This is a genomic window from Micromonospora sp. NPDC047465 (genome assembly GCF_040643125.1).
In the GTDB taxonomy this organism is placed as follows: domain Bacteria; phylum Actinomycetota; class Actinomycetes; order Mycobacteriales; family Micromonosporaceae; genus Micromonospora.
This window is the reverse complement of the sequence record NZ_JBEYTP010000044.1, coordinates 1-52,125: the sequence shown is the minus strand read 5'-3', so window position 1 is coordinate 52,125 and position 52,125 is coordinate 1. Positions and strand designations below refer to the sequence as shown.

Here is a 52,125-nt window from a genome sequence, read left to right as displayed (position 1 = left end):
CGCCGCTACATCATCTGGCGGAACAAGAACGCCACCGACAAGCGCCTACGTCAGGTAGTCAACAGGGCGAACGTTGCCTGACGCGGCACTAGTTCCGGTCCCGCCCCGCGGGCGGGAGTGCCGGCCGGCCTGCGGGGGTCAGCTCAGCCGCTCGACCACCATGGCCATGCCCTGGCCGCCGCCGACGCACATGGTCTCCAGGCCGATGGTCCTGTCGTGCCAGTCGAGGGCGTTGAGCAGGGTGCCGGTGATCCGTGCGCCGGTCATGCCGAACGGGTGCCCGACGGCGATCGCGCCGCCCATCACGTTCAGCTTCTCCAGCGGGATGTCGAGCTGGCGGTACGAGGGGATCACCTGGGCGGCGAACGCCTCGTTGATCTCCACCAGGTCGACGTCGTCGATGGTCATGCCGGCCCGCTTGAGCGCCTGCCGGGTGGCCTCGACCGGGCCGAGGCCCATGATCTCCGGCGACAGGGCGGTCACACCGGTGGAGACGATCCGGGCCAGCGGGGTGATCCCGAGGTCCTTCGCCTTCTGGGCGCTCATGACCACCACGGCGGCCGCGCCGTCGTTGAGCGGGCAGCAGTTGCCGGCGGTGATCCGGCCGTCCGGGCGGAACACCGGCTTCAGGGCGGAGACCGCCTCCAGGGTGACCCCGGGCCGGGGGCCGTCGTCGGTGCTGACCACCGTGCCGTCCGGCGTGGTGACCGGGGTGATCTCCCGGGCCCAGAAGCCGTCGGCGATGGCCTTCTCGGCGAGGTTCTGGCTGCGTACGCCGAACTCGTCCATGTCGGCGCGGGTCACGTCGTGGACCTGGGCCAGGTTCTCGGCGGTCTGCCCCATGGTCAGGTAGATGTCCGGCAGTTCGCCCGACTCGCGCGGGTCGGTCCAGACCGGGGCGCCGCCCTGGGCGCGGGCCTTCGACCGCTCGGCCGCCGCGGCGAAGCGCGGGTTTTCCCAGCCGCCGCCGACCAGCGCCTGCGCCTCGGGCGGGAGGCCGTCGGAGTTGCCGCGGGCGTACCGGGAGACGGTCTCCACGCCGGCGGAGACGAAGACGTCGCCCTCGCCGGCCCGGATCGCGTGCATCGCCATCCGGGTGGTCTGCAGCGAGGACGCGCAGTAGCGGGTGAGGGTCGCGCCGGGCAGGGTGTCCAGGCCCATCAGGGTGGCGACGACCCGGGCCATGTTGAAGCCCTGCTCGCCGCCGGGCAGGCCGCAGCCCAGGTAGAGGTCGTCGATCTCGTTCGGGTCGAGCTGGGGGACCTTGTCCAGGGCGGCCCGCACGATGGTCGCGGCGAGGTCGTCCGGGCGGACGTCGCGCAGGGACCCCTTGTGCGCCCGGCCGATGGGGGAGCGGGCGGTGGCGACGATGACGGCGTCGCGGGACGACTCAGTCGGCATGGAGCCAACGTTAACCCGTCGGTAACTTCGCGCGGAAGCTGGCGGCCGACCGGGAAATGTCACGCCCGGCGGGGCGCGACGCCCGGTGGGTCAGCGGTCGGACGCGGGCGCCCCGCCCGGCGGGTCAGCGGCGGGACGCGACCGCGGCGGCCGCCGCGACGGCGGGCAGCAGGGCGTGCGCCCAGACCCGGTAGCCGTCGGCGGAGGGGTGGTAGCCGTCGTGACACAGGGTGCCCGCGTCGGCGCGGAACACCGGACCCGTCTCGGTGGCCAGGTCGACCACCGTGCCCCCGGCGTCGAGCACCGCCGCCGTCTGCGCGCGGGCGACCCGCCGCCCGGACCAGCCGACCAGGTGCCGCAGCGGCGGCGCGATCGCGCGTACGGCGCCGAGGTCGGGGCAGGTGCCGACGACCACCTCCACCCGGGCCTCGCGGAGCCGGTGCACGGCCGCCGCGAGGTAGGCGGCGGCCTCCGCCGGCCGGCGCAGGGTGGTGGCGTCGTTGGCGCCGATCAGGATCACCGCCACGTCGGGGCGCTCGCCGAGCAGCGCCCGGGCCACCTGGGTGGCGAGGTCGGTCGAGCGGGAGCCGGAGACGCCGACGCTGGACAGGTGCACCTGCCGGCCGTTCGGGCCCTCGGCGAGCAGGTTGGCCAGCTGGCCGCCGATGGTGTCGTCGAGGCGTTCGACCCCGACGCCGAGGGCGGACGAGTCGCCGAGCAGCACCAGCCGCAGCGGTGGGGCGCCGGCGCGCCCGACCGTGGCGCGCAGCGCCAGCCCGAGCTCCGGCTGGGCGTACTGGCGGTGCCGGGCGACGAAGGCCTGGCCGGCGAGGACGGCGGCGCCGCCGACCGTGCCGGCGATCAGGGAGAGCGCCGTGGCCCGACCCAGCCGACCGGCGAGCCCCGAGGGGATGAAGCGCTCGCTCATGCCAGTCCCTCCAGAGTGGGTGAGTCGGCGGCGGGGCCGGGTTGCGGCACCGCGCCGACACCAAAGAAGGCCCGTCGGCGCAGCTGCACCCACCGACCGGCGGGGCCGCGGTCGCGCCCCCGCACCTGGGTGCCGCTGACCTCGGTGCCCGCGTGCCGAGCGGCCTCCTGGGCGGCCGCGGGGAGCGAGCGTACGCCCTCGCGCCGGGCCGGGGTAGTGCGCCGCTCCTGCCCGGCGCCCAGCGCGGACAGCACGGTCGGCAGCAGCGCGGCGGCGGCCACGGCGTAGCCCTCCGCCGAGGGGTGGAACCGGTCCCAGGCGAACATCCGGGTCGGCTCGGCGGTGAAGCGGGGGCCGAGCAGGTCACCGAGGGAGACCGTCCAGCCGCCGGCCTCGACCACGGCCACCGTCTGGGCGGCGGCGAGCTGCCGGCTCCAGCGCCGGGCCAGCCAGCGCAGCGGCGGCTGGATCGGGCGGATCGCGCCCAGGTCCGGGCAGGTGCCGACGACCACCTCGCAGCCGGCGGCGCGCAGCGTGCGGACCGCCTCGACCAGATAGCGCACGGCCAGGCCGGGCGGCGTGCGGTTGGTCACGTCGTTGCCGCCGATCAGGATCACGGCGACGTCGGGCCGGCACTCCAGCGCCGCCTCCACCTGGTGCTTCAGCACGGCCGAGATGGCGCCGACCACCGCGAACCGGTGCAGCCGGACGGGCCGCTGGAGGCGGCGGGACAGGCCGGTGGCGAGCAGGGCGCCCGGCGTCTCCCGGCGGCGGTGCACGCCGTAGCCGGCGGCCGACGAGTCGCCGAGCACGACCATGGTGACCGGCGGGCCGGGCAGCTTCGCGCCGTAGACCCCGTCGCAGCGGGGCGGCGGCGCCTCGGCCATCGGGATTGTGCGGCGGGCCTGCCGGGCCTGCCCGAGGAGCACGCCGCCGGTCGCCACCGCGGCGGCCGCCGTGGCGCCCGTGCCGATCGCCGCCAGGCGGGCGATCTGCCGAGCGCGCTGCCAGCGCGAACCAACCGGGACGGCGGAACCAACAACCCCCATGCAGCGACATTATCGCGCCGGAACGACACGCCGCCGTCGTCGTGTCGGCTCGCGGGTGGCTGGAAGGCGACCGTCCTGGGTACCTGTTCCGGTGACCGGGCGACAGTTGCGCCGGCACGTCACCCTGGCACGCGGAGAGGGGCCGAACATGGGGAAGACATTGAAGCGGAGCGCCGCGTTCAGCGCGCTGGCGAGGGCGCTCGCGGCGGGGTCGCGGGGCGGGCCGTCGCTCGGGGCGCGGCTCGCGGCGCTGCCCCGGATGATCCGGGCGACCACCCGGGGGGAGTACGACGGCGGCCTGCGGCTGGCCCTGATGACCGCCGCGACGGCGTACATCGTCTCGCCGATCGACCTGCTGCCGGAGATCCCGCTGGCGATCTTCGGGCTGGCCGACGACGCGGTCATGGTGACCTGGCTGGCCGGCAGCGTGCTCGCGGAGACCGAGCGGTTCCTGGAGTGGGAGGCCCGCCGCAGCTCCGTGATCCCCGGGCACGTGGTGTCCTGAACCGACGTACCCTGGGGCGTCGAGAAAACGTCTGCCCGGCCGCCGCCGGCGGCGCCGGAGGAGAAGGGCAACAACGAGGTGCGGTACTACGACAACGTCGTCGAGCTGATCGGCAACACCCCGCTGGTACGGCTGCGCAACGTCACGGCCGGCATCCAGGCCACCGTGCTGGCGAAGGTGGAGTACCTCAACCCGGGCGGGTCGGTGAAGGACCGGATCGCGCTGCGGATGGTGGAGGACGCGGAGAAGGCGGGCATCCTCCAGCCCGGCGGCACGATCGTCGAGCCGACCAGCGGCAACACCGGAGTCGGCCTGGCCCTGGTGGCCCAGCTCAAGGGCTACAAGTGCGTCTTCGTCTGCCCCGACAAGGTCAGCCAGGACAAGCAGGACGTGCTGCGGGCGTACGGCGCGGAGGTGGTGGTCTGCCCGACCGCCGTGGCGCCGGAGGACCCGCGCTCCTACTACAACGTCTCCGACCGGCTGGCCCGGGAGATCCCCGGTGCCTGGAAGCCCAACCAGTACAGCAACCCGGCCAACCCGCGCTCGCACTACGAGACCACCGGCCCCGAGCTGTGGGAGCAGACCGGGGGCGGGCTTACCCACTTCGTGGCGGGCGTCGGCACCGGCGGCACCATCTCCGGAATCGGCCGCTACCTGAAGGAGGCGTCGGAGGGCCGGGTCAAGGTCATCGGCGCGGACCCGGAGGGCTCGGTCTACTCGGGCGGCACCGGCCGGCCGTACCTGGTCGAGGGCGTCGGCGAGGACTTCTGGCCGGAGACGTACGACCGGGGCCTGGCCGACGAGATCATCGAGGTCTCCGACAAGGCGTCGTTCGAGATGACCCGGCGGCTGGCCCGCGAGGAGGGCCTGCTGGTCGGCGGCTCCTGCGGCATGGCCGTGGTGGCCGCCCTGGAGGTGGCCCGCAAGGCCGGCCCGGACGACGTGGTCGTGGTGCTGCTGCCGGACAGCGGCAAGGGCTACCTGTCGAAGATCTTCAACGACACCTGGATGGCCCGGTACGGCTTCCTGGACAACTCCGGCACGGAGCCGACGGTCGCCGACGCGCTGGCCAACAAGCCGGGCGGCCTGCCCGAGCTGGTGCACGTGCACCCGACCGAGACGGTCCGCGACGCGATCGACTACATGCGCGAGTACGGCGTCTCGCAGCTGCCGGTGCTCAAGGCCGAGCCCCCGGTGGTGACCGGCGAGGTGGCCGGCTCGATCGCCGAGAAGGACCTGCTCGACGCGCTGTTCACCGGTCAGGCGCACCTGCACGACACCATCGAGCGGCACATGGCCGAGCCGCTGCCGATGATCGGCGGCGGGCAGCCGGTGAGCGAGGCGGTCGGCCTGCTGGAGAAGTCCGACGCCGCCCTGGTGCTGGTCGACGGCAAGCCGAAGGGCGTCCTCACCCGGCAGGACCTGCTCGCCCACCTCGGCGCCCGCTGACCCGGACGACCCCGCGAGGGCCCTTCCCGGCCGGGGGAGGGCCCTCGCCGTGTCTGCCGCGCCGGACCGGACGATCAGTGCCGCCGGCCGGCGGTCAGAGCGGTCGGTCGTACCGGAGCTGGGGCACGACCACCGGGCCGAGGTGCTCGTCCCGTGCGGTGCCGGTGTGGACCCAGCCGCCGCGCTCGTAGAAGCGCCGGGCGTGCGCGTTCGACGCCAGCACCCACAGCACCGCCCGCGACCAGCCGCGCGAGCGCATGGCGTCCAGCGCGTCGACCATGAGGGCCCGCCCGGTGCCCCGGCCGCGCTCGGCCGGGTCGAGATGGAGGGCGTTGAGCAGGCCCGTCGCCGGGTCGCCCTCGTCGTCCGGGCCGAGGTAGCTGAAGCCGACCAGCCGGCCGTCGCGTTCGGCGACGGTCATCCGGTGGTCGTCGCGCTCCCACCCCCACCGCTCGGCCCAGTACCGCCCCATCGCCTCCGGCCCCGGCTCGGCCAGCGCCTCGGGCGGGACGAACGACGCGTACGCCGCGACCCGGGACCGCTGGTGCAGGGCGCCGACCGGCATCAGGTCAGCCGCGGTGGCGGGGCGGAGGGTGACCGTCACCCGGCCGAGGCTACCCGCCGGGGCGGGACCTGCACGGTGGTCAGGTCCTCGGCGATCACCAGGTCGCCGTCGAAGTGCGCGCGGGCCTCGTCGGCGAAGCGGGTCGCGTCCCCGTACCGCTGCGAGAAGTGGGTGAGCACGAGCCGGCGTACGCCCGACTCGGCCGCCACCCGCGCGGCCTGGCCCGCCGTGAGGTGGCCGACCTCGGCGGCGAGCGCGGCCTCCGAGTCGAGGAAGGTCGACTCGATGACCAGCAGGTCGGCGTGCTCGGCGAGGGCGTAGACCCCGTCGCAGAGCCCGGTGTCCATCACGAACGCGAACCGTTGCCCGGGCCGGGGCACGCTCACCTCCTCCCGGGTGACGCGGCGCCCGTCGAGGTCGAGGTGGCCGACCCGGATCAGCTCCCCGACGGCCGGCCCGGCGATGCCGTACGCGGCCAGCTTCTCCGGCAGCATCCGGCAGCCGTCCGGCTCGACGAGCCGGTAGCCGTACGTCTCGATCGGGTGCCGCAGCCGGCGGGCCTCCAGCGTGCCGACGCCCAGGGTGATCCGCTGCCCGTCGGCCTCGATCGGCTCGACGCGCAGCTCGGCGGTCTCGTGGAAGGAGCTGGCGTGCCGCAGCCGGGCGAAGTACTCCGCGCCGCCGGCCGGGAAGTGCACCGCCACCGGGTGCGGCACCCGGTCCAGCGAGAGCCGCTGGATGGTGCCGGGCAGGCCGAGGCAGTGGTCGCCGTGGAAGTGGGTGACGCAGATCCGGGTCAGGTCGGTGGCGGTGACCGTGGAGTGCAGAAGCTGCCGCTGGCTGCCCTCGCCCGGGTCGAAGAGGATCACCTCGTCGTCCCAGCGCAGCACGTACCCGTTGTGGTTGCGCTGCCGGGTCGGGGCCTGGCTGGCCGTCCCGAGCACCACCAGCTCGCGCATCGACACGGTTGACCTCCGGCTGCGTCGACCACCCGGCCCGGAAAAGGGTCGACCCCCGGGGCTTCCGCGCTCGCGCGCGGGCCGGCTGGACTGGGCCGGCACCCCGGGGGTCGGGTGGCTGTCGTGGATTCGCCGCACCGCTGCCACACGGTCTCGACGATGGTGCCTGTGCCCGCCTCGCGGCGGACGGGATAACTGTCGAGGACAGCGGCTAGCGGACAGCCACCTCACGAGTCCGATTGCTATACAAGTCTGGACCACCTCCTTTCCCGTGTACGGCCACGCTATCCACCGACCGGGCCGCCGGCAACGGATTTCGATCACAGGCTCCCGGGGAATACGCCTAGGCGGTCTCCGCGATGCCGATGGGTCCCTCGCGGGGGCCCTCCTCGCTGGCCGGCTGCACGGCCAGCGACGGGAAGTCGGCCAGCTCGCCCTCCGGCTCGGCGTCCCACTCGGGGAAGACCAGGTCGCTCTGGAGGTAGAGGCAGAGCAACTGGGTGAGCTGGCGCAGCCCGTCGAGGTGGGTGCGCTCGTGCCCGTGGGTGGCGTCCACGCCGAAGCCGAGCAGCGCCACCCGGGCGTGCGCCCCGGCCTCCACCGCCGCCGCCACGTCCGAGCGGTAGTAGTCGAAGACGTCCCGGACCAGGCGCACCCCGTGCTCGGCGGCGATCGAGGCCAGGTTGCGGGTCAGGTGGTAGTCGAACGGCCCGACGCCGTCGCCCATCGCCAGGGTGGCCGCGTCCTCCCGGGACTGCTGGCCGGGGGCGACCACCGCCGCGTCCACGGAGACGATCTCCGCGACGTCCGGGTCCAGCCCGTGGCTGGCCCCGTGCCCGATCTCCTCCGTCACGGTGACCAGCAGGTGCGCGGTGACCGCCGGGCGTACGCCGGCGTCGACCATCGCCTTGAACGCGGTCAGCACCGCCGCCACGCCCGCCTTGTCGTCCAGGTGCCGGGACTTGACGTACCCGGAGGGGGTGACCGTCGGGTTCGGCAGGAACGCGACGAAGTCCCCGGCGTCGACGCCCAGCGCGCGGAGGCCGGCGATGTCGTCGACCGGCTCGTCGACCCGCACCTCGACCTGCTCCCAGCCGATGCCCTGGGAGTCGACGGCCTCGTTGTAGCGGTGCCCGCTGGCCTTCAGGGGGAGCACCTGCCCGGTGATCACCCGGTCCAGGTCGTCGGTGAAGATCCGCACGTGCGCGCCCTCGGCGAACCGGGCGCTGTGCGTGCCGATCGGCTTCAGCTCGAGCCGGCCGTTCTCCTTCAGCCGCTTGACCATGCCGCCGATGGTGTCGGTGTGCACCACGATCGCCCGGTCGGCGCCGGTGGATCGGGGGCCGGGCAGGAAGGCGCTCAGCGCGCCGCGCCGGGTCAGCGTGGAGCCGATGCCGAGCGCGGAGAGCCGCTCGCCCACGTACTGCTGCACGTGGTCCGTACGCCCCGACGGGCTCGGGATCTCCAGCAGCTCCACGAGCACCTGGCGCAGGTAGTCCAGGTCGATCTCCAGGGGCCTCGGGCTCACGCGGCGCCTCCCGGGCCGACCGGGGACCAGAGCCGCCGCGGCGCGCGGGTGCCCGGGAAGAGCAGGTCGACGAAGCGCTCTGCGGTCGGCTGCGGCTCGTGGTTGGCCAGGCCGGGCCGCTCGTTGGCCTCGATGAAGACGTGCTCGGGCCCGTCCGGCGCGGGGACCAGCAGGTCCAGCCCGGTGACCGGGATGTCCAGCGCGCGGCTGGCCGTCACGCACGCCTCGGCGATCGCCGGGTGCAGCTCGGCGGTGACGTCGTGGATGGTGCCGCCGGTGTGCAGGTTGGCGGTCTTGCGTACGGCCAGCACCTGCCCCTCGGGCAGCACGTCGTGCAGCTCGTGGCCGGCCTCGGCCAGCACGTCCCGGGTCATGTCGTCGATCGGGATCGTGGACTCGCCGCCCGTGGCGGCGGCCCGGCGGCGGCTCTGCCGTTCGATCAGTTCGGCGATGTCGTGCACCCCGTCGCCGGTGATCGAGGCGGGCCGACGGACCGCGGCGGCCACCACCTCGTGGTCGATGACGACCACCCGCAGGTCCTCGCCGGCACGCATCTCCTCGATCAGCACGTCCGGGCAGAACCGGGCGGCCAGCTCGACGGCGGCGGCCAGCGCCTCGGGGGTGCGTACGCCCACCGTGATGCCGTTGCCCTGCTCGCCCCGCGCCGGCTTGACCACCACCCGGCCGGCCTCGGCGAGGAAGGCGGCGTCGCCGTCGTCGCCCGTGGCCGTCCGCCCGCGCGGCACCGACAGGCCCGCCTCGGCGAGGATCCGGCGGGTCACCCGCTTGTCGTCGCAGCGGCTCATCGCCACCGCCGAGGTCAGCTCCGACAGCGACTCGCGGGTCCGGACGGTGCGCCCGCCGCTGCTGAGCCGCAGCTCGCCCCAGGCCGGGTCGGTCACCTCCACCCGGATGCCGCGGCGCATCGCCTCGTCGGCGACGATCGTCGCGTACGGGTTGAGCTGGTCGTACCCCTCGGGCGTGGCGGGCAGGAAGAGTCGCTCGTTGATCGGGTTCTTCCGCTTCACGCAGAGCGTCGACGTCCGGTAGAAGCCGAGTCGCTCGTAGAGCCGGATCGCCCCGGCGTTCTCCGCGAGCACGGACAGGTCCACGTACGCCCGGCCGCGCGCGACCAGCCGGGCGGCCAGCGCGGTGATCAGGGCCTGGCCGGTGCCGGGCGGCGCGGTGTTGAAGTCGACGGTGAGGCACCACAGGCTGGCCCCGTTGTCCGGGTCGTCGAAGACCGCGACGTGGTCCACGCCGGTGATGGTGCCGACGACCTCGCCGGTGGCGTCCTCGGCGACCAGGTGCAGGAAGCGGTCGGTGCGGGCGTTGGCGACGAGCACGTCGACGGGGGCGGTGACCATGCCGTTGCGGGCGTAGATCCGGTTCACCGCGTCCGCGTCGGCGGCGTCGGCCAGCGGGCGGATCGCCAGCCCCGGGACGTCGTCGTCGGCCGGCCGGTCGCCGCCCAGCGGCAGCCGGTAGGTCAGCGACGGGTCGATGAACAGCTCGTCGGGCAGCCGGGACACCAGCACGTGCGGGTCGCGCAGGTAGATGCAGATGTCCCGGGAGCCGGCGGCCTCGGAACGCAGCACGGCGGCGACGGCGGCCTGGTCGGTGAAGGTCTGCCCGAAGACGAGCCGGCCCCAGCCGCAGTCCAGCACCACGTCGGTGTCGCCCTCGCGGGCGGGGGTCTCCGGTGTGCCCGGGGCCATCGGGTCGCCGCCGGGCCCGACCCGCTCCCGTCGCCGGCCGCCACGGAACCGGTCGGACCGGGCCGTGCCGGTCGCCAGGGTGTCGGTCACCGTCAGTCGATTCCGTGGCTCTGGAGCCACATTTCCAGGAGTCCGAGTTGCCACAGCTTGTTTCCGTTCAGCGGGGTCAGTTCGGCGTTCGGGTCGGCGAGCAGCGCGTCGACGTAGTCGGCGCGGAACAGGTCGCGGCGGCGGGCCTCGGGCGCGGAGAGCGCGTCGCGTACCCGGTCGAGGAGCTTGCCCTCCAGGTGGGTGAGGCCGGGGACCGGGAAGTAGCCCTTCGGCCGGTCGATGACCTCGTGCGGCAGCACCCGGCGGCCGATCTCCTTGAGCACCCCCTTGCCGCCCTGCGCCAGCTTGAGTTCCGGCGGGCAGCTCGCGGCCAGCTCGACGAACTCGTGGTCGAGGAACGGCACCCGGGCCTCCAGCCCGTGCGCCATGGTCATGTTGTCCACCCGCTTGACCGGGTCGTCGGTCAGCATGACCTGGGTGTCGATCCGCAGCCCGGCGTCGACCGCGGTCTCCGCGCCGGCCCGGCCGAGGTGCGCGGCCACGAACTCCCGGGCCGGGTCGCCGTCGGCCAGCCAGGCCGGGTTCAGCACCCGGGCCAGCCCGGCCGCGTCCCGGTCGAAGAACGCCCGGGCGTACGTGTCGAGCGCCTGGTCCCGGCCGACGCGGGCGAGCGGCGGATACCAGTGGTAGCCGCCGAGGATCTCGTCCGCGCCCTGGCCGGACTGGACCACCTTGACGTGCTGCGACACCACCTCGCTGAGCAGGTAGAACGCCACGCAGTCGTGGCTGACCATCGGCTCGGACATCGCGGCGACGGCCGCTTCCAGCGGCGGCACCAGGTCGGCGGCGGCCACCCGGATCTGGTGGTGGTCGGTGTCGAACGTCTTCGCGACGAGGTCGGAGTAGCGGAACTCGTCGCCCTCCCGGCCGCCGACGGAGTCGAAGCCGATGGAGAAGGTGGAGAGTCCGCGCTGGCCCTCGCCGGCGAGCAGGGCGACCACCAGGCTGGAGTCCAGGCCACCGGAGAGCAGCACGCCGACCGGCACGTCGGCGACCATCCGCCGGCGCACGGCGGTGGTCAGCGACTCGAGCAGGGCGTCCTGCCAGTCCTTGTCGGACCAGCCGGCCCGCCCGGCGGCGCGGGTGAAGGCCGGGTCCCAGTAGACCCGCTCGGAGGTGCGGCCGTCGGCCTCGTAGACCCGTACGGTCGCCGGGGGCAGCTTGGCGACGCCGCGCAGGATGGTGCGCGGCGGCGGCACGATGCTGTGGAAGCTCAGGTAGTGCGCGAGCGCGACCGGGTCGATGGTCGTGTCGATCCCGCCGCCGGCCAGCAGCGCGGGCAGGGTGCTGGCGAAGCGCACCACGCCCGGCGTCTCGGCCACGTAGAGCGGCTTGATGCCGAGCCGGTCCCGGGCCAGCACCAGCCGGCCGGTGTCCCGCTCGCTGATTGCCACGGCGAACATGCCGACCAGGTGGTCGACGAAGTCGAGCCCCCACTCCGCGTACGCCTTGAGCACGACCTCGCTGTCGCCGGAGGAGAAGAAGCGGTGGCCCTTGGCCTGGAGCTCCTCGCGCAGCTCGCGGTAGTTGTAGACGCACCCGTTGAAGACTCCGGTCAGCCCCGCGCCCGGGTCGACCAGCGGCTGCCCGCTCGCGGCGGAGAGGTCGATGATCTTCAGTCGTCGGTGTCCGAGGGCCGTCGGGCCCTGGGCCCAGACGCCGCTGTCGTCGGGCCCCCGGTCGCTCATCGTGGCCGCCATGCGCTCCACCGCCGACACGTCGGCGCGCGAGCCGTCACGGCGGAACTCTCCCGCAAGTCCGCACATGCGAGGCAATGCTGCCAGAGGCCGGTGCGGTTCGCCCGTTGAGCTGATGCCGGCGGTGTTCGTGGTTGCTAGGATGCTCGGCCCCGTCGGCCCGGCCCGTGGTGGCGGGGGCGTTTCCGGCCTGGCCCCGCCCCGCTGCCCGAATCGAAACGGGTCTGCGGTGTGACAAACACCGCAGACCCGTTCGCGGGCGTCGCGCGGGCTCAGCCGCCGGTGCGGGCGATGCCCACCGGGCAGCTCAGCCCGTTCGGGCCGTGGTTGCAGTACCCGTTCGGGTTCTTCGTGGGTGCGAGGTACTGCTGGTGGTGGTCCTCGGCGAAGTAGTAGGCGCCGAGCCGGTCGATCTCCGTGGTGATCTCGCCCTTGCCGGCGCGCGCCACGATCGGCGCGAACGCGTCCCGCGACGCCTGCGCGGTGGCGAGCTGCTCGTCGGTGGTCGCGTAGATCGCCGACCGGTACTGGGTGCCCACGTCGTTGCCCTGGCGCATGCCCTGGGTCGGGTCGTGGTTCTCCCAGAAGACCTTGAGCAGGTCCTCGTAGCTGATCCGGCTGGGGTCGTAGACCACCTGGACCACCTCGGCGTGCCCCGTCATGCCCGAGCACACCTCCTCGTACGTCGGGTTCGGCGTGATGCCGCCCGCGTAGCCGGCCGACGTGGTGAGCACGCCGGGCAGGGTCCAGAACAACCGCTCGGCGCCCCAGAAACAGCCCATGCCGAACACGGCCACCTGCGAGCCCTCCGGGAACGGACCCTTGAGGGGGGTGCCCAGCACCTCGTGGCGGTCCGCGACGGGCATCGCGATCAGACGACCCGGCAGGGCCTGGTCGGGGGTGGGCAGCTCGGCCTTCATACGGCGCAGGAACACGGTGGGACTCCTCTCGTACCTCTCCCAGCGTGCAACACCGCCGGACCCGCCTTCCTTACCCGCCCCGCCGCCACTCAGGCCGTCAGGCGGGGGACAGGGCCGCGGTGATCCGGGTGGCGTACGCCCGCGCCTCGGCGTCGTCGGCGTAGCGGGTGCGGGGCCAGAAGAAGCCGCGCAGACCGTCGCCCTTCGTCCGGGGCACCACGTGGGTGTGCAGGTGCGGGACCGACTGGGACACCTTGTTGTTCATCGCCACGAACGTGCCGCCGGCCCCCAGACCGGTCTCCACCGCCAACGCGAGCCGCCGGACCAGGCCGAAGTAGCCGGCCAGCCCCTCGGCGGGCAGGTCGGCCAGGGTGACCAGGTGGGTGCGCGGCACCACCAGCACGTGCCCCTTGAAGACCGGCCGGGTGTCCAGGAACGCGACCCCGTCCGGCTCGTCGGCGACGCGGAACGCCGGCACCCCGCCCGCCACGATCCCGCAGAACACGCATCCGCTCACCGGGGCAGGGTAACCGCCGCCGTGAAGGGCGGTCGTGCGGTGGCAGAGCCGGGTGATCCGTCGGGCGCGGGTTGTGACGCCTCCTGCGGCCCCGGCGACTAGCCTCACGGGAATGAGTCACGGCTTCGAGACGCTCGCCATCCACGCCGGCCAGGACCCGGAAGCCCGCACCGGCGCGGTGATCCCTCCGATCTACCAGACCAGCACGTACGCCCAGGACGCCGTCGGCGCGCCCCGGCTGGGCTACGAGTACAGCCGCTCCGGCAACCCGACCCGGGACGCGCTCCAGGAGTGCCTCGCCGCGTTGGAGGGCGGGTCGGCCGGCCTCGCCTTCGCCAGCGGACTGGCCGCCGAGGACACCCTGCTGCGCACCGTCTGCAAGCCGGGCGACCACGTGGTGATCCCCGACGACGCGTACGGCGGCACGTACCGGCTCTTCGCCCGGGTCGCCGAGCGCTGGGGCCTGGACTACACCCCGGCGCGGGTCTCCGACCCGGACGCGATCCGGGCCGCCGTCGAGCCGGGCCGGACGAGGATCGTCTGGGTGGAGACGCCCACCAACCCGCTGCTCGGCATCGCCGACATCGCCGCGCTGGCCGGGGTCGCGCACGACGCGGGCGCCCTGCTGGTGGTCGACAACACCTTCGCCTCGCCGTACCTCCAGCAGCCGATCGCGCACGGCGCGGACGTGGTGGTGCACTCCACCACCAAGTACGTCGGCGGTCACTCCGACGTGGTCGGTGGCGCGCTGGTCGCGGCCGACGCAGGGCTCGGCGAGGAACTGCGCTACCACCAGAACGCGATGGGCGCGATCAACGGCCCCTTCGACGCGTGGCTCACCCTGCGCGGCATCAAGACCCTCGGCGTACGCATGGACCGGCACTGCGACAACGCCGAGCGGATCGCGGCCTACCTGGACGGGCACGCCAAGGTCGGTCAGGTCATCTACCCGGGACTGCCCTCGCACCCCGGCCACGAGGTCGCCGCGAAGCAGATGCGCCGGTTCGGCGGCATGATCTCGTTCCGGGCCGCCGGCGGCGAGGAGCACGCCGTGGAGATCTGCAACCGGGCGAAGCTGTTCGTGCTCGCCGAGTCGCTGGGCGGCGTGGAATCCCTGATCGAGCACCCGGGCCGGATGACACACGCAAGTGCTGCCGGCTCGCCGCTTGAAGTTCCCGGCGATCTCGTGCGACTGTCTGTCGGCATCGAGACGGTCGACGACCTGCTCGCCGATCTGGAGCAGGCGCTGGGCTGACCGCTGGCTGGGAGGGTGGCCGTGCAGGACATCATGCCGACCTGGGTGGGGGCGACCGCCAAGCAGATCGCCCGGGGCGTACGCCGGGGCGACGTCACGGCCACCCAGGTCGTCGCGGACCACCTCGACCACATCGCCCGGGTCGACGCCGACCTCGCCGCGTTCCGTACGGTACGCGGCGGGGAGGCGATCACCGAGGCGGAGAAGGTCGACGAGCAGGAGGACCTGGCCAACCTGCCGCTGGCCGGGGTGCCGGTGGCGGTCAAGGAGAACACCCCGGTCGCCGGCCTGCCCACCTGGAACGGGTCGGCCGCGGTCCGTACGCCCGTCGCCGAGGCCGACCACGAGGTGGTCCGTCGGCTGCGCGGCGCCGGCGCGGTGATCCTCGGGGTGACCCGGATGCCGGAGCTGGGCCTCTGGGGGATCACCGACGACGAGACCGCGGTCACCCGCAACCCCTGGGACGCCGGGCGTACCCCCGGCGGCTCCTCCGGCGGCGCGGCCGCCGCGGTCGCCGCCGGGCTGGTGCCGATCGCCCACGGCAACGATGGCCTCGGCTCGATCCGCATCCCGGCGGCCTGCTGCGGCCTGGTCGGGCTCAAGCCGGGGCGGGGCGTGGTCCCGTGCCAGCTCGGCGCGGAGGACTGGTTCGGCCTCACGGAGCACGGCATGCTCACCACCACGGTCGCCGACGCGGCCGTCGGCTTCTCCGTGCTGGCCGGCCGCCGCCCGGAGACGCTGGTCCCGCCGCAGCGGCTGCGGGTGGGCGTCTCGCTCCGCTCGCCGGTGCGGGGCGTGCACCCCGACCAGCCCAACCGGGACGCGGTCGCCGCCGCCGGCCGGCTGCTCGCCGCCGCCGGTCACGACACGGTGCCGGCCGATCCGGTCTACCCGACCGCGCTGGGCCTGCAGGGGATCGCGACCTGGTTCGCCGCGGCGGCCGCCGACGTGCGCGCCGCCGGGCTGGACCGGCGCGGCCTCCAGCGGCGCAGCCGCCGGCACGTCGCCCTCGGCGAGTGGGCGCAGCGGCGGGGGTACGTCCGGGAGGCCGACCGGGCCGCCTGGCGCGAACGCTCGATCGGCTTCTTCGCCGACCACTCGGTCGACCTGCTGCTCACCCCGGCCCTGGCCACCGTGCCGCCGGAGGCCGCCGGCTGGTCCGGCCGCTCCTGGTGGGCCAACATGCTGGCCAACATCCGGTACGCCCCGTTCGCCGCGCCGTGGAACATCGCTGGCCTGCCCGCCCTGGTGGTGCCGGTCGGCCGCCGCCCGGACGGGCTGCCGGTCGGCGTGCAGCTCATCGGCCCGCCCGGCTCCGAGCTGCTGCTGCTCGGCGTCGCCGGCCAGTTCGAGATGCAGGCCCCCTGGTCCCGCCACGCCCCCGGCTATCCCCGCATCCCGGCCGCGGTCTGATCCCGCCGGCCTCAGGTCCGCCGCGATCGTGCGGATCATGACCGGGCGAAACGGGATGAACGGCGCGCGCCTCGCGGGCCGGAGAAGTGCAGGATCGCGGACAGTCGTGGTGCGGGCGTCGGTGCGGGCGGCGGGGGCGGCGGGTGGCACGATCAGGGCATGACGGAACTGGTCGGTCTCGCCGACGTACGCGCCGCGCGGGAACTGCTCGCGGGCGTCACCCGGACGACCCCGCTGGAGCCCTCCCGGCCGCTCAGCGCGGCGCTGGGCGGGCCGACGTGGCTCAAGTGCGAGAACCTGCAGCGCGCCGGCTCGTACAAGGTGCGCGGCGCGTACGTGCGGATCTCCCGGCTGTCCGAGGCGGAGCGGGCCAACGGCGTGGTCGCGGCGAGCGCCGGCAACCACGCCCAGGGGGTGGCGCTCGCCGCCGGCCTCGTCGGCACGCACGCCACGGTCTTCATGCCGGTGAACGCGCCGCTGCCGAAGGTCGCCGCCACCAAGGGGTACGGCGCCCAGGTCGAACTCGTCGGCAACACCGTCGACGAGTCCCTGGTGGCGGCGCAGACCTTCGCCGAGCGGACCGGGGCGACGCTCATCCACCCGTTCGACCACCGGGACGTGATCGCCGGCCAGGGCACGGTGGCCCTGGAGATCCTCGAACAGTGCCCCGAGGTCAGGACGATCGTCACCGGGGTGGGCGGCGGTGGGCTGGTCTCCGGCATGGCGGTGGCCGCCAAGGCGCTGCGGCCCGACGTGCGCGTCATCGGCGTGCAGGCGGCCAGCGCGGCGGCCTTCCCGCCCTCCCTGGTGGCCGGCGAGCCGGTACGCCTCCCGTCGTTCAGTACGATCGCGGACGGCATCGCCGTCGGCCGGCCGGGGGAGATCACCTTCACCCACGTCCGCAAGCTGGTCGACGAGATCGTCACGGTCTCCGAGGAGGACATCTCCCGGGCGCTGCTGATGCTGCTGGAGCGCGGCAAGCAGGTGGTGGAGCCGGCCGGCGCGGTGGGCGTGGCGGCGCTGCTGGCGGGCGCGGTCGAGGTGGAGCCGCCGGTCGTGGCGGTGCTCTCCGGCGGCAACATCGACCCGCTGCTGATGCTCCGGGTGATCGAGCACGGCCTCGCCGCGGCCGGCCGCTACCTGCGGGTGACCGTGCGCTGCACGGACCGCCCGGGGCAGCTCGCCTCGCTGCTCAGCGAGATCGCCGAGCACCGGGCGAACGTGGTGGACGTGGAGCACCAGCGGGCCAACCCGCACCTGCGTCTGGGCGAGGTGGAGGTGGCGCTGTCGGTGGAGACCCGGGGCGTCGAGCACTCCGACACGCTGATCAGCGCGTTGCGGGCCAGCGGCTACCAGGTGGTCTTCGCGGCTGAGGCGTGACACCGGTCGGTGTCACGCCTCAGCGGGGTGTGCGGAGCGTCGCCCGGCTCTCACCGCCGCGTGGCGGCGTGCGGGTGCCGGGCGGTGCGGATCAGCCGGAGAACGGCTCGAAACCGACCACGGTCACCTTGATGTCGGCGCCGCTGGGGGCCGTGTAGGTGCAGGTCTGACCGGCCCGGCCGCCCAGGATCGCCTTGCCCAGCGCCGACTCCGGGCTGTAGACCGTCAGGTCGGTGGTCGACGCGATCTCGCGGGAGCCGAGCAGGAACGTCTCGGTGTCGTCCTTGTCGTCGTCGAAGTAGATCGTGACGACCATGCCGGGGGACACCACGTCGGCGGTCGGCGCCTCGCCGACCTGCGCGGTGCGGAGCAGCTCCTTCAGGTAGAGGATGCGCCCCTCGGCCTTGCCCTGCTCCTCGCGGGCGGCGTGGTAGCCACCGTTCTCCCGCAGGTCGCCCTCCTCGCGCCGGGCGTTGATCTCGGCGGCGATGACCGGCCGGTTGGCGATCAGCTCGTCGAGCTCGGCCTGGAGCCGGTCGTATGCGTCCTGGGACAGCCAGGTGGCGGGCGCCTCGTTGCCAGTGGACACAGGCGGTCTCCTCAGATGTGCGTGCTGGCTGACAGGTGAACCTCCAAGCTACCAGTGCGGTACGACACGGGGGTGTCGACGATCACCGGCGGCACCCCGTCCGGCGCCGCCGTGTCGCCTGTGCCGGCGCGTCCGGCCCGCGTCGTGGCTGCTCAGGCCGGGGGCCGGCAGCGCACCACCTCGCCGATGAAGGGGCGGGCACTGGTGACCAGCCGGTGCTGCGCCGTCACCTGCCGCTGGCCCGGCCGGGCGGTCACCGTGACCTCTTCCCTGGCCACCTCGGCGCCGGCACGGTTCCGGGCGCGCAGCAGGCACACCGCCGACCCGCCCTCGGGCACGGTGACCTGGAAGTCGACCAGCACCTGGCTGTCGGTGATGCCGGTGTAGGTGATCACCTGGGCGTCGTAGTTCGGGTCGCCGTACTGCCGGTAGAGCCGGACCGCGACCAGGCTCAGGGCCGCGACGAGGGCGATCACGAGCAGCGCCGCCAGCAGCGGCCGGCGGCGGCCGCGTTCCCGGCGGCGGCCGTACCGGCCGGGCGGGAAGGCCGGCGCGCCCGGCAGAAGTGTGGCGTGCGTCTCGGTCACCGGCGGGTATCTCCTGGCGTTGTTGTCGGCGGCATCGGCAAGAATGGCAGAGTTCCATCTTCCCAGCCCGTCCCGTCGTCAAGAATGACACGTCGGCACCGCCAGGTCCCGGCGCGGGGGGAGGATGCCGGCAGGTCAGCCGGGCGGTCCCGCGGGGGGTCCGCCGGCCGCCAGAGACGAGGAGCGCCGACGTTGGCAGAGCGACTGCGACTGATGGCCGTTCACGCACACCCTGACGACGAGTCGAGCAAGGGTGCCGCGACCACCGCGAAGTACGTGGCCGAAGGGGTCGACGTCCTCGTGGTCACGTGCACCGGCGGCGAGCGCGGCAGCGTGCTCAACCCGAAGATGGACCGGCCCGACGTCTGGGCCAACATCGCCGAGATCCGCCGGGGCGAGATGGACGCCGCGCGGGCCATCCTCGGCGTCGAGCAGGCGTGGCTCGGCTTCGTCGACTCCGGTCTGCCCGAGGGCGACCCGCTGCCGCCGCTGCCGGAGGGCTGCTTCGCCCTCCAGGACGTCGAGGTGGCGGCCGGCCCGCTGGTGCGGCTGATGCGCGAGTTCCGCCCGCACGTCGTCACCACGTACGACGAGCAGGGCGGCTACCCGCACCCCGACCACATCATGACGCACAAGATCAGCGTGGCGGCCTTCGACGCCGCCGGTGATCCGGAGCGCTACCCGGAGCTGGGCGAGCCGTGGCAGCCGCTCAAGCTCTACTACGACATCGGCTTCTCGAAGGGCAAGATCATGGCCCTGCACGAGGCGATCCTCGCCACCGGCCGGGAGTCGCCCTACGCGGAGTGGCTCACCCGCTGGGAGGACCGGCCCGACAAGGGCCCCCGGATCACCACCCGCGTGGAGTGCGCCGACTACTTCCCGGTCCGCGACGACGCGCTGCGGGCCCACGCCACCCAGATCGACCCGGACGGCTTCTGGTTCCACGTGCCCATGGAGGTGCAGCGGCGCGCCTGGCCCACGGAGGACTTCGAGCTGGTCCGCTCGCTGGTCGACAGCCCGCTGCCCGAGTCCGACCTTTTCGCCGGGGTGCGTGAGACGGTCCATGCCCGCTGATCCGGCGGGCGGCTACGCTGGTCACCAACCGCAGACCGGAGGAACGCCATGCTGACCGCTGCACAGGTGCTCGCCCAGAACAACTTCGGGGACACCCGCTCGGGTGGCCTGGCGGGGCCGATGGGCCTCTTCCTCATCCTGATCCTGGGGACGGCGACCGTCCTGCTGATCCGCAACATGAACGCCCGGCTGCGCCGGCTGCCCGACCGGTTCCCCCAGCAGGGGCCGTCCGTCGACGCGCACCGGGCGGACGCGGCGGTCGTCGATCCGACAGACGGGACGCCGGCGCAGGATTCATCCTCGGACGCCCCCAAAGGGCGTCAGCAGCGCCGCAACGGGTAGTCCACGCATGATTCACGTCGAACCGGGTCGTCGCCCCCTGTTGCGGCCACCCGGTTTGCCTTAGCCTTCCGCCGGGGGACCAAGAGTTCCCGAGCCGTGCGCGGAAGGGGGCGCCGATGACCACCACAGCAGCGGCCGCCCGGCGTACCGGCGATCGGCCCGTGGGCGGAGGGGATCGGTGACGTCCGGCAGGGCCGGCGAGCCGCCCGACCGGCTCGACGACCGCGGCACCCCGCCGCGGCTGCTCCTGCTCACCGCCGCCGTCGCGCTGACCGCCCTGGTCGCCGCCGCGGTGGGGTGGACCCTGCCGACGCGCCTCCCCGCCGACGACGCGCTCGGCGGGCCGGCCCGGTTCGGCATCGCCGTCGTCGTGTTCGCCGTCGCCCAGCTGGCCCGGCTGCGGTTCCGCACCGCCGCCGGAATGGTGAGCATCACCTGGGGCGAGGCCGCGCTGATCATCTGCCTCTACCTCGCGCCCGCCGGCTGGCTGCCCTCCGCCACGCTCCTCGGCGCCGGGCTCGCCTGGTCGGCGATGTCGCTGCTCGGCGACCGCCGGCCGGTGCTGGAGGTCGTCCGGATCACGGCCTCGCTGACCGCCGCCACCGCGCTCGCCGTCTCGGTCACCACCGCGCTCGGCCGGCCGCTGCTGGCCGCGCCGACGCCGGGGCTCGCCCTGGCCGTGGTCGCCGGGTCGGTCACCTACCTGCTCGCGACCGCCTGGCTGGGCGGGGCCACCCTGGCGCTCCGGCACGGCATCCCGGTCGCCCCGCCGCTGCTCGCCGCGCTCCGCGGCAAGCTGCTGATGTTCGTCGGCAACGTCGCCGTCGGGCTGGTCGTGCTGGCGCTGCTGGAACTCGACGCGCGCTGGCTGCTGCTGCTCCCGCCGCCGCTCTGGCTGCTCCAGCAGACCTACCGGCACCGGCTCCGCGCCGACCAGGAGCGCCGCGCCTGGCGGGCCTTCGCCGAGGCCACCGCCGCGCTCAACCAGCTCGACGAGCGCGGGGTCGCCACCGCGGCGGTGACCGGGGCGCTGACGCTGTTCAACGCCGAACTCGTCGACGTCGACGTCGCCCGGGGCGACGGCCGGTGGCGGCGCTACCGGGGCGACCCGGGTGGTCACCTGGTCGACCGGGAGGTCGCGCCGCCGGGCCGGACCGAACCGGAGGAGCACGAGCTGGTCCGCACCCTCACCGTGGGCGCCGCGCGGGTGGGCGAGCTGCGGGTCCGCTTCCCGCGCTCGGCCCCGCCCAGTGCCCGGGAGCGCGACGCCGTGGCAGCGTTCGGCGACGCCCTCGCCGCCGCCCTGCACGACGCCGCCACCCACCGGGAGCTGCGTCTGGTGACCGCCCGCTCGTCGTACGAGGCGGTGCACGACCAGCTCACCGGGCTGGTGAACCGGTCGGCCATGCTCAGCAAGGGCGACCAGGCGCTGCGGCAGCTCGCCCACGACCATCCGGTGGCGCTGCTGCTGCTCGACATCAACCAGTTCAAGGAGGTCAACGACACCCTCGGGCACGCCGCCGGCGACCAGTTGCTGCGCTTGACCGCCAACCGGCTGGGCACCCTCGCCCGCCCCGGGGACCTGCTCGCGCGGCTCGGCGGCGACGAGTTCGCCCTGCTGCTGACGTCGGTCCCGGTGCTCGGCGACCGCGCCGCCCCGATGGCGTACGCGCTGCGGCAGGCCCGCGAGATCGCCGAGCGGCTCGCCGCGCCGACCGAGGTGGCGGGGGTCCGGATGTCCGTCGAGGCCTCCGTCGGGGTGGTGGTCGCCGACGCCGGCACCGCCGACCTGACCGAGCTGCTGCGCCGGGCCGACATCGCGATGTACCAGGCCAAGGAGGGCGGCGGCAGCGTCGCCGCGTACGACGCCACCAGGGACGCCGCCAGCACCGACCAGCTGGCCCTGCTGGCCGAGCTGCGCGAGGCGCTGAAGGTCGACGACCAGTTGGTGCTGGCGTTGCAGCCCGCGGTCGACCTGGCGACCGGCGCGCCGACCGGGGTGGAGGCGCTGATCCGCTGGCGGCACCCGCGCCGGGGCTGGCTCGGCCCGCACGACTTCATCCGGCCGGTGGAAAACAGCGAGCAGCTCGGCAGCTTCACCCGCTACGTGCTGGACAAGGCGCTCGCCGTCGCCGCCGGCTGGGCCCGGGACGGGGTCGACGTGCCGATCTCGGTCAACCTGTCGGCGCGCAGCCTGCTCGACCCCCGCCTGCCCGCCGAGATCGCCGAGGCGCTGCGGCGGCACGAGGTGCCGCCGGACCGGCTGGTCCTGGAGATCACCGAGACGGTGGTGATGAGCGAGCTGGAGGTCATCGACGAGGTGCTCACCACGCTGCGGTCGATGGGCGTGCAGCTCGCGGTGGACGACTTCGGCACCGGCTTCTCCTCGCTGACGTTCCTCACCCGGATCGCCGTGGACGAGCTCAAGGTGGACCGTTCCTTCGTGATCCGGATGGCCGACTCGCCGGAGGCGGCGGCGATCGTGCGGACGACCGTCGGCCTGGCCCACGAGCTGGGGCTGCGGGTGGTCGCCGAGGGCGTGGAGACGGCCGAGCAGCGGTCCGCCCTGGCCGAGCTGGGCTGCACGGCCGCGCAGGGTTACCACTTCTTCAAGCCGATGCCGGCCGACAAGATCGGCGCGGTGCTGGGCACCCTGCTCGACGAGGCCCGGCCGAACGTCTTCCCGCTGCGCGCCGACGGCGCCTCCTGACCCGGCCCGGCGCACCCGCACCAGCGGGCGGGCACGGAGCGCGGGCGGGCGGGGCACCGGCTCGTTATGGTCGTCGGGTGAACCGACTCGCTGACGCCACGAGCCCGTACCTCCTCCAGCACGCCGACAACCCGGTCGACTGGTGGCCGTGGTGCGCCGAGGCGTTCGCCGAGGCGAAGCGCCGGGACGTACCCGTAATCATCTCGGTCGGCTACGCCGCCTGCCACTGGTGCCACGTGATGGCCCACGAGTCGTTCGAGAACGAGCAGGTCGGCGCCCTGATGAACGACGACTTCGTCTCGATCAAGGTGGACCGCGAGGAGCGCCCCGACGTCGACGCCGTCTACATGACCGCCACCCAGGCGATGACCGGGCAGGGCGGCTGGCCGATGACCGTCTTCGCCACCCCGGACGGCACCCCGTTCTTCTGCGGCACCTACTTTCCCCGGCCGAACTTCGTCCGGCTGCTCCAGTCGGTCGCCACCGCCTGGCGGGACCAGCGGGACGCCGTGATCACGCAGGGCGCCGCCGTGGTCGAGGCCATCGGCGGAGCCCAGGCCGTCGGCGGCCCCACCGCGCCGCTGGACGCCGCGCTGCTCGACGCCGCGGCCGAGCAGCTCGGCAGGGAGTACGACGAGGTGAACGGCGGCTTCGGCGGCGCGCCGAAGTTCCCGCCGCACATGAACCTGCTCTTCCTGCTCCGGCACCACCAGCGCACCGGCTCGGCGCGGAGCCTGGAGGTCGCCCGGCACACCTGCGAGGCGATGGCCCGCGGCGGCATCTACGACCAGCTCGCCGGCGGCTTCGCCCGCTACTCGGTCGACGCGCACTGGACCGTGCCGCACTTCGAGAAGATGCTCTACGACAACGCGCTGCTGCTGCGGACGTACACCCAGCTCTGGCGGCTGACCGGCGACCCGCTGGCCGCCCGGGTCGCGGCCGAGACCGCCGCCTTCATGATCGACGACCTGGGCACGCCCGAGGGCGGCCTGGCCTCCGCGCTGGACGCGGACACCGAGGGCGTCGAGGGGCTCACCTACTCCTGGACCCCGGCCCAGCTCGTGGAGGCGCTGGGGGAGGACGACGGCCGCTTCGCCGCCGACCTGTTCGCCGTCACCGAGCAGGGCACGTTCGAGCACGGCACGAGCGTGCTGCGGCTCGCCCGGGACGTGGACGACGCCGCCCCCGAGGTGGCCGCCCGGTGGGAGCGGATCCGGGCCCGGCTGCGCGAGGTCCGCGACACCCGGCCCCAGCCGGCCCGGGACGACAAGGTCGTCGCCTCCTGGAACGGGCTCGCGGTCACCGCGCTGGTCGAGCACACCGCGCTCACCGGCGACCCGGTCACCGCCGCCGCCGCGATCCGGATCGGCGAGGTGCTCGCCGAGCGGCACATCGTGGACGGGCGGCTGCGCCGGGTCTCCCGGGCCGGCGTGGTCGGCGAGCCGGCCGGCGTGCTCGAGGACCACGGCTGCGTGGCCGAGGCGTTCTGCGCGCTGCACCAGCTCACCGGGGAGGGGCGCTGGCTGACGCTGGCCGGTCGGCTGCTCGACGTCGCGCTGGAGCGGTTCGCCGCCCCCGGCGGCGGGTTCTACGACACCGCCGACGACGCCGAGCGGCTGGTCACGCGCCCCGCCGACCCCACCGACAACGCCACCCCGTCCGGGCGCTCGGCGATCGTCGCGGCGCTGGTCGCGTACGCGGCCCTGACCGGTGAGACCCGCTACCGGAAGGCCGCCGAGGCCGCGCTGTCGACCGTGGCGCCGATCGTCGGCCGGCACGCCCGGTTCACCGGCTACGCGGCCACCGTCGGCGAGGCGCTGCTCTCCGGGCCGTACGAGATCGCGGTGGTCACCGACGAGCCGACCGGCGACCCGCTGGTGGCGGCGGCGCACCGGCACGCCCCGCCCGGCGCGGTGATCGTGGCGGGCCGCCCGGGACAGGCCGGGGTGCCGCTGCTCGCCGACCGGCCGATGGTCGACGGGCGGCCCACCGCGTACGCCTGCCGGGGTTTCGTCTGCGAGCGCCCGGTGACGACGGTGGAGGACCTGGTCGGCCAGCTCGGCCGGCGCTGAGGCCCACGGCCGCGGCGGTGTGCGATCGGCCATCCGGCGGGGCGGGGGACGGGTCGCCCGGATAGGCTGGCGCCGCTATGGATTCCCGTACCGGTCTGCCTGTTGTCGGCATGGTGGGTGGTGGCCAGCTGGCCCGGATGACCCACCAGGCCGCGATCGCCCTCGGCCAGTCGCTGCGCGTGCTCGCGCTGGCCCCCGACGACGGCGCCGCGCTGGTCGCCGCCGACGTCCAGTACGGCGACCACACCGACCTCGCCGCGCTGCGCACCTTCGCCAAGGGCTGCGACGTGGTCACCTTCGACCACGAGCACGTCCCCACCGAGCACATCCGGGCGCTGGCCGCCGAGGGCGTGAAGCTCTTCCCGCCGGCCGACGCGCTGCTGCACGCGCAGGACAAGCGGGTGATGCGGGAGCGGCTCGGCGAGCTGGGCGCGCCGAACCCGGCGTGGCGACCGGTCGCCGAGCCCGCCGACCTGGTGGCCTTCGGCGACGAGACCGGCTGGCCGGTCGTGCTCAAGGCGGCCCGCGGCGGGTACGACGGCCGGGGCGTCTGGCTGGTCGGCGACGCGGCGCAGGCCGTCGAGCTGGCCGCGACGCTGCTGGCCGGCGGCACCCGGCTGATCGTCGAGGAACGGGTGGCGCTGCGCCGGGAACTCGCCGTGCAGGTGGCCCGGTCGCCGTTCGGGCAGGTCGCGGCGTACCCGGTGGTCGAGACGGTGCAGCGGGACGGCATCTGCGTCGAGGTGCTCGCCCCCGCGCCGGGCCTGCCGGAGGAGCTGGCGGTCGCCGCCCAGCAGCTCGCCATCGATTTGGCCACCGCGCTCGGCGTGGTCGGCCTGCTCGCGGTGGAGCTGTTCGAGGTCGCGGACCCGACCGCGCCCGCCGGCAGCCGGATCGTGGTGAACGAGCTGGCGATGCGGCCGCACAACTCCGGGCACTGGACCATCGAGGGCGCGCGCACGTCGCAGTTCGAGCAGCACCTGCGGGCGGTGCTCGACTACCCGATGGGGGACACCTCGCTGACCGCGCCCGTCGTGGTGATGGCGAACGTGCTCGGCGGCGAGCCGGGCGGGATGTCGATCGACGAGCGGCTGCACCACCTCTTCGCGGCGGAGCCGGGCGCCAAGGTGCACCTCTACGGCAAGCAGGTGCGACCCGGCCGCAAGATCGGGCACGTCACGGTGCTCGGCGACGACCTGGACGACGTACGGACGCGGGCCGCGCGGGCCGCCCGCTGGCTGCGGGAGGGACACCAGTGAGCGGGACCGGTGAACGTGCGGACGCCGCTGTGGGCACCGTCGGGCTGATCATGGGCAGCGACTCGGACTGGCCGACCATGAAGGCCGCCGCCGGGGTGCTGGACGAGTTCGAGGTGTCGTACGAGGTCGGCGTGGTCTCCGCGCACCGCACGCCGACCAAGATGATCGAGTACGGCCGCGCCGCCGTCGACCGGGGCCTGAAGGTCATCATCGCCGGGGCCGGTGGCGCCGCGCACCTGCCCGGCATGGTCGCCTCGGTGACGCCGTTGCCGGTGATCGGCGTGCCGGTGCCGCTGAAGCACCTCGACGGCATGGACTCGCTGCTCTCCATCGTGCAGATGCCGGCCGGCATCCCGGTCGCCACCGTGTCGATCGGCAACGCCCGCAACGCCGGGCTGCTGGCCGTACGGATCCTGGCGGCCGGCGACCCCGCCCTGCTCGACCGGATGGCGGCCTACCAGGCGGACCTGGAGCAGTTGGTGGCCGAGAAGGACGCCGCGCTGCGCGCCTCCCTCGCCTGACCTGCACCCTCGGCGCTGTCGGGCACGGGTCTGCCGGTCGGGGTGCGGGCGCGGGCCCGGCCCGAACTAGGCGTCCGTCCGGCCGGGCGTGCGCGACCCGTACGCCGGGCCGAACACCACCAGCAGCGCCAGGTCCTCGGTGACGTCCTCGAACCGGTGCTCCTCGCCCGCGGGCACGAAGATCACCGAGCCGGGGCCGACCTCGGCGGTGGCGTCCGGGGTCACGATCCTGGCCCGCCCCGCGGTCACCACGTAGATCTCGTCCTCGGTGTGCGGGCTCTGATCGTCGAGCCCACCGGCCGGAACGCAGTACGTCCCCACCGACAGGTCCGGCACCCGCAGGTGCTCCACCCAGTCGTTGGCCGCCCCCACGGGCGGGGTCCACGCCCCGGCGCCCTCGATGATCCGCATGGCCGGAGCGTAGCCAACCCCGGCCCCGGGCCCGGGAGCGCCCGGATGCGTCATCTCATGCCGCGCAGGGCGGTCTGGAGGCGCTCCTGGGCGCGGCGGCGGCGCTCGTTGCTCGCGCCGAGCACCAGCAGCAGGAGCCCGACCGGGATCAGCGCCAGCCACGGCCCGAGGCTGAACAGCGCGTGCACCGCCGCGATCGCGGTGACGGCGGCGCCGACGATCACCGGCGCCTGCTGCTGGCTCGTCGAGCCGAAGATGAGCACCGCGACCGCGCCGAGCAGCAGCAGCACCTGGCGCAGCGTGCTGGAGTCGGTGGCCAGCACGATCGCCAGGGTCGGCACGAACGCGGTGACCAGCGCCGGCCCGTACGCGACCCAGCTGCTCAGGTCGGGCCGGTGCCGCAGCTCCAGCACCCCGACGAGCAGGGCGAGCGCCGCGAAGGGCAGCGTGTACGCCTCCGGCAGCGCCACGTCGGCCACCCGCATCATGATCCACCAGGCGGCGATCTCGCAGACCACCACCGCCCAGAACAGGATGCGCCGCTCCGCCGGCCGGCGGCCCGGCCGGGTGGCCGCGACGCCGAGGACCGCGCCCCAGGCGGCCAGCAGCGCCGCGATGTGCCGGGGCGAGTCGAAGGCCAGGGCCAGGGCGATCAGGGCGGCGGCGTGCCCGCTCCACTCCACGGTGGCCGCCTCGCGCTGGGCCTCGGGACGGCGGAGCCGGGGCAGGGTCGCGGCGAACACCTGCAGGGCCGCGCCGACCGCCAGCACGCCGAAGGCGGACCAGACCGCCGCGAGCCCGGCCACCAGCCCGACGGTGAGCACGAACAGCTGCGCCATCAGCGAGGCGAAGAGCCAGCCGAGGATGCGTGCCCGCTGGGTGGTGCCGAACAGCGCCGCCACCGTGCCGACGCCGACCGCGCCGCCGAGCGTGAAGAGCGTCAGCTCCCGGGTGGCGAGGCTGCCGGCCAGCCCCGCGCCCCCGGCGGCCAGCCCGATGGCGAAGACCAGCACCCGGGTCAGCCGCAGGGAACGGGCCGGCTCGACCAGCGGCGGGGGCGGGGTCAGCGCCAGGCCCAGCATCGAGATGGTGAACACGGCCAGCGCTGCGAGGGTGCTCGCCGGCCAGCCGTTGCCCAACGCCACCGGGGTGATCAGCAGGGTCACGGCCGCGCCGGGCAGCACCACGGGCACCGCCCGGGAGCGCCGGCCGCCGCTGAACCCGGTGGCGGCCAGCGCGGCGGTCGCGGTGAGCAGCAGCGCGGTCAGCACGTGGGTCGGGTCGACCGCGCCGGGCGGCGGGGTGAGCAGCTCCGGCGGTGGCCCCTGCCAGACCCGGGCGAGGCCGCGGTGCGGCTCCACCAGGGCGACGACCAGGGCCGGCGCGATCGACACCAGCGCCAGGACGGTGGGCAGCGCGGCGACGGCGAGCGCGCCGGCGGCAGGGCTGAGCCGCCAGCGCCGCGTGCCGTCGTCCGGCAGCCGCCGCAGCGCCCCGTCGAGCAGCACCGACCAGCGCCGTACCGGCTGGGCCGAGCCGGCCGGCGGTTCGGTCGCGCCGCGGGCCAGCTCGGCGAGCACCCCGAGCAGGGCCGCGGCGGCGGCGTAGACCCCGACGGGCAGCCCGGCGGGGACGGCGGCCAGCGCGGTCACGGTGGCGCCGCCGGCCACCGCCGCGCTCGCCCAGGGCAGGTACTGCGGAACCCGCCGCCGGGCGGCGGCCATCGCCGCCAGGCCCAGGCTGGACGCGGCCAGCGCGGCGGTGAGCACCACCTCCGGCGAGCGGCCGAACTCGGCCGCCAGCGCCGCGACCGCGCCCGGGGACGCGAGCAGGGCGGCGCCGGCGGCGGCGCCCCCGATCTGCGCCAGGTGCGGCGGCATCCCCTCGGCCTCGATGTCGTCGACCAGCGGCACGGCCAGCGTCCGGGCCAGCGCCGCCACCACCACGCCGATCAGCGCGATGCTGCCCAGCGCCAGCGCGGTGGTCCACGGCCGGACCAGGCCGGCCCCGGCGGCGTGCAGGGCCACCACGCCCGCCACGACCGCCCGGGACAGCCCGGCGCGCGGGTCGGTCGCCGCCACGGCGGCCATCCCGAAGACCGTGGCGACCATGCCGCCGACCAGGACCGGCGACCACCACGGCAGGTCGAACGCGGCCGGCGCGCCGATCGTGGCGAGCACGGCTGCCGCCCCCGACACGTCGTACTTCCACGGTGGCGGCAGCAGGACCGCGGCGGCGACGCCGAGCAGGGCCAGCGCGACCGGCGCCTGCCACGCCGACCCGCCGGTCGGCGCGGCCGGCCAGCCGGTCAGGTCGCCGGCCCAGATCGGGCCGGGGGTGGCGAGCACCCCCAGCCCGCCGCGCAGCGCGCTCCAGCCGGCCAGCACGCCGATGAGCACGCCGCCGACGGTGAGGCCGAGGATCGGCCCGCGCCGCCACTCCTCCGGCATCGCGCGGGCGGCCACCGCGACCACCAGCACCAGCCCGGCGGCGACGGCGAGCTGGCCGCCGGGGGCGAGCACCGCCGCGATCCGGGCGAGGGTGGCGATCAGGGCGGCGGTCACCGCCGCGGCGGCGAGGTCGGAGCCGTCCAGGGCGAGGTCGGAGCGCCGGCCCGCGTCGATGGGGCCGGCGAACACCACCATCGCGGCGGCGACGAGCAGCAGCCCGCCGACCCAGGCGTCGGCGGCGGTGGCGCCGGGGGCCCCGAACGCGGCGGCGGTGACCACGACCGTGCCCAGGGCGGTGCCCACCGCCAGCGGCGCCGGGACGTGTCGCTGGGACACCTGCACGATGGCGGCGTAGCCGAGGGTGACGCAGACCGCCAGGAAGCTGGCCGCCAGCACCGGGACGGTGGCCTCGCGCAGGCTCGCCGGGGTGGGCGTCGGGTCGGTCGGCACGGTGGCGGCGACGAAGGCGGCCACCGCGCCCGGCAGCGCGAACGCCGCGCCGCCGGCGGCCCAGGCCGAGACGGTGTCGGCCGCGGCCGGGGCGAGCCGCATCCGGGGCGCCACGGCGACCAGCACCCCGGCGGCGAAGAGCGCGAGCAGGGCCGCGGTCGTCAGCGCCGGCCGGGCCAGGGCGGCCCCCGCCCCGAACAGCCCGACGCCGGCCGCGGCGGCCGCGTGCGCCACCGCCGCCCGTCCGGTCCGGGCGGAGAGCCCGACGACCCCGATGCCGATCGCGGTCAGCACCATCGGCCAGGGCGCCATCGCCCACCCGAGACCGAACGACGCCGGTACGGAGAGCGCGGTCAGCGCCGCGCCGACCACCGCGAACTCCCGGCGGATCTCCGGCGGCAGGGCCAGCACCGCGGCCACGGTCAGCAGGAAGGCGCTCGCGGCGAGCTGCCAGGCGGCCGGACCGACCGCCGCGGCCAGCTCGGCCGGGTAGCGGTCGAGGTCGGCCGCCCAGGCCGGCAGCGCGGCTCGGACGGGGGCGACGCCGGCGCGCAGGGCCCCGCCGGCGACGACCACCCCGCTGACCGTGAGCGCCACCGCCGAGGCGAGCTGCGGGCCGCGCCGGGCGGCCTCCGGCACCGCCCGCACGGCGAGCCCGGTGACGGTGATGACCGCCGCGATCAGCAGCAGCGCCCGGCCGGGTAGCGCCACCGAGGCGATCCGGCTCAGCGCGCCGATCACGGCCAGGGTGAAGATCCCGGCGCCGAGGTCGGGCAACGGCGGCCGGCGCAGCACCAGCGTCCCGGCCAGGCCCACGGCAGCGGCCAGCAACAGCACCAGCCCCGCTCCGGTCGCGGCCGGCACGGTGGTCGCCCGCAGCAGGGCGGAGACGGCGTACGCGAGGGCGACGGCGACCGCCACCCCGTGCAGCGTCCAGGTCAGCTCGCGCAGCCACGGCACCGCCCGGGCGGCCGGGGCCGGCGTCGCCTGCTCCGGCGGGTCACCGTCGAGCACCTCGCCGGCCTCCTCCGGGGCCCCCTCCGGCCGGCCCTCGGCGCGACGCTGGCGGGGCGTGGCCGGTGCCGCCGACGCGGCGGGGGCGGCCGGCGGCTCGGGCAGGTCCCGGCGGACCGGCCGCTCCACGGTGACCGGTGACCGGGCCAGCCAGAGGTCGAGCACGGCCACCGCGGTCAGCACCAGCGCCCAGCCGCCGGGGCCGGTGACCCGGTCGTACGCGAACAGCGGCAGCACCGGCTGGGCGGCCAGCACGGCGGCGAACCGGGGCGCGCGCAGCCCCGTCCAGCCCGCGTAGCCGAAGGAGACGCCGGCGGTGACGGCGAAGATCACCCCGGCGAAGACGGCACCCGAGGCGCCGCCGTTGCCGATCTGGTCCACCGCCCACAGCGCGTAGCCGGCGAGCGGCACCAGCAGCAGGCCGACGGCGGAGATGGTCTCGGCGGTCGAGGTGAGCCCGCGCCGTGCCAGCACGGGCGGGGCGAGCAGCATCAGCACGGTCGCGAGCAGCAGGATGCCCAGCCGGGCCAGCGCGTCCATCGAGCTGGTGGCCACCGCGGCGAAGACCACCGCGGCGACGCCGAGCAGCAGCGCGCCGAGCCCGAGGGGGATGTTCTGCACCTCGCGGGAGGACGCCTCCGGCGGATGCTCCGGGTCGTCGGCGTCGAGCCAGGTGGCGCTCGGCGGCGGGGGCGGCTCCTCCGGGCCGGCCGGGGTGCCCTGCCGGGGCACCCGGGGCGGTGCGCCGGTGGCGGCGGTGGGCGGGCGGCGGCCGGGCCGGCGGCGCAGCACCCGGCGGGGGCGGGTGGCCTGTTTGAGACGTTCCTCACCGGCGTGCGCGAGGATGTCCCGCTGGAAGAGCGCGGCCTGCATCTTGGCGGCGATCTGCCGCTGCTCGCTGGCGATGGCGGCCTCGCGGGCCTTCATCTCCGCGATGGACCGCTCGATCTCCGCCAGGTGCTCGACCCACTGTGGCTGGTGCGCGCCGCAGTGCGGGCAGCTGACGGCCGGTTTGATCTCCTGGCCGCACGAGGAGCACTGAAAGCTCGCCACGACACCCCTCCACCCGCACTGTGGACTCCCACCTTGGCAGCATGCCGAATGCGGGCGCGGATTTCGACAGTTGTCGGCGGGTCCGGGGCAAAGATCGTCAGGGCGGACGGCGAACGGCCGGTCGCGGAGCGTGCTCCACGGCCGGCCGTTTCAGCGGTCGATGGTCAGGGGCGGCCCATGCCGCGGTACTCCCAGCCGGCCTGCGTCCACAGTGCCGAGTCCAGGCAGTTGCGCCCGTCGACCACCCGGCGGCCGGCGGCCAGCTCGCCGAGGGCGACGGGGTCGGCGTTGCGGAAGTCGGCCCACTCGGTGAGCACGCAGACGAGGTCGGCGCCGGTCACGGCCTCGTTGACGCCGGGCTCGTAGACCAGCTCGGGGGCCACCGCGCGGGCCCGCTCCATGCCCTGCGGGTCGTAGACGTGCACGTCGGCGCCGGCCTTGCGCAGCAGCGACGCGACGGCGAGCGCCGGGGCGTCGCGTACGTCGTCGGTGTTGGGCTTGAAGGTCGCGCCGAGCACGGCGATCCGGGTGCCGGACAGGTCCGGCCCGGCCGGCCCGGACCGGCGGCCGAGCAGCTCGGCGGCGAGCTGGACGACCCGGGTCCGGCGGCGCATGTTGATCAGGTCGACCTCGTGCAGGAAGCGCAGCGCCTCCCCGGCGCCGAGCTCCTGGGCGCGGGCCTGGAAGGCCCGGATGTCCTTGGGCAGGCAGGCGCCGCCGAAGCCGAGCCCGGCCTGGAGGAAGCGGTTGCCGATGCGGGGGTCGAAGCCGATGGCCCGGGCGAGGTGGGTGACGTCGCCGCCGGCGGCCTCGCAGACCTCGGCCATCGCGTTGATGAAGGAGATCTTGGTGGCGAGGAAGGCGTTGGCGGCGACCTTGACCAGCTCGGCGGTCGCGAAGTCGGTGACCACCAGGGGCACCTCGCGGTCCTCCGTGGCGGCCAGGTCGAAGACGCCCTTGTGGGCGGCGTAGAGCATGCCGTTGGCCCACTCGCTCTTGACGCCGACCACGATCCGGTTGGGCCGCAGCACGTCGTCGACGGCGAAGCCCTCCTGGAGGAACTCGGGGCTCCACGCCACCTCGACGCCGAGGTCGGCGGGGGTGTGCTTGCTCACCAGCTGCTCGACCCACTCGGCGGTGCCGACCGGCACGGTGGACTTGCCGACGATCAGCGCCTTGCGGGTCAGGTGCTGGGCCAGGCTGGTGACCGACGCCTCGACGTACGACAGGTCGGCGCCCATGCCGTCGGCGATCTGCGGCGTGCCGACGCAGATGAAGTGCACGTCGCCGAATTCGGCGACCTCGGCGATGTCCGTGCTGAACCGCAGCCGCCCGGCCGCCAGGTTGCGCTTGAGCAGCTCGTCCAGGCCCGGCTCGTGGATCGGCACCTCGCCGGCGTTCAGCATGGCGATCTTGTCGGCGTCGACGTCGAAGCCGAGGACCTCGTAGCCCAGTTCGGCGTAGCAGATGGCGTACGTCGCACCGAGGTAGCCGGTGCCCAGGAAGGTCACCCGTGGCCGCTGCGCGCCCGACGGGGGCGTCACCGCGGCGATGGCGGGCATCGGCTGGGTGTTCGGGTACGGGATCGTCACGCCTGTCTTCTCCGCTCGCGCTGGCGCCGCGTCGTCGCGTCGCGTTCTGCTGCGGCGCCTGGGCGGGCACCGGAGGGACTCTATGCCTGTCACTTCCATCATCGCCGGGCGGCGTCGACGCTCGTCGTGCCATAGCCTACGCGGCGGTAACATCGCCTGGGTTTGGTCGCTATCCTTCAGTCTGCGCCGTCGACGGTCACAAGACGCTACAGACTGCGCATGATAGCGGTGAAGGGGAGGGGCCGACATGGCCGCAGAGCAGTCGTTCGACGTCTACCGGTTGCCGGAGGAGCACGAGGCGATCCGGGAGGCGGTCCGTGAGGTCTGTGCGGCCAAGGTGGCCCCGCATGCGGCCGAGGCGGACGAGACCGGTGAGTTCCCGAAGGCGTCCTACGACGCGTTGCGCGCCGCGGACTTCCACGCCCCGCACATCCCCGTCGAGTACGGCGGCGCGGGCGCGGACGCCCTGGCCACGGCCATTGTGATCGAGGAGGTGGCGCGGGCCTGCGCGTCGTCCTCGCTGATCCCCGCCGTCAACAAGCTGGGCACCATGCCGCTGCTGCTGGCGGGCTCGGAGGAGCTCAAGCGCCGCTACCTGAGCCGGGTCGCGTCGGGCGACGCGATGTTCTCGTACTGCCTCTCGGAGCCGGAGGCGGGCAGCGACGCGGCCTCGATGACCACCCGCGCCGTGCGTGACGGCGATCACTGGGTACTCAACGGCGTCAAGCGCTGGATCACCAACGCCGGGGTCTCGGAGTTCTACACGGTCTTCGCGGTGACCGACCCGACGGCCCGGTCCCGGGGCATCTCCGCGTTCGTGGTGGAGAAGTCCGACGCCGGGGTCAGCTTCGGCGCCCCGGAGAAGAAGCTCGGCGTCAAGGGCTCGCCGACCCGCGAGGTCTACCTGGACAACGTCCGGATCCCGGCGGACCGCATGATCGGCGCCGAGGGCACCGGCTTCGCCACCGCGATGCGGACGCTGGACCACACCCGGGTCACCATCGCCGCGCAGGCCCTCGGCATCGCCCAGGGGGCGCTCGACTACGCCAAGGGGTACGTGCAGGAGCGCAAGCAGTTCGGCAAGGCGGTCGCCGAGTTCCAGGGCGTCCAGTTCATGCTCGCCGACATGGGCATGAAGCTGGAGGCGGCCCGACAGTTGACGTACGCCGCCGCCGGCAAGTCGGAGCGCGGCGACGCCGACCTGACCTACTTCGGCGCGGCGGCCAAGTGCTTCGCCTCGGACGCGGCCATGGAGATCACCACCGACGCGGTGCAGCTGCTCGGCGGCTACGGCTACACCCGGGACTACCCGGTCGAGCGGATGATGCGCGACGCCAAGATCACCCAGATCTACGAGGGCACCAACCAGGTGCAGCGCATCGTGATGGCCCGCCAGCTCCTCAAGGACTGACCGGCCGTCGGGCGGGCCGGTCTCCCGGCCCGCCCGACGTGTCACCGGATCTCGGTCGTGTCCTCCGGCCGGTTGCCGGTGCGCGGCGGCGCCGACCACGGCGACTCGCCGCCGGTGCGGCGGGGCAGCGGCTCGGTCGGCGTCGAGTCGTCCGGGTAGCCCAGGGTCAGCGGGGCGGTGTCCTGGTCGGCCGAGCCGGCCGAGGGCCAGTCGGTCAGGGTGAAGTCGTCCCGTTCCGGGCCGGTCGCGGGTTCCGGCGCCACCTCGGCGGCCGGGCGCGGCCACCGGCGCCAGCGCTGCCCGCTGAACGTCGCCATGATCAGCAGCAGGCCGATCAGGAAAAGGGTGCCGTTCTCCACCGGCGCGTGCAGCGGGAGGGGGTCACCGAAGACCTTCCAGCCGTCCGGGATGCGGTCCCGCACCTCGAAGGGCGCGGCGAACATCCCCACGTACGGGGCGGCGAGCAGCAGCCCGGCCACCAGCGGGCCGAGCGGTGAGATGCGCAGCGTGGCGAGCAGGCCGAGCAGGATCCCGCCGACGGCGAGGTAGACGGCAGGCTCGATGAGATTGGCCGAGTTGGACGTGCCGATCTCGACCCAACGGTCGACGGTGCCCGCCGACCCGTCCTGCCCGAGGGCGACCAGCACCCACGTGACGGGTGCCACCACCAGCCCGGCGAGGAAGCTCCAGAGATGTCGCATCCGCGCACCGTACCGTTTCCGACATGACCGAGCACCCCTCCACCGCGCCGGCCGGTAAGCCGACCTCGTACTCCCGGGTCACCCTGAGCCGGATCATGACCGCTGTCGACGTCAACCTCTACGGCACCGTGCACGGCGGGGTGCTGATGAAGTTCATCGACGACGTGGCGGGGGCGGCGGCCGCCCGGCACAGCGGCGGTACGGCGGTCACCGCGGCCATCGACGAGATCGTCTTCGCCGAGGCGGTCCGGGTCGGCGACCTGGTGCACGCGCACGCCCAGGTGAACTGGACCGGGCAGACCTCGATGGAGGTGGGCGTCCGGGTGGTGGCCGAGCGGTGGGACTCGGCCGAGGACGAGCCGGTCGGGGTGGCCACCGCGTACCTCGTCTTCGTGGGCGTCGACGTGGGCGGCGCGCCACGGGCGGTCCGGCCGGTGCTGCCGGAGACCCCGGAGGACGAGCGGCGGTTCCGGGAGGCGGAGATCCGCCGGGCCCACCGCCTCGCCCGCCGCCGCGCCATCCAGGCCCACCGCGCCGGCTGAGGCATCGGGAAGGGCTCCTTCGTCCACCGCAGCCGTGCGGAAGGGGGGCCTTCCTGGCACTTCCCACACAGGGTGGTGGTGGGGCATGTGGGTTCCGCACGTGCGCCGACGGGGGCCGGGTGCGGAGAATGGCGCTTCGAGGTAGGGCAAGATGGCGCCACGGCCCATTTCACAGTGTCGTGCGGGGCCAGGGGGAGGGTGGAGCAGTGGGTGACGTGCTGTGGACGCCGCCGGCGGACGTACGCGAGCGGTCCCGGATCGGGAACTACCTGCGCTGGCTGCGTGAGCACCGGGGCGTGGACTTCGCCGACTACGACGAGCTGTGGCGCTGGTCGGTCACCGACCTGGAGGCGTTCTGGCAGTCGGTCTGGGACCACTTCGAGGTGGTCGCCCACACCCCGCCGACCGCCACGCTGACCGACCGGGGGATGCCCGGCGCCCGCTGGTTCCCCGGCGCCACCCTCAACTACGCCGAGAACGTGCTGCGGATGCCCGGCCGGGCCGACGACGACCCGGTGGTGATCGCGCACGGCCAGACCCGGGCGCCGGTCACCCTCACCGCCGCCGGGCTGCGCGAGCAGGTCCGCCGGGTGGCGGCCGGGCTGCGCCGGCTCGGCGTCACCGCCGGCGACCGGGTGGCCGCCTACGCGCCGAACATCCCCGAGACGTACGTGCTGCTGCTGGCCACCAGCAGCCTGGGCGCGATCTTCTCCTCCTGCGCGCCCGAGTTCGGCACCCGCAGCGTCACCGACCGCTGGCAGCAGATCGAGCCGAAGGTCCTCGTCGCCGTGGACGGCTACCGGTACGGCGAGAAGCCGGTGGACCGGCGCGGCGAGGTGGCCGCGATCCGGGCCGCCCTGCCGTCGCTGGCGCACACCGTCGGCATCGCCTACCTCGACCCGGCCGGCCCGCCGCCCGAGGGCGCGCTCGCCTGGTCCGACCTGGCCGCCGAGACCGACGAGCCGCTGACCTTCACCCCGGTCGCCTTCGACCACCCGCTCTACGTGCTCTACTCCTCCGGCACGACCGGGCTGCCCAAGCCGATCGTGCACGGCCACGGCGGCATCCTGCTGGAGCACCTGAAGATGCTGGCCCTGCACCACGACCTGGGCCCGGCGGACCGGTTCTTCTGGTTCACCACCACCGGCTGGATGATGTGGAACTTCCTGGTCTCCGGGCCGGCGGTGGGCGCGGCGATCGTGCTGTTCGACGGCAACCCGGGCCACCCCGACCTGGGCGCGCTGTGGCGGCTGGCGGAGGAGACCGGCACCACGTACTTCGGCACGTCCGCGCCGTTCCTGCTGGCCTGCCGCAAGGCGGGGCTGGTGCCGAGGGAGATCGCCGACCTGACCGCGCTGCGCGGGGTCGGCTCGACCGGCGCCCCGCTGCCCGCCGAGGGCTTCACCTGGGTGTACGAGACCGTCGGCGACGACCTCCAGCTCCAGTCGCTCTCCGGCGGCACGGACGTCTGCACCGGCTTCGTGGGCGGGGTGCCGCTGCTGGCGGTGCACGCCGGGGAGATCACCTGTCGGGCGCTGGGCGCCAAGGTGGAGGCCCGCTCGGCCGACGGCACCCCGGTGATCGGCCAGCTGGGCGAGCTGGTGATCACCGAGCCGATGCCGAGCATGCCGGTGGGCTTCTGGAACGACCCGGACGGCGCCCGCTACCGGGAGGCGTACTTCGACCTCTACCCGGGCGTCTGGCGGCACGGCGACTGGATCACGATCAACGACCGGGGCGGCTGCGTGATCACGGGCCGCTCCGACGCCACCCTCAACCGGGGCGGCGTGCGGCTGGGCACCGCCGAGTTCTACTCGGTCGTCGAGGGGCTGGACGAGGTCGTCGACTCGGTGGTGGTGCACCTGGAGGACGACGAGGGCGGCGCCGGCGAGCTGCTGCTGTTCGTGGTGCTCGCCGAGGGCCTGGAGCTGGACGACGCGCTGCGGAAGAAGATCTGCCGGGAGCTGCGTACCGCCCTGTCGCCGCGGCACGTCCCGGACGAGATCCACCAGGTCCGCGCCGTGCCGCGCACCCTCTCGGCGAAGAAGCTGGAGGTGCCGGTGAAGAAGATCCTCACGGGCACCCCGGTCGACTCGGCGGCGGCCAAGGGCGCCCTGGCCAACCCGGAGTCCCTGTCGGCGTTCGCCGCGCTCGCCCAGCGCCGCGCCACCCACCCGGAGTCCACCCCCGCCTGACCCGACCGCGTCCACCCTGCCGGGCCCGCGCCCCCGGCAGGGGCGGCGTCAGGCAAGGGTGCGGGTGACCTTCTCCGTGGTCGTGCGGGAGGCGACGCGGGACCGGTCGAGGTTGGCGCAGAGGACCGAGCTGGCGCCGGCCGCCAGCGGGGCGAGCAGCCAGTCGACCGGGTCGGGGTGCGCCCCCGTGTCGACCAGGACGCGGTCGTCGCGGGCGATGCCCAGCTCGCCCGCGCGCCGCCGCGCGCGCTCCACCAGCTCCTCGCCGCCGGCGGCGTACGGGGTGAAGTGGTCCCCGTGCGCGCGCACCTCCGAGACGTAGTCGGCGAAGCCGGGCGGCACCTGCCGCATCGGCAGGGCGAACGGGTCGAGGGCGAGGACGTACCGCTCGCCGGCCGACCAGGCGTCCGCCTCGGCGAGCCGCGCGACGGCGGCGAAGAGCACCTCCACGTCGCCCGGCGTGTCGGCCACCCGCAGCCCGGCCGACCAGCATCCGAGCAGCACCGCCGCGGTCTGCCAGTGCGGCGGGAGCAGCACCCCGGCCGTGTCGCCGGGGCCCACGGCCACCTCGTCCACGAGCAGGTTGGCCGTCTTGGCCACCCAGTTCGCCAGCGTCGCGCCGGAGAGTTCGGTCCGCTCGCCGGTGGCGTCGTCGTACCAGGTCAGCAGCGGTCGGGTCGGGTCGGGCGCGATCGCGTCGGCGAACACCCGGGCAATGTTGTCGGCCATCGGCGCGAACGATACGCCCCCGCCGGCCGTACTCGAAGACAACGACAAGTCGGCGTACCGTCGGGTCGCAGTCAGCGTCCGACCCGGGCTCCGGCGTAGGCTTGCCCCGGAGTGTTGTTCCCCACAGATCGCAGTGCAAGGAGTCGCCCCGTGACCGCCGGTCGCCCGCCCCGCGTGCTCATCGACGCCACGAGTGTCCCCGCCGACCGTGGCGGTGTCGGTCGATACGTCGACGGCCTGCTCGGCGCCCTCGGCAAGGTGTGCGGGTCGGGGGTGGAGCTGGCCGTGGTCAGCCTCCGCACCGACCTGGAGCGCTACACCCGGATGCTGCCCGGCGCGGAGATCATCCCCGCCCCGGCCGCCGTCGCGCACCGCCCCGCCCGGCTCGCCTGGGAGCAGACCGGCCTGCCGCTGCTCGCCCAGCAGGTGGGCGCGCAGGTGCTGCACTCGCCCTTCTACACCTGCCCGCTGCGCGCCGGCTGCCCGGTCACGGTGACCGTGCACGACGCGACGTTCTTCACCGAGCCGGAGCACTACGACAAGTCCCGGCGCACGTTCTTCCGCAGCGCCATCAAGACCTCCCTGCGCCGCGCCGACCGGGTGATCGTGCCGAGCAAGGCCACCCGCGACGAGCTGATCCGGCTGCTCGACGCCGACCCGACCCGGATCGACGTCGCCTACCACGGGGTCGACCACGCCGCCTTCCACGCGCCCAGCGAGGAGGAGAAGGCCCGGGTCCGCGCCCGGCTGGGGCTCGGGGGGAGCAGCTACGTCGCCTTCCTCGGGGCCAAGGAGCCGCGCAAGAACGTGCCCAACCTGATCCGCGGCTGGGCCCGGGCGGTGGCCGACCGGGAGGACCCGCCGGCCCTGGTGGTCGCCGGCGGCCAGGGGCACGACGACGACATCGACCGCGCGGTGGCGGAGGTGCCGTCGCACCTGCGGCTGCTGCGCCCGGGCTACCTGCGCTACGCGGACCTGCCCGGCTTCCTCGGCGGGGCGCTGGTGGCCGCCTACCCGTCCTACGGGGAGGGTTTCGGCCTGCCGATCCTGGAGGCGATGGCGTGCGCCGCGCCGGTGCTCACCACGCCCCGGCTGTCGCTGCCGGAGGTGGGCGGCGACGCGGTGGCGTACACCAGCGAGGCCCCCGACCAGATCGCCGCCGACCTGGCGGCGCTGCTCGACGACGAGCAGCGGCGGTTGTCCCTGGCCAAGGCCGGTTTCGACCGGGCCAAGGAGTTCACCTGGGAGTCCAGCGCCGAGGTGCACATCGCCGCCTGGAGCCGGGCGCGCGCCTGATCCCGGAGCGGCGGGGTGGCAACCCGGCGTCCGGTCGGGCCCGGTTCGGGCATGATGTGCTGATGCTCTACGCCGTCATCCCGGCGGGTGGCAGCGGCACGAGGTTGTGGCCGCTGTCCCGTGCCGGCCACCCCAAGTTCCTCCACCCGCTGACCGGTTCCGCCGTCTCGCTGCTCCAGGCCACGGTCGAGCGGCTGGGCCCGCTGACCACCGCCGAGCGCACCCTGGTGGTCACCGGGACCGCGCACGTCGCGGCGGTGGCGCGCCAGCTGACCGGGCTGCCGGAGGAGAACATCCTGGTCGAGCCGTCGCCCCGGGACTCCTGCGCGGCGATCGCCCTGGCCGCCGCTGTCATCGCGCGGCGCGACCCAGAGGCGGTGATGGGCTCCTTCGCGGCCGACCACCTGATCGGCGACCCGGAGCGGTGGCGGGAGGTCGTCCGGGAGGCGGTACGCGGCGCCGAGCAGGGCCTGCTGATGACGGTGGGCATCACCCCGACGCGGGCTGAGACCGGCTACGGCTACCTCCAGACCGGCGACCCGGTCGACGGCGGCCCGCTGCGCCCGGTCGCCGAGTTCAAGGAGAAGCCGAGCGCCGAGGTGGCGGAGGCGTACCTGCGCTCCGGGCGGCACCTCTGGAACGCCAGCATGTTCGTCTGGCGGGTCGACGTGTTCCTCGCCGAGCTGGCCCGCCAGCAGCCCGCCCTGCACGCCGGGATCGTCGCGATCGCCGAGGCGTGGGGCACCGAGGGGCAGGACGACGTGCTCGGCACGGTCTGGCCGACGCTGCCGAAGATCTCCGTCGACTACGCGGTGATGGAGGGCGCGGCGACCGCCGGGCGGGTGGCCACGGTGCCGGGCGACTTCGGCTGGAACGACGTCGGCGACTTCCACACGCTGGGCGAGGTGCTGCCGGCCGACCCGGACGGCAACGTGGTGCTCGGCGGCGACGCCAAGCCGGGGGTGCTGCTGCGGGACAGCTCCGGGCTGGTGGTGGTGCCGCACTCCGGGCGGCTGGTGGCCACCGTCGGAGTGCACGACCTGATCGTCGTCGACACCCCGGACGCGCTGCTGGTCTGCCCGCGCGACCGGGCGCAGGACGTCAAGAAGATCGTCGACGAGCTCAAGGAGCGGGGCGAAGAGGGGCTCGTCTGAGTGTCGCCAGGGCCGGGGCGACCAGCTTCGCCGTCCCGCCGGCCAGCGGCTCCGGCAGGTGGTCCGGCGGGAACCAGGCCAGCGCCTCGGACTCGTCGCTGACCCGTTCCGTCGCGGCGGGCGGGGCGAGGACGGCGAACCGGACGTCGTAGTGCAGGGAGCCGCCCTGGCAGTTCACCGGGTGGATGTCCACGTCGATCGGGACCGGGTCGATCCGCAGGCCCGCGATCCCGGACTCCTCGCCGGCCTCGCGCAGGGCGGCGCCGGCGAGGGTCCGGTCGGCCGGCTCGCAGTGCCCGCCGAGCTGCACCCACTTCCGGAACTTGCCGTGCAGGCAGAGCAGCACCCGCGAGCCGGTGGCGTCGAGCACCAGCGCGCTCGCCGTGACGTGCCCGGCCCGGCGCGCCCGGCTCATCGCCACCGGCCCGGCGGCCAGCAGCCGCACGGTGCGGTCCCGGGCCTCGGCGGCGGCCGGGCCGGTCGGCTCCCAGCACTCCAGCGTGGCGACGGCGTCGGCGTGCAGCGCCGCGTACGCCTCGGCGTCCGTCGGCGGCGACGTCCGGGGGTCGGCGGCGGCGGTGGGGGATTCGGGCATGGCGACACTGTACGAGCCGGCGCTTCGTACCCTGGCCGGGTGACCCTGCGACTGCTGGAGTTCGTCGTCGCCGGCAACGAGGCCAGCGACCTGCTGCCGGTGCGCTCCGTGGCGTTGCTGCGCGCGCACGGCGCCCGGCGCGGCTTCTGGACGGTGCTCGACGAGGGGCCGGTGGAGCGCTGCCTGGCCCTGCTGCTGGAGCGCGACGACGGCGAGTGGGTCGCCCGGCACGTGACCGCCGACGCCGGGGCCGAGAACGGTCGGACGGAGGACGGCGAGGCCCTGGCCCACCACGACGGCTGGGTCTACGTCTTCGGCTCGCACTTCGGCTCGAAGGGTGGCCCGCTGCGCCCGCGACGCGCCTTCGTGGCCCGGTTCCGGGAGGATGACGCGGCGGGCGGCACGCTGCCGGTGCAGGTGGTGCGCAACCGGTTCCGGCTGCACCGGGCGGTCAACGACGCGCTGCTCAAGGCGCCGTTCACCCCGCTGCCGCCGGGCGCGCGGGTGCGGGCCCGGTTCATCGGGGAGACCGTCGCGCGCGGCACCGCCCGGTCGAAGGGCTGGGTCAGCCGACTCGTCCCCGACGACCTGCCGCTGAACGTCGAGGCTGCCGCCTTCACGCCGGCCGGCAGCGTCCTGATCGGACTCCGCTTCCCGGTCACGGCCGACGGCGAGCCGATCCTGGTCGAGCTGACCGGCGTGCCGGGCATGTTCGACCCCGTGCCGGCCTGGCCGGAGGCCGTGGGCGCGTACGTGTTGACCGGGGTGACCCCGCCCGGCGCGCTCGCCGGCTTCCGGGCGATCGCCCCCACCGGCGACGGCTACGCGGCGGTCGTCGGGTCCATCGACGCGCTCGGCAAGGGCTCGGTGCTGCTCGACGACCACCCGACCGGCGGCGACGTCACCTCCCGGCACGTCCGGTTCCCGCCGCCCGGCGACGGGCATCTGGTCCCCGGCGAGCTGGTGGCCGACCTGGCGCCGTTCCACCACGTGGAGGGGCTGGCCGAGCTGGACGGGCGCAGCTTCTACGTCACCGACGAGGACCACCGCGTGGCGCTCTGGGTGGGGTGAACGGGCGGGCGCCGGCCGACGCCGGGGGAGCCACGGCGGGCGGGTGGCCGGACGGCACCTCTGCGGAGCAGACCCCGCAGACCCTCGTGGTGCCGCCCGGCCCCCGGTCCTCCCCGTCCCCCAGGGCGCCCCGGTCCGCGAGCGCGTCGCCGACGCGCCCGTCCCCGTGCGGGCAGTGGAAGCATGCCCAACCGCCACCATGGACGTCGAGGTTTTTCAGCTCAGGCTTAAAGACGGAGATAAGTGCCGCCCGGGTAGGCTGCAACGGTCACCCGGCATCCCCCCGGCCGGGCGACACGGGAGCACTCCATGCTGAAGATCTATTTCTCCGCCGAGGACATCCTCCGGACCCGGGTGGCTCCGGCTGCGGACCCGGTGTGGGAACTGGTCCTCAGTCTGCACCTGCTGCCGGGTCGCGGCCGGGACCCGCTGCTGGCGGGCTGGCGGCGCAGCGTGACCCGGGCACTGCGCCAGGGCATCGGGTCCCCCGGCCTGAGGCTCCTCCTGTCGCTCAATCCGCCCCGCGGCTACTTCCCCGACTTCCTCACCCCCTACCAGAGCGTGTCCGGGTTCGAGGCCGGCATGGAGGCGGTCCGGAGCACTCCCGTGTCGCTGCTGCAACGCGACCTGTCGCTGCTCGCCACCGGCCACACCCTGCCGGCCGGCGCCGCCGCGGTGGCCCGGGGCGAGCCGGGCACGCTGCGCGACCTGACCGGCGCGATGGCGCAGTACCGCGACCTGGCGATCGACCCGTACTGGGCCCGGATCCAGGCGGCCGTGGAGGCCGACCGCTCCCGGCGGGCCCGGGCGCTGCTCGACGGCGGGGTGGAGGGGCTGCTGGCCAGCCTGCGGCCGGCCATGCACTGGGAGTCCGGGGTGCTCCAGGTCCGCGGCTACCCGCACAGTCGCGAGCTGCACCTGGACGGGCGCGGCCTGCTGCTGGTGCCCTCGTTCTTCTGCGCGCCCACCCCGGTGGCCCTGCTCGACCCGGCGCTGCCCCCGGTCCTGGTCTACCCGGTGGACCGGCTGGGCGGGCTGCTGCCGGCACCCGCCGAGGGCGCCGGCCCGGGCACGCCGGACACCGGACGGGAGGCGCTGGCCGCGCTGCTCGGCCGCACCCGGGCCGCCGTGCTGGCGGTCAGCGACGACGGCTGCACCACCGGGGAGGTGGCCCGCCGGCTGAACATCTCACCGGCCGCCGCCAGCCAGCACACCACCGTGTTGCGCAACGCCGGCCTGCTGGTCAGCCACCGCGACCGCAACACCGTTCTGCACACGCTCACCCCGCTGGGGCGGGCGATGCTCAACTCCTGAGCGCCGAGCCCGCTCCCGCGCCATCCACCTCGCACCCGCCGCGGAGGCGGGGCGGGGAACCGGGGGCGGGAGGCCCGTCAGAGGGCCAGGCAGGCGGCGGCGGGGGCGCCGGCGGGCGGGGGGAGCGGGAGCGAGGCGACGCCCTCCGCCGCCAGGGCGGCGCGTAGGCGGTGCAGGTCGGCGCCGAAGCGGACCAGCTCGGCCGGGCCGGCCGGGGCGGCCGGGGAGCCGAGCACCAGCGCCGTCGCCTCCGCCGGCCAGCCGGGCACGGCGGTGACCATCCCGGCGCGTACGGCCTCGTCGGTGACCAGGGTGAACTCCGTGCCGGGCGCGACCACGCCGGCGACCGCGGCGATCGCCCGCCGCACCGCGTCCCGGTCGGGCGGGGTCGGATTGGGGGCGTCCGGCAGGGTGGCGGCGGCGGCCAGCCCGGCCGCCTTCGCCTCGGCGGTGCCCAGCGAGAAGAGGTCCATCGCGGCGTCCCGGACCAGCGTCGCCGCGCCGGCGCCGTCGTCCGGCCGGGGCGCGGTGAGGTAGCCGCGCACCACGGCGACCGGCACCTGGTCGCACTTGCCCTTGATCAGCTCGCCCGCGCCGGCCAGCTCGTCCACGACCGCCATCTGGGTGAGCTGGAGTTCGTTGCCGTACGGGTCGACCTCGCCCCGGTGGTCGCGGATCGCGTCCATGCCGGCGACGCCGAGCGCCACGTCGGTGAGCCCGTTGCGCCAGGGCCGGCCCATCGTGTCGGTGATGATCACCGCGACGTCGACGTGGTAGCGGTCGCGCAGGGCGGCGCGCAGCGCCCGGGCCGAGGCGTCCGGGTCCGCCGGGAGCAGCACCAGTCGGGTCTTGTCGACGTTCGAGGCGTCGATCCCGGCCGAGGCCATCACGAAGCCGTGGTGGGTCTGCACGATCCGGGTCGCGCCCCGGGTCGCCACCACCCGCGCCGTCTCGGCGGCCAGCACCTCGTCCCGCGCGGCGAGCCGCTCCGGCCCGTCCGCCGGGACGTCCACCAGCCGCCCCTCCGACTTCGAGACGATCTTGCTGGTCACCACCAGCACGTCGCCGTCGCGCAGCCACGGCGCGGCGTTCGCGATCAGGGCGGCCAGGTCGTCGCCCTCGGACACGTGACCGATGCCCGGCACCGGCAGGATCTCCAGCCTCATGCCAGCTCCAGCGCGGCGCGGACCATGGCCGCCGTCGCCGTCTCGTCGGTCATCAGCAGCGGCACCGCGCGTACCGTCACCTCCGGCACCACGACGCCGGCGTCCTCCTCGGCGACCAGCCAGCCGTCGAGCAGCCCGCCGGCCGCCCGGCCGCCGTAGAGGCGGCCCACCCCGGCCGCGCTGCACTCGACCCCGAGCACCTCGAGGCAGCGGTCCGCCATGCCGCGCACCGGCGCGCCGCCGATGATCGGCGAGACGCCGACCACCGGGGCGGGGCCGTCGGCGACCGCCTCGCGCAGCCCGGGCACGGCCAGGATCGGGGCGATGCTCACCACGGGGTTGCTCGGCGCGATCAGCACCACGTCGGCCCCGGCGATCGCCTCCACGACGCCGGGCGCCGGCTTCGCCGTCTCCGCGCCGACGAAGACGAACCGGTGGGTGGGGACGTTCCCGCGGTGGCGCACCCACCACTCCTGGAAGTGGATCGCCCGCTGGCCGCCGTCGGGCCCGTCCGCGCCGGATTCCCCCGCGACCGCCGGCCCGCTCACCACCACGTGCGTCTCCAGGCGGTCGTCGGTCGCCGGCAGCAGACGTACGCCGGGCTGCCAGCGGGTGGCGAGCGCCTCGGTGACCGCGTGGAGCGGGTAGCCGGCGTTGAGCATGGTCGTGCGCACCAGGTGGGTGGCGACGTCCCGGTCGCCGAGCCCGAACCAGGTCGGCTCGGCGCCGTACGCGGCCAGTTCCTGCTTGACCGTCCAGCTCTCGTCGACGCGGCCCCAGCCCCGCTCGGGGTCGGCGCCGCCGCCCAGCGTGTACATGACGCTGTCCAGGTCGGGGCACACCTTGAGCCCGTGCAGGAACAGGTCGTCACCGACGTTGACCACGGCGGTCACCTCGGCGCCGACCTCGCGGGCGTACGCCCGGACGCCGAGCAGGAAGCGGGCGCCCCCGATGCCGCCCGTCAGAACCACGATGCGCATGTCGAACATCCTCGCGCACGAGCCGCCTCGGATCCGCCGCTGGCCCGGGAGACTAGGCTCACGTCGGCAACTGTCCGCTTTCGCCCCGAGGGGGATCCCGTGACCAGCCCCGCCGAGCCCGCGTCCACCGACGCGACGCAGGCCAGCCAACTGACCAAGCCGCTGCGTGAACTCGCCGCGCTCGTGCTCCTCGGTGCGAACGCCGTGTTCCTCTTCGTCGGCCTGATCCGGTTGCTGACGCCGGCCGAGTACGTACCCTTCGCGAGCCGGGCGGGCAACGGCTTCCCCGCCTTCGTCGGCATCGACACGGTGGCCCTGCCGCTGCTGGCCGTGCTGCTCGCCACGCACGTGCGCCCCCCGGCGCCGAAGGCGAAACTGATCACCCAGGTCGCCCTCGGTGAGTACGCGTTCAGCGCGCTGTTCGGCGTGCTGACCTTCCTGGTCTGGACGCTCGAACTGCTGTCCCAGGGCGAGGTCCTCGACGCGTTCCTCGGCCTGCTCTCCCGGGTGGCCTGGCTGGGGCTCCTCGCGTTCGCCGCGTTCGTCGTCTTCAAGATCTGGCGCACCCTGTACTACGTCCCGAAGCCGAAGGCCCAGCCCGGCGTGTACGGCCAGCCGCAGCCCGGTTGGCCGCAGCAGCAGGGCGGCTACCCGGCCCCGGGTCAGCCGGGCCAGCCGGTCCCCGGTCAGCCGGGTCAGCCTGGCCAGCAGATCCCCGGTCAGCCGGGCGCCTGGCCGGCCCCCGGCCCGTACGGCGCCCCGTACGGGCAGCAGCCGGCGCCGTTCGGCGGCCCGCAGGCGACCCCGCCGTTCAACCCGGCGCCGCAGCCGGGCCCGCCGGCCGCCACCGCGCCGCAGTCGGCGCCCCCGTTCGGGCCGTCGCCGACCGCCCCGCCGTTCGGGCCGCCGCCCTCGGCCGAACCGACCCAGGCGATCCCGCGCCAGTCCGTCGAGCCCACCCAGGCGATCCCGCGCCCCACGGACGGGGAGCCGGACCACACCCAGCGGATCAACCCGGGCGACACCCCCGACGCCCCGCGCTGACCGGGCGGCACCACCGCATCCGAGCGCCCCGCACGACCGCGTGCGGGGCGCTCGCGTTTCCCCGGACGCCCCCCTGCGTCCGGTGCCTTGCGTCCGGTGCCCGGCACCCGGCACCTTGCGTCCGGCACCCGACGCCCGGTGCCCGGCCGGGTGCCCGGCATCCGGCCCCGGCCCGGCGGCGGGACGAGGGGTGCGTGCCCATGTTCACGGTGTGGGCCGGGCGGGCGGGATGCGGCCGGCGAGCGCTTAGGCTGGGCGGATGGTTGATCGCACCGAGCCCGGCCCGAGTGACGCGAGCGTGCGGCGGGCGCTGCGCCGGGCGGCGACCGGGCGGGCGCTCGACGCCGACGAGGCCACCGCGCTGCTGAGCGCCCGGGGCGACGCGCTGGACGAGCTGCTCGACGTCGCCGGCGCGGTCCGCGACGCCGGGCTGCGCGAGGCCGGGCGGCCGGGCGTGGTGACGTACTCGAAGAAGGTCTTCATCCCCCTCACCCGGCTGTGCCGGGACCGCTGCCACTACTGCACGTTCGCCACCGTGCCGCACCGGCTGCCGGCGGCGTTCCTCGACCGCGACGAGGTCCTCGCCATCGCGCGGGCGGGCGCGGCCCAGGGCTGCAAGGAGGCCCTGTTCACGCTCGGCGACCGGCCGGAGGAGCGCTGGCCGGCGGCCCGGCAGTGGCTGGACGAGCGCGGCTACGACTCCACCCTGGACTACCTGCGCGCCTGCGCGGTGGCGGTGCTGGAGGAGACCGGGCTGCTGCCCCACCTGAACCCGGGCGTGCTGTCCTGGTCGGAGTTGCAGCGGCTGAAGCCCGTCGCGCCCAGCATGGGGATGATGTTGGAGACCACGGCGACGCGGCTCTGGTCGGAGCCGGGTGGCCCGCACTTTGGCTCGCCGGACAAGGAGCCGGCGGTCCGGCTCCGGGTGCTCGACGACGCGGGCCGGGTCGGGGTGCCGTTCACCACCGGCATCCTGATCGGCATCGGCGAGACCCCCGCCGAGCGGGTCGACGCGATCTTCGCCATCCGGCGCGCCCACCGGGAGTACGGCCACCTCCAGGAGGTGATCGTGCAGAACTTCCGCGCCAAGCCGGACACGGCGATGCGCGGGATGCCCGACGCGGAGCTGCACGACCTGGCCGCCACGGTGGCGGTGGCCCGGGTGCTGCTCGGGCCGAAGGCCCGCATCCAGGCCCCGCCGAACCTCATCGAGGGCGAGTACGACCTGCTGCTGCGGGCCGGCATCGACGACTGGGGCGGCGTCTCCCCGCTGACCCCGGACCACGTCAACCCCGAGCGCCCCTGGCCCCACGTGGACGAGCTGGCCCGGCAGACGGAGAAGTCCGGGTTCACGCTGCGCGAGCGGCTGACGATCTACCCCGAGTACGTGCGGGCCGGCGACCCGTGGCTCGACCCGCGCCTGCTGCCGCACGTCGGCGCGCTGGCCGACCCGGCGACCGGGCTGGCCGTGGAGGAGGCGCGGCCGGTGGGCCGGCCCTGGCAGGAGCCCGACGAGACGTACGGCGGCCGGACCGACCTGCACGCCACCATCGACACCACCGGGCGCACCGGCGACCGGCGCGGCGACTTCGACCACGTCTACGGCGACTGGTCGGAGGTGGCCGGCAAGGTCACCGCCGGGGGCGGGGGCGGGACCGACCGCGACCTGCGGGCCGGGCTGCGGCTGGCCGCCGACGACCCGGCGGCGCTGCTCGACCCGCGGCACGCCGACGCGGCGCTGGCGCTGTTCGCCGCCGACGGGCCGGCGCTCGACGAGCTGTGCCGGCTCGCCGACGACGTCCGCCGGGCGGCGGTCGGCGACGACGTGACGTACGTGGTCAACCGCAACATCAACTTCAGCAACGTCTGCTACGTGGGCTGCCGGTTCTGCGCCTTCGCCCAGCGGGAGCGGGACGCCGACGCGTACCGGCTCTCGGTGGAGCAGGTCGCCGACCGGGCCGAGGAGGCGTGGGCGGCCGGCGCCAGCGAGGTCTGCCTCCAGGGCGGCATCGACCCGAAGCTGCCGGTGACCGTCTACGCCGACCTGATCCGGGCGATCAAGGCGCGGGTGCCGGGGATGCACGTGCACGCGTTCTCGCCGATGGAGATCGTCACCGCCGCCGCCAAGGCCGGCGTGTCCGTGCGGGAGTGGCTGACCGGGCTGCGCGACGCCGGGCTGGACACCATCCCGGGCACCGCCGCCGAGATCCTCGACGACGACGTGCGCTGGGTGCTCACGAAGGGCAAGCTGCCGGCCGCCGCCTGGGTCGAGGTGGTCGGCACGGCCCACGAGCTGGGCATCCGGTCCAGCTCCACGATGATGTACGGCCACGTGGACCACCCCGCGCAGTGGCTCGCGCACTTCCGGGTGCTGGCCGGGTTGCAGGACCGCACGGGCGGCTTCACCGAGTTCGTGGCGCTGCCGTTCGTGCACACCAACGCGCCGATCTACCTGGCCGGCATCGCCCGCCCCGGGCCGACCTGGCGGGAGAACCGGGTGGTGCACGCGATGGCCCGGCTGCTGCTGCACGGCCGGATCGACAACATCCAGTGCTCCTGGGTGAAGCTCGGCGACGAGGGCACGGCGGCGATGCTGCGGGGCGGCTGCAACGACCTCGGCGGCACGCTGATGGAGGAGACGATCTCCCGGATGGCCGGTTCCGGCAACGGTTCGGCGCGTACCGAGGAGCAGTTGATCGCCATCGCGGCGGCCGCCGGACGCCCGGCCCGCAAGCGCACGACCGCGTACGGCCACCCCCGGCCGTAGGGCCTTTCCCTGTTGCCGGCCGGGCGCGGGTCCCCGGGGGCGCCCGGCCGAGCCTCGCTCCATTTCGTACGGTTGGCTTCTTCGAGTTCGGCGACGACGTGCGATACGAGATCCATATCGACAACGACGGTGACGGGCGGGCCGACGTCACCTACCGGTTCGAATTCACCACCGGGATCACGAATCCGAACGGCTTTCTCTGCCGTCGGGGCTGAGCGCCGCCGACGTGACGGCGCCGTTCCTCCCCGACGTGGGTACGGGTCCACCAACCCGCCGGCGTCGTCCTCGATCTCGGCGGCGACATCGGCGCCCTGATCATCCACCCCCGGGACGGAACCTCGCACGGCCGGGAGATCGACGTCAGCCGGGACGACGAGCCGCGTACGCACTCGGCGGTCCGGGAGCGGCGGGTGCGGGACGGGGCGTGCCATCCGCCCGGAGCTGCCCGCCGGCGTCCATACCGTCTGGTGGGACGATCGGCCGCCGGCCGGCCGGTTCGGTGTCACCGCCGGCGTGATCGCCGAGTTCACGTGGCCGACCAGCGTTCCTCCGGTCTCCTGCTGAGCCGGCCGGCGCCGCCCGCAGCAGCGCTCCGTCCACATTGTGGGCGGGATGCCGGCGGTCGTTTCCGGCTCGACGGGCGGTCGACGCGAACTCGGGTTAACCTTGTCCCCCACCAAGATCAACGATGCGGTGGGTGGTCTTTCGGGGGTCTCCATCGGCCTGTCCGGTCGGGCCGGCGGGGAAGCGCCACGGGAGAAAACTCGGGCAACTCGCCGGAGAGGGCGTTACTCGGCCGGGGTCTGAATCGATAGGGCAGGTTGCGAGGCCGGGCGGCCGGGTGGTCGTCCGGAGTGTTGTCGGGAGGGCGACTCCATTATCAAGTTCGGCTTGACGGCGCACGCATTACACGCGTGTAATTTGAATGGGGTTGTTCGCACGGTACGCAACAAATCGGGACCGGACGGACACGCGCGCCTTTCGCGTGGGGGGTTGCAGCGGCGATGACGCCGGTGCGCGACAAGGAGGCATTTGATGGACGGCCAGCTTGAGGTGGCCGACCTGCTCGGAAACGCGCCGGAGTGGCAGGAGCGGGCGCTCTGCTCGCAGACCGATCCGGAGGCGTTCTTCCCCGAGAAGGGCGGCTCGACCCGCGAGGCGAAGCGGATCTGCTCGCGTTGCGAGGTCAAGACGGAATGCCTCGAATACGCTCTCGGGCACGACGAGCGGTTCGGGATCTGGGGTGGGCTCTCGGAACGGGAGCGGCGCAAGCTCAAGCGGCGGGCCGCCTGAGCGTTGCCGGGCCGGGGCGGTGGGGGCCGCCCGGCTCAGGCGCAGTCGCACCGGTCGCCGTTCGCGGCGGCATCCGGCGGGGCGGCTCAGGCCAACTCGTCCGGATCGACCCCGAGCAGGTTGGCCACCTGCTCGATGATCACGTCGTGCACGAGATCCGCGAGATCCTCGCGGTCCATGGCGCGGAACTCCAGCGGCCGGCGGTAGAGCACGATCCGCGGGGGCACCTCCTGCCGGCCCGGCCGGCCGGGCAGCAGTCGGGCGAGCGGCACCTCGCCGTCCTCCAGCACGTCGGAGTCGTAGACGTTCAGGTCCGGCGGGACGTCCTCCACCGCGAACTCGACCCCG

The 52,125-nt window shown here is 74.7% G+C and carries 41 protein-coding genes and 2 pseudogenes; 22 read left to right on the top strand and 21 right to left on the bottom strand.

Going from position 1 to position 52,125, the window contains the following annotated elements; translation table 11 throughout:
* Positions 1-138: 138 nt before the first annotated feature.
* The 3 genes and pseudogenes from ABZ793_RS28840 to ABZ793_RS28830 all read right to left on the bottom strand — a co-directional run.
* Positions 139-1,401: an acetyl-CoA C-acetyltransferase gene (locus tag ABZ793_RS28840; protein ID WP_357462541.1), complete on the bottom strand. Its 1,263-nt coding sequence runs from the start codon at positions 1,399-1,401 to the stop codon at positions 139-141.
* Between the two features lie 124 nt (positions 1,402-1,525).
* Positions 1,526-2,329 carry an SGNH/GDSL hydrolase family protein gene (locus ABZ793_RS28835; RefSeq protein WP_357462550.1) on the bottom strand — a complete coding sequence of 268 codons (804 nt, stop codon included), beginning with the start codon at positions 2,327-2,329 and terminating at the stop codon, positions 1,526-1,528.
* A pseudogene (locus ABZ793_RS28830) lies at positions 2,318-3,378 on the bottom strand (SGNH/GDSL hydrolase family protein); the annotation flags it as partial. The pseudogene ABZ793_RS28830 and the gene ABZ793_RS28835, both read right to left, overlap by 12 nt.
* Before the next feature lie 148 nt (positions 3,379-3,526).
* Between ABZ793_RS28830 and ABZ793_RS28825 the strand changes: the two are divergent.
* Positions 3,527-3,883 (top strand): YkvA family protein, encoded by a 357-nt coding sequence (locus ABZ793_RS28825; RefSeq protein WP_357462538.1) that lies wholly within the window; start codon positions 3,527-3,529, stop codon positions 3,881-3,883.
* 78 nt (positions 3,884-3,961) lie between these two features.
* Positions 3,962-5,332 carry a cystathionine beta-synthase gene (locus ABZ793_RS28820; protein ID WP_350703322.1) on the top strand — a complete coding sequence of 457 codons (1,371 nt, stop codon included), beginning with the start codon at positions 3,962-3,964 and terminating at the stop codon, positions 5,330-5,332.
* 94 nt (positions 5,333-5,426) lie between these two features.
* On the opposite strand, the gene ABZ793_RS28815 is transcribed toward ABZ793_RS28820, so the two are convergent.
* From ABZ793_RS28815 to ABZ793_RS28785, 7 genes are all read right to left on the bottom strand, one after another.
* Positions 5,427-5,936, bottom strand: coding sequence for a GNAT family N-acetyltransferase (locus ABZ793_RS28815; RefSeq protein WP_357462535.1), 510 nt, complete (start codon positions 5,934-5,936; stop codon positions 5,427-5,429).
* Positions 5,933-6,862, bottom strand: coding sequence for a ribonuclease Z (locus tag ABZ793_RS28810; RefSeq protein ID WP_357462532.1), 930 nt, complete (start codon positions 6,860-6,862; stop codon positions 5,933-5,935). The genes ABZ793_RS28815 and ABZ793_RS28810 overlap by 4 nt, the downstream gene beginning before the upstream one ends.
* A 337-nt stretch (positions 6,863-7,199) precedes the next feature.
* On the bottom strand, positions 7,200-8,384 hold the full coding sequence (locus tag ABZ793_RS28805) for an osmoprotectant NAGGN system M42 family peptidase (protein WP_357462530.1): 1,185 nt from the start codon (positions 8,382-8,384) through the stop codon (positions 7,200-7,202).
* Complete coding sequence (gene ngg / locus ABZ793_RS28800) at positions 8,381-10,192, bottom strand: N-acetylglutaminylglutamine synthetase (RefSeq protein WP_357462527.1); 1,812 nt, start codon at positions 10,190-10,192, stop codon at positions 8,381-8,383. The genes ABZ793_RS28805 and ngg overlap by 4 nt, the downstream gene beginning before the upstream one ends.
* 2 nt (positions 10,193-10,194) lie before the next feature.
* On the bottom strand, positions 10,195-11,979 hold the full coding sequence (locus tag ABZ793_RS28795) for an N-acetylglutaminylglutamine amidotransferase (protein WP_357462524.1): 1,785 nt from the start codon (positions 11,977-11,979) through the stop codon (positions 10,195-10,197).
* A 203-nt stretch (positions 11,980-12,182) separates the two neighbouring features.
* Positions 12,183-12,845 (bottom strand): peptide-methionine (S)-S-oxide reductase MsrA, encoded by a 663-nt coding sequence (gene msrA / locus ABZ793_RS28790; protein ID WP_357462521.1) that lies wholly within the window; start codon positions 12,843-12,845, stop codon positions 12,183-12,185.
* Positions 12,846-12,927: 82 nt separating this feature from the next.
* Positions 12,928-13,347: an HIT family protein gene (locus ABZ793_RS28785; protein WP_357462518.1), complete on the bottom strand. Its 420-nt coding sequence runs from the start codon at positions 13,345-13,347 to the stop codon at positions 12,928-12,930.
* A 112-nt stretch (positions 13,348-13,459) separates the two neighbouring features.
* On the opposite strand from ABZ793_RS28785, the gene ABZ793_RS28780 reads away from it, so the two are divergent.
* The 3 genes from ABZ793_RS28780 (at position 13,460) to ilvA (ending at position 17,395) form a co-directional block, all read left to right on the top strand.
* A complete protein-coding gene (locus ABZ793_RS28780) occupies positions 13,460-14,602 on the top strand; it encodes a cystathionine gamma-synthase (RefSeq protein WP_357462515.1) in 1,143 nt (380 codons plus the stop codon).
* A gap of 15 nt (positions 14,603-14,617) precedes the next feature.
* Positions 14,618-16,015 (top strand): amidase family protein, encoded by a 1,398-nt coding sequence (locus ABZ793_RS28775; protein ID WP_357462512.1) that lies wholly within the window; start codon positions 14,618-14,620, stop codon positions 16,013-16,015.
* 159 nt (positions 16,016-16,174) lie between these two features.
* Complete coding sequence (gene ilvA / locus ABZ793_RS28770) at positions 16,175-17,395, top strand: threonine ammonia-lyase (protein WP_350680351.1); 1,221 nt, start codon at positions 16,175-16,177, stop codon at positions 17,393-17,395.
* Between the two features lie 91 nt (positions 17,396-17,486).
* Here ilvA and greA read toward each other — a convergent pair whose 3' ends face one another.
* Positions 17,487-17,984, bottom strand: a complete 498-nt coding sequence (gene greA, locus ABZ793_RS28765; RefSeq protein ID WP_357462509.1) for a transcription elongation factor GreA — start codon at positions 17,982-17,984, stop codon at positions 17,487-17,489.
* 152 nt (positions 17,985-18,136) lie between these two features.
* Entirely contained in the window at positions 18,137-18,571 is a 435-nt protein-coding gene (locus ABZ793_RS28760) for a DUF4307 domain-containing protein (protein WP_357462506.1), read from the bottom strand.
* Between the two features lie 192 nt (positions 18,572-18,763).
* Here ABZ793_RS28760 and mca point away from each other — a divergent pair, with 192 nt between their 5' ends.
* From mca to purE, 6 genes are all read left to right on the top strand, one after another.
* On the top strand, positions 18,764-19,645 hold the full coding sequence (gene mca / locus ABZ793_RS28755) for a mycothiol conjugate amidase Mca (RefSeq protein WP_357462503.1): 882 nt from the start codon (positions 18,764-18,766) through the stop codon (positions 19,643-19,645).
* Positions 19,646-19,693: 48 nt separating this feature from the next.
* Positions 19,694-19,987, top strand: coding sequence for a hypothetical protein (locus ABZ793_RS28750; RefSeq protein WP_357462500.1), 294 nt, complete (start codon positions 19,694-19,696; stop codon positions 19,985-19,987).
* A 247-nt stretch (positions 19,988-20,234) separates the two neighbouring features.
* On the top strand, positions 20,235-22,697 hold the full coding sequence (locus ABZ793_RS28745) for a bifunctional diguanylate cyclase/phosphodiesterase (RefSeq protein WP_357462547.1): 2,463 nt from the start codon (positions 20,235-20,237) through the stop codon (positions 22,695-22,697).
* A 77-nt stretch (positions 22,698-22,774) separates the two neighbouring features.
* Positions 22,775-24,769, top strand: a complete 1,995-nt coding sequence (locus tag ABZ793_RS28740; protein WP_357462497.1) for a thioredoxin domain-containing protein — start codon at positions 22,775-22,777, stop codon at positions 24,767-24,769.
* 77 nt (positions 24,770-24,846) lie between these two features.
* Positions 24,847-26,028: a 5-(carboxyamino)imidazole ribonucleotide synthase gene (locus tag ABZ793_RS28735; RefSeq protein ID WP_357462494.1), complete on the top strand. Its 1,182-nt coding sequence runs from the start codon at positions 24,847-24,849 to the stop codon at positions 26,026-26,028.
* Between the two features lie 29 nt (positions 26,029-26,057).
* On the top strand, positions 26,058-26,549 hold the full coding sequence (gene purE / locus ABZ793_RS28730; RefSeq protein ID WP_357462544.1) for a 5-(carboxyamino)imidazole ribonucleotide mutase: 492 nt from the start codon (positions 26,058-26,060) through the stop codon (positions 26,547-26,549).
* Between the two features lie 66 nt (positions 26,550-26,615).
* Here the strand turns inward: purE and ABZ793_RS28725 are convergent, their stop codons facing one another.
* The 3 genes from ABZ793_RS28725 to ABZ793_RS28715 all read right to left on the bottom strand — a co-directional run bounded on the left by ABZ793_RS28725 (position 26,616) and on the right by ABZ793_RS28715 (position 33,519).
* Positions 26,616-26,960 carry a cupin domain-containing protein gene (locus ABZ793_RS28725; RefSeq protein WP_357462491.1) on the bottom strand — a complete coding sequence of 115 codons (345 nt, stop codon included), beginning with the start codon at positions 26,958-26,960 and terminating at the stop codon, positions 26,616-26,618.
* Positions 26,961-27,010: 50 nt separating this feature from the next.
* Positions 27,011-31,927, bottom strand: coding sequence for a permease (locus ABZ793_RS28720; RefSeq protein WP_357462488.1), 4,917 nt, complete (start codon positions 31,925-31,927; stop codon positions 27,011-27,013).
* A 164-nt stretch (positions 31,928-32,091) separates the two neighbouring features.
* Positions 32,092-33,519 (bottom strand): UDP-glucose/GDP-mannose dehydrogenase family protein, encoded by a 1,428-nt coding sequence (locus tag ABZ793_RS28715; protein ID WP_357462485.1) that lies wholly within the window; start codon positions 33,517-33,519, stop codon positions 32,092-32,094.
* A 247-nt stretch (positions 33,520-33,766) separates the two neighbouring features.
* On the opposite strand from ABZ793_RS28715, the gene ABZ793_RS28710 reads away from it, so the two are divergent.
* Complete coding sequence (locus ABZ793_RS28710) at positions 33,767-34,930, top strand: acyl-CoA dehydrogenase family protein (protein ID WP_357462482.1); 1,164 nt, start codon at positions 33,767-33,769, stop codon at positions 34,928-34,930.
* A gap of 41 nt (positions 34,931-34,971) precedes the next feature.
* On the opposite strand, the gene ABZ793_RS28705 is transcribed toward ABZ793_RS28710, so the two are convergent.
* A complete protein-coding gene (locus tag ABZ793_RS28705; RefSeq protein ID WP_357462479.1) occupies positions 34,972-35,631 on the bottom strand; it encodes a hypothetical protein in 660 nt (219 codons plus the stop codon).
* A 23-nt stretch (positions 35,632-35,654) separates the two neighbouring features.
* Between ABZ793_RS28705 and ABZ793_RS28700 the strand changes: the two genes are divergently transcribed.
* Positions 35,655-36,173 (top strand): acyl-CoA thioesterase, encoded by a 519-nt coding sequence (locus tag ABZ793_RS28700; protein WP_357462476.1) that lies wholly within the window; start codon positions 35,655-35,657, stop codon positions 36,171-36,173.
* A 206-nt stretch (positions 36,174-36,379) separates the two neighbouring features.
* Complete coding sequence (locus ABZ793_RS28695; protein WP_357462473.1) at positions 36,380-38,368, top strand: acetoacetate--CoA ligase; 1,989 nt, start codon at positions 36,380-36,382, stop codon at positions 38,366-38,368.
* Positions 38,369-38,416: 48 nt separating this feature from the next.
* Here the strand turns inward: ABZ793_RS28695 and ABZ793_RS28690 are convergent, their stop codons facing one another.
* Complete coding sequence (locus ABZ793_RS28690; protein WP_357462470.1) at positions 38,417-39,097, bottom strand: TIGR03089 family protein; 681 nt, start codon at positions 39,095-39,097, stop codon at positions 38,417-38,419.
* 150 nt (positions 39,098-39,247) lie between these two features.
* Between ABZ793_RS28690 and ABZ793_RS28685 the strand changes: the two genes are divergently transcribed.
* Positions 39,248-40,393 (top strand): glycosyltransferase family 1 protein, encoded by a 1,146-nt coding sequence (locus tag ABZ793_RS28685; protein ID WP_357462467.1) that lies wholly within the window; start codon positions 39,248-39,250, stop codon positions 40,391-40,393.
* A 62-nt stretch (positions 40,394-40,455) separates the two neighbouring features.
* Positions 40,456-41,547 carry a sugar phosphate nucleotidyltransferase gene (locus tag ABZ793_RS28680; RefSeq protein WP_357462465.1) on the top strand — a complete coding sequence of 364 codons (1,092 nt, stop codon included), beginning with the start codon at positions 40,456-40,458 and terminating at the stop codon, positions 41,545-41,547.
* Here ABZ793_RS28680 and ABZ793_RS28675 read toward each other — a convergent pair.
* Positions 41,516-42,142 carry an NUDIX domain-containing protein gene (locus tag ABZ793_RS28675; protein WP_357462462.1) on the bottom strand — a complete coding sequence of 209 codons (627 nt, stop codon included), beginning with the start codon at positions 42,140-42,142 and terminating at the stop codon, positions 41,516-41,518. The genes ABZ793_RS28680 and ABZ793_RS28675 overlap by 32 nt on opposite strands.
* 39 nt (positions 42,143-42,181) lie before the next feature.
* Here ABZ793_RS28675 and ABZ793_RS28670 point away from each other — a divergent pair, with 39 nt between their 5' ends.
* Positions 42,182-43,213, top strand: a complete 1,032-nt coding sequence (locus ABZ793_RS28670; RefSeq protein ID WP_357462459.1) for a hypothetical protein — start codon at positions 42,182-42,184, stop codon at positions 43,211-43,213.
* Between the two features lie 309 nt (positions 43,214-43,522).
* Positions 43,523-44,527, top strand: coding sequence for a helix-turn-helix domain-containing protein (locus ABZ793_RS28665; protein ID WP_357462456.1), 1,005 nt, complete (start codon positions 43,523-43,525; stop codon positions 44,525-44,527).
* A gap of 77 nt (positions 44,528-44,604) precedes the next feature.
* Here ABZ793_RS28665 and ABZ793_RS28660 read toward each other — a convergent pair whose 3' ends face one another.
* Complete coding sequence (locus ABZ793_RS28660) at positions 44,605-45,693, bottom strand: coenzyme F420-0:L-glutamate ligase (RefSeq protein ID WP_357462453.1); 1,089 nt, start codon at positions 45,691-45,693, stop codon at positions 44,605-44,607.
* Positions 45,690-46,673, bottom strand: coding sequence for a 2-phospho-L-lactate transferase (gene cofD / locus ABZ793_RS28655; RefSeq protein ID WP_357462450.1), 984 nt, complete (start codon positions 46,671-46,673; stop codon positions 45,690-45,692). The genes ABZ793_RS28660 and cofD overlap by 4 nt, the downstream gene beginning before the upstream one ends.
* Positions 46,674-46,772: 99 nt before the next feature.
* Here cofD and ABZ793_RS28650 point away from each other — a divergent pair, with 99 nt between their 5' ends.
* From ABZ793_RS28650 to ABZ793_RS28635, 4 genes and pseudogenes are all read left to right on the top strand, one after another.
* Positions 46,773-47,717, top strand: coding sequence for a hypothetical protein (locus ABZ793_RS28650; protein ID WP_357462447.1), 945 nt, complete (start codon positions 46,773-46,775; stop codon positions 47,715-47,717).
* Between the two features lie 259 nt (positions 47,718-47,976).
* Positions 47,977-50,484, top strand: a complete 2,508-nt coding sequence (locus ABZ793_RS28645; protein WP_357462444.1) for a bifunctional FO biosynthesis protein CofGH — start codon at positions 47,977-47,979, stop codon at positions 50,482-50,484.
* Between the two features lie 77 nt (positions 50,485-50,561).
* Positions 50,562-50,684, top strand: a pseudogene (locus ABZ793_RS28640) (DUF4331 family protein); the annotation flags it as partial.
* Positions 50,685-51,519: 835 nt separating this feature from the next.
* The gene (locus ABZ793_RS28635; RefSeq protein WP_007455784.1) at positions 51,520-51,777 is read left to right on the top strand and encodes a WhiB family transcriptional regulator; all 258 of its coding nucleotides are present in this window, start codon (positions 51,520-51,522) and stop codon (positions 51,775-51,777) included.
* Positions 51,778-51,863: 86 nt separating this feature from the next.
* On the opposite strand, the gene ABZ793_RS28630 is transcribed toward ABZ793_RS28635, so the two are convergent.
* Positions 51,864-52,125: metallopeptidase family protein (locus ABZ793_RS28630; protein ID WP_357462441.1), on the bottom strand; the 262-nt coding region annotated here is incomplete at its 5' end.

Coding starts and splice junctions, on each gene's coding strand:
- ABZ793_RS28710 (WP_357462482.1), top strand. CDS start 33,767: ATGGCCGCAGAGCAGTCGTTCGACGTCTACCGGTTGCCGGAGGAGCAC.
- ABZ793_RS28750 (WP_357462500.1), top strand. CDS start 19,694: ATGCTGACCGCTGCACAGGTGCTCGCCCAGAACAACTTCGGGGACACC.
- ABZ793_RS28825 (WP_357462538.1), top strand. CDS start 3,527: ATGGGGAAGACATTGAAGCGGAGCGCCGCGTTCAGCGCGCTGGCGAGG.
- cofD (WP_357462450.1), bottom strand. CDS start 46,673: ATGCGCATCGTGGTTCTGACGGGCGGCATCGGGGGCGCCCGCTTCCTG.
- ABZ793_RS28795 (WP_357462524.1), bottom strand. CDS start 11,979: ATGTGCGGACTTGCGGGAGAGTTCCGCCGTGACGGCTCGCGCGCCGAC.
- ABZ793_RS28660 (WP_357462453.1), bottom strand. CDS start 45,693: ATGAGGCTGGAGATCCTGCCGGTGCCGGGCATCGGTCACGTGTCCGAG.
- ABZ793_RS28725 (WP_357462491.1), bottom strand. CDS start 26,960: ATGCGGATCATCGAGGGCGCCGGGGCGTGGACCCCGCCCGTGGGGGCG.
- ABZ793_RS28635 (WP_007455784.1), top strand. CDS start 51,520: ATGGACGGCCAGCTTGAGGTGGCCGACCTGCTCGGAAACGCGCCGGAG.
- ABZ793_RS28645 (WP_357462444.1), top strand. CDS start 47,977: ATGGTTGATCGCACCGAGCCCGGCCCGAGTGACGCGAGCGTGCGGCGG.
- ABZ793_RS28835 (WP_357462550.1), bottom strand. CDS start 2,329: ATGAGCGAGCGCTTCATCCCCTCGGGGCTCGCCGGTCGGCTGGGTCGG.
- ABZ793_RS28780 (WP_357462515.1), top strand. CDS start 13,460: ATGAGTCACGGCTTCGAGACGCTCGCCATCCACGCCGGCCAGGACCCG.
- ilvA (WP_350680351.1), top strand. CDS start 16,175: ATGACGGAACTGGTCGGTCTCGCCGACGTACGCGCCGCGCGGGAACTG.
- ABZ793_RS28690 (WP_357462470.1), bottom strand. CDS start 39,097: ATGGCCGACAACATTGCCCGGGTGTTCGCCGACGCGATCGCGCCCGAC.
- ABZ793_RS28675 (WP_357462462.1), bottom strand. CDS start 42,142: ATGCCCGAATCCCCCACCGCCGCCGCCGACCCCCGGACGTCGCCGCCG.
- ABZ793_RS28840 (WP_357462541.1), bottom strand. CDS start 1,401: ATGCCGACTGAGTCGTCCCGCGACGCCGTCATCGTCGCCACCGCCCGC.
- ABZ793_RS28665 (WP_357462456.1), top strand. CDS start 43,523: ATGCTGAAGATCTATTTCTCCGCCGAGGACATCCTCCGGACCCGGGTG.
- ABZ793_RS28680 (WP_357462465.1), top strand. CDS start 40,456: ATGCTCTACGCCGTCATCCCGGCGGGTGGCAGCGGCACGAGGTTGTGG.
- ABZ793_RS28700 (WP_357462476.1), top strand. CDS start 35,655: ATGACCGAGCACCCCTCCACCGCGCCGGCCGGTAAGCCGACCTCGTAC.
- ABZ793_RS28735 (WP_357462494.1), top strand. CDS start 24,847: ATGGATTCCCGTACCGGTCTGCCTGTTGTCGGCATGGTGGGTGGTGGC.
- ABZ793_RS28705 (WP_357462479.1), bottom strand. CDS start 35,631: ATGCGACATCTCTGGAGCTTCCTCGCCGGGCTGGTGGTGGCACCCGTC.